This is a genomic window from Kitasatospora sp. NPDC040550 (assembly GCF_055594965.1).
Genome location: NZ_JBVIWC010000012.1, coordinates 50735 through 108405, shown reverse-complemented (window position 1 = coordinate 108405; position 57671 = coordinate 50735). Strand labels below are relative to the sequence as shown.

Here is a 57671-nt window from a genome sequence, read left to right as displayed (position 1 = left end):
TTCGACTCCGCGCCTCCCCCCGTTCCCACTGCCAGGCGAACGCCCTCCGTCGGACGCTGCGCCCCACCCCGCGCCGGGCCATCCCGGCCGCGGCCACCGATACCGCCACCGCCGTCGCCGAGAGCCCGGCCGACACCCACCCGCCCGAAAGCCACCCGCCCGGTCGCATCACCCCGCCCCCGCTCCGACATCGAACGCCCCGGCCCACGGGCCCCCTCGCCGCCGACCGCCGCCCCGAAGCAGGCCCGTCACTCCGGGACGGCTCCCCGCGCCCCGGGGAGCCTCCGGCGCTCGCTGCGGGGACTCCAACGCACCCCTGGCCGCTGCCCGGACGATCCGGGCCGTCCAGAGCACCCCCAGCCCCTCCAGCGCCGCCCCAGCCCCCAGGCAGCCGAGTCCGGCCGGGGTGTGCAGCAGGACCTCCACCGGACGGGCCCCGAGCGCCCCGCCCAGAAGCAGTCCCGCGCCCGGCAGGGCGGCCAGGACCGCGATCGTCGCGCGCGGTCCGGCCAGCTCCCCCGCGATCTCCTCGGCCAACGCCCGCTCACCGCGCAGCGCCTCCGCAACCCGGTCCAACGCGGCGGCCAGCCCCGACCCGCCGTCGGAGGCCACCCGCCAGCAGGCCGCGATCGCTGCCGCCCCGCTGCCGCCGGGCAGTTCGGCGAGCAGCTGGAGCGCGGCGGGCACGTCCCCGCCGTAGCGCCCCGCCGCCAGCCGGGCCACCGGCTCCGCGCCGAGCCGGCGCAGCCCGTCCGGGTCCACGGCCAGCCGAGCCGTGACCAGGTGCAGGGCCTGCTCCGGGGTCGCACCGCTGCGCAACTCCCCGGCCAGCGCGGCGCACAGCTCCACCACCGCGTCGGCCCGCCGCCCGGCCTCGACCACCCGTCGCCGCCGCAGCCGCCACCTCCGCAGCGGGAGGACGGCCAGCACTCCCGCGAGCACCGGCACGGGCGAGGCCGTCACCTGACCGACGACCAAGCCGACCGGCAGCGCCAGTAGTTCGGGCACCAGCAGCCCGGGAAGTCGACCCCGCGCCCGGCCCACCGCCGCCGGTTCCGGCCCGTGGACCGGGGGCTCGTACACCCTGGGCCCGTACACCGGGTGCTCGTACACCGGGGGCCCGCTGCCCGCCAGCACGAGCCTGGAGCGCCGCCCGCCGGGCAGCTGCTCCTGAACCGCCCGCCACCCGACGACGGCCAGCAGGCACAGCACCGTCACCCAGCAGAGCGCCGCTTGGAGCTGCGTCATGTCACCCACCTCCCTGCCCTCGACTCCTCCGGCCCGGTGCCCCGAGCAGCACCAGAGCGCCCGTCGCACACGCGACCAGGAACAGCACGAACCCGATCTCCACCAGCCGCAGCTCCCGCTCGGCCCGGCCCACCGCCGTCAGCGCCACCGCCACTGGCGCCGAGGCCGGCACCCACACCGGCACCGCGGTCGAAACCACCGCTGCCACCACCACGGCCCTCATGGCGCCACCGCCCCGATCGCCACCCCACGCGCGGCCAGCAGCCCGACCAGTCGTTGCCAGCCCGCTCCGGGCACCAGCCCGCCCGTAGCCGGGAACTCCACCGCCGGGGTGGTCACCGCCAGCCCGGCACCGTCCCCGGCCAGGGTGTGGATCTCCGCCACCCGGCGCCGCCCCGAGCCCGGATCCCGGACCAGGTGCACCACCACGTCCAGCGCGGCCCGCAGTTGGCTGTGCAGGGCCGGGCGGTCGAGCCCGGCGAGCGAGCCCAGCGCCTCCAGCCGTACCGGCACGTCCGCCGCCGTGTTCGCGTGGACAGTCCCAGTGCCGCCTTCGTGCCCGGTGTTGAGCGCGGCCAGCAGGTCCGACACCTCGGCCCCGCGCACCTCGCCGATCACCAGGCGGTCCGGCCGCATCCGCAGCGCCTGCCGGACGAGGTCCCGCAGGGTGAACTCGCCCAGCCCTTCCTGGTTCGGCGGCCGACTCTGCAGGCGGACCACGTGCGGGTGGGCCGGCCGCAGTTCGGCGGAGTCCTCGGCGACCACGATCCGTTCGTCCGGCCCGACCAGGCCGAGCAGGGCCGCGAGCAGCGTCGTCTTGCCCGAGCCCGTCCCGCCCGAGACCAGGAGCGACAGCCGCGCCCGCACGATCCCGGCCAACAGCTCCGCGCCCTCGGGTGGCAGCGCACCGCCCGCCACCAACTCGTCCAGCGTGAACGGGCGGGGCCGCCACACCCGGAGCGAGATGTGCGTGCAGCCGGCCGCGATCGGCGGCAGCACCGCGTGCAGCCTGGTGCCGTCCGGCAGTCGGGCGTCCACCCAGGGCCGGGCGTCGTCCAGGCGCCGCCCGGCCGCGGTGGCCAGTCGGTGGGCCAACCGCCGTACCGCCTCGGCGTCGGCGAACCGGACCCCGGTGGCCCGGTGCAGGCCTCCGCCGCGGTCGACCCACACCTCGTCCGGACCGTTCACCAGCACATCTGTGACGTCGGGCGCCGCCAGCAGCCGCTCCAGCGGGCCCGCACCCACCAGTTCGGCGCGCAGCGAGCGCACGGTGTCCAGCACTTCGTCCCCGCCGAGCGGTGGCCGGGTAGCCCGCAGCACGGCCGCGACCGAGCCCGCCGTCGGGGCGGCCCCGGACTCGGCCAGCCGCAGCCGGACCGCGTCCACCAGCTCCGCCGTCCGCTCCTCCCGGGCTGTCCGGCCGTACGGGCAGGGCCCGTGTCCGGCCGGGCCCTGCCCGCCGGGCGGCGGCACGCTCCGGAGCGGCCGGTGCTCCCGCGCACCGTCGCCCGGGGCCGGGGCACCGCCCCGCGTTCCTGTCCTGCGCAGACGGACCATCAGTACGCACCTCCTCCGACCGCCGACACCGGCGGCAGCACCTCGTTGAGGAAGCTCGCGCAGAAGCGCGCGAGCGGACCGCCCTCCCGGGTACCGGGCGGGACGCCCTTCTCGACGTCCTCGGTCAGCCCCGGCTCCGGCTCCAGCTCCCCCGCCAGCTCCAACCGCAGCCCTCGGGCGATCCGGTGGGCCGGGAGCCCGCCGGCCCGCACCGGCCGCACCACGGCCCGGACGTCCCCGATCCGCATCCGGGCCGCCGCCGCGACCCGGTCGGCGGCCGCCACCGCGCGCAGCTCGGCCGGGACCACCAGCAGCGCCAGGTCGGACTGCTCCAGCGCCTGCCCGGCGGCCGCGTCCAGGTGGCGCGGCACGTCGACCACCACCAGCCCGCCGCGCCGCCGGGAGGCGGCCAGCACGCTGCGCATGGCGGCCGGCGGCACTGTCAGGGTGTCGCCGCGGTCCCAGGACAGGCAGGACAGCCCGGAGAGCCGTTTGAGGGCCGGCAGCGCCCTGGCGAGTTCGGCCCCGCTGACCCGCCCGCGCGAACCGGCCAGGTCGGGCCAGCGCAGCCCGCGGGCCGTCTCGCCGCCGAGCAGGATGTCCAGGCCCCCGCCCAGGGGATCGCCGTCGAGGAGCATCGTCCGCCGCCCCGTCCGCGCGGCCGTGACCGCGAGGGCGCAGGCCAGGGTCGAGGCCCCGGCCCCGCCCCGGCCGCCGAGCACCGCGACGGTGACGGCCGGGGAGCCGACGCCCTCGGCCGCGTCCGCGATCCGGTCCAGCAGCCAGGCTTCGGCGTCGGGCAGGAACAGCACGTGCTCGGCGCCGAGTTGGACGGCTCTGACCCACACGCCGGGGTCGTCGAGGTCCAGCCCGAGCAGGAGCACCCCGCTGCGCCGGCCCAGCCCGGCGCAGCGCTCCGCCCGGTCGTCCCCGACCAGGACCAGCGGGGCGGCCTCCCACAGCTCGCGCGGCGGCGGCGCGCCCCTGATCAGCCGGGGCTCGGTGCCCGCTGCCGCGCAGACCCGCAGCAGGTGCTCGGCCAGGTCCTCGTCCCCGGTGACCACGAGCGGCCCGGTGGCCGCGGGGCCCTCGGCGGTGACGTGGGAGGTGATCGGCGTCGACATGGTGTTCTCCCCTCTGCGCCGACGGCCACCCAGGGGCGGCCGCGGCGCGCGTCGGACGGTTCCGGCGGACGGCCGCCAGGCAGACCTCTGGGAGAAGAAGGGGTGAGGCCCTGCCCGGCGACCGCCGCCGACCATCACGGTGGGGGGAGATCCGGATTCCGTCATCCACGTTCCGATTGCCTGTGGATAACTCGGGGGTTGTGGATGAAAACGTTCACCCGGGCGGGGGGCTATTCGTCGAAGAATTGACGAAAGGGGGTCCGCGGGATGAACCGGCCGTCCGTCGCCCCCGGCCGACCGCCCTCCCGGCCCCCGACGCACCGCCCCCGCACACCACGCCGGGACGGCCCCGCGAACCCTGCCGGAACGACCCCGCGGAGCCGATCGGAACCAGCCGTGGGCATCCTGTGCGTCATGAGCAAACGGCAACGCAGAGTGACGAAAGGTGGTGGACGGATCGAGCCGTCGACACCACCTGTACACCTCGGGGAGGACCGCGCCGAAGCCTGCGCGAAGGGCCTTCAAGCCCTGAAAATGGCCCCGGACGTGCGACGACCCCCGCCGGGGGGGAGAGCGGGGGTCGTCTATCCACAGCCCGACTCGGGGGGGAGGAGCCGGACCGGGTTAGCACGGTCGCGAACGATCCGTGACTTCCATGGTGTACCCGAGCGGCCAGAAACACAAACCCGCACGCCCACGAGTACGCCGAATGGCGGGGTGTTTTGTGGCTCCCTCTATCCTCGGTTCCCGTGGACACCACCGAGAACGCCGACGACCACGCCGACGAGTCCCAGGGCGACCCCACCGGGCCCGAGGAGCCGAGCGCACCCGCCCGCCCCCGGCCGACCGGCCTGCGGACCGCCGCCTTCTTCGACCTCGACAAGACCATCATCGCCAAGTCGAGCGCACTGGCGTTCAGCCGGCCTTTCTACCAGGGCGGCCTGATCAACCGTCGGGCCGTCCTGCGCAGCGCGTACGCCCAGTTCGTCTTCCTGGCCGGCGGCGCGGACCACGACCAGATGGAGAAGATGCGCGAGTACCTCTCCGCGCTCACCCGGGGCTGGAACGTCCAGCAGGTCCGCGAGATCGTCGCCGAGACCCTGCACACCCTGATCGACCCGATCATCTACGACGAGGCCGCCTCGCTGATCGAACAGCATCACGCGGCCGGCCGGGACGTGGTGATCGTCAGCAGCTCCGGCTCCGAGGTGGTCGAGCCGATCGGCGAACTGCTGGGCGCGGACCACGTGATCGCGACCCGGTTGAAGGTCGAGGACGGCTGCTACACCGGCGAGATCGAGTACTACGCCTACGCGGAGAACAAGGCCGCGGCGATCCGGGAGTTGGCCGGGAGGGAGGGCTACGACCTGGCCGCGTCCTACGCCTACAGCGACTCCTCGACCGACCTGCCGCTGCTGGAGGCGGTCGGCCACCCCTCGGCCGTCAACCCCGACCGCGCGCTGCGCAAGGAGGCGCAGGCCCGGGAGTGGCCGGTGCTGGTCTTCGACCGACCGGTGCAACTGCGACGGCGGGTGCCGGAGTTCTCCGCGCCGAGCGGTTCCGTGCTGACCGCCGTGGCGGTCGGGACGGCCGCGGTGACCGCCGGGGTCATCTGGTACCTGGCCCGGCGGCGTCGCCCCGCCGCCTGAGGCGCTCACCGAAGGCCCCGACCCGCCGCGATCCCCGGCGATCCACCGGAAAAGCCCTGAAACGGGCAGATCAGCACAGACTTCCCGTTTCGGGTTCCCCTTTCGGCCGAAACGCGATACAAAGGAAGCACGGCCCGCGAGACCCGGTCAGGACCGAAGAGGTCAAACCGACAACGCAGTTCAGGCCCCACGGACCGCACGTACAGACATCCGAGCACCCACATGCAGCCGACCCGCTGTCGGGCCGCCGGACCAGACGAACGGGCAGGATCCCCGTCTGATCGGCACTTCCGGTGCATGCTTGGTCACCCGGCTGTCTGCACCAGCGGCGGCACCCAGCAGGATCAGGTGCCGCCGCATCTTCGTGTTTTCACAGCGTTCCCGGCGTTCCCGGCGGGGCACTGTCCGCAGCGCACGCAACGCGCGGCGGGCGCGCACCGGGCGCGGCGCGCGGCCCCCCTCCGTCCCCGGCCCGTTCGGGCTCAGGCCATGCCGCGCTGCATCGCCTCGCAGACCGCCGTGCTCTCCCGCACGCCCAGTCGCAGCGCCCGCCCACAGTGGGCGATCCAGGCTGCCATGCCCTCGGGCGTGCCCGCCAGGTAGCCCGCGAGGGCGCGCCGGTAGGTGTCGGTGCCCAGCTCGGCCAGACCGACCTCGGCGGGGCAGATCGACTTCGGGTCGAGGCCCTCGGCGATCAGCACGATCCGCTGGGCGGCCCGCGCGATCAGCCCGTTGTGGCTGCCGAACGGCCGCAGGGCGAGCAGCTCGCCGTGCACCACCGACGCGACCACCAGGGCCGGCGTACCCACGCCCTGCCCCTCCGCGCGGGCCACCAGCAACCGGGAGAGCTGGTCCAGCCGGGCCGCGACCTCCTCCGCGTCCGGCGCGGGCGGCAGCACGGGCCGCGGCCCGACCGCGGCCTCGACCTCGACGCTCTCCACCGGTTCGAGCTCCAGCGGGAACAGCTCCTCGGCCCCCTCGCCCGCCCGGCGCGGCCGGCCGGCGGCCGGGTCCGCGTCGCCGACCGCGAGCAGGTGCAGCCGGGCCAGCACCTGGAGCGGCGAGTGCCGCCAGACGCTGAGCAGCTGGCCCGCCTCGGCCGTGATCCGCAGGGCCGCGCCGACCGTACGGGCCTCGGCGTCCGCGCTGAAGTCGGTGCGTCGTCGGACCTCCTCCAAGGGCCAGTCGGCCCCGGCCACGGCCGCCGACGCGCGGGCGCCGCGCAGCGCGGACTCGGAGGTGACCTCGGCCGCGCGGCGGCGCATCACCCGGTGGCCGTAGAGCCGGTCGACGGCCTTGCGCACCTCGGCCACGGCGTCGGGCACCCCGGGGAGCTGGGCCAACGGGGCGAGGGGATCTGTTCCAATGCTCACCTACCCGAGAGTAATGAACGGGCGGCCCCTCCTGGAACAGCAACCCCGCATCACCCGTTAGAGGCAATCCTCACTTCCCTCCCCCGGCGGACCCCAAACCCCGGCTAGCATGGCCACTATCGGAGACGATAACGATTTCCAGTTAGGGGGCGCCCCCACATGCGCGCCCCTGAGCACGCGGCCCGCCCCCAGGGCCCAGAGCGAGAGCCGGAGCCCCAGATGAAGATCGCCTTCGTCGGCAAGGGCGGCAGCGGGAAGACCACGCTGTCCGCACTGTTCATCCGCCACCTGGCCGCCATCGGCCGACCGGTGATCGCCGTCGACGCCGACATCAATCAGCACCTCGGCCCCGCACTCGGCCTGACGGACACTCAGGCGGCTGACCTGCCCTCGCTCGGAGCGCACCTGCCGGAGATCAAGGAGTACCTGCGGGGCAGCAACCCGCTGATCCGTTCGGCCGACGAGATGATCAAGACCACGCCGCCCGGCCGCGGTTCGCGCCTGCTGCGGATCGTCGAGGAGAACCCGGTCTACGCCGCCTGCGCCCGCCCGATCGCGCTGGACGAGGGCTCGGTCCGACTGCTGGCGACCGGCGCGTTCACCGAGGAGGACCTCGGGGTGGCCTGCTACCACTCCAAGGTCGGCGCGGTGGAACTGCTGCTCAACCACCTGCTGGACGGCCCGGACGAGTACCTGGTCACCGACATGACGGCCGGCTCGGACTCCTTCGCCTCCGGGCTGTTCACCCGTTTCGACCTCACCTTCCTGGTCGCCGAACCGACCCGCAAGGGCGTCTCGGTCTACCGCCAGTACAAGGACTACGCCCGGGACTTCGGCGTGCAGCTGCGGGTGATCGGCAACAAGGTGCAGGGCCCGGACGACCTGGCGTTCCTGCGCCGCGAGGTCGGCGACGACCTGCTCACCACCTTCGGGCAGTCGGACTGGGTACGCCGACTGGAGCAGGGCGCCGAGCCGCCGTTGAAGTCGCTGGAGCCGGCCAACCGGGCCGTGCTGGAGCAGCTGCGGGTCGAGGCCGAATCGGCGTACGGGCTGCGCGACGAGCACCGCTACACCGAACAGGCGGTGCTCTTCCACCGGCGCAACGCGGAGAGTTGGGCCAACGCCAAGGTCGGCACCGACCTGGCGACCCAGGTGGACGAGGGCTTCGTCCTCGGCGCAACCCCGAGCAACCTCCCGAGCGACCTTCCGAGCGGGCTCCCGGCCGGGGCGTCCGTCTGACACCACCGCGCGGCCCCGCACACGGCACCGCACCGCCACCGACCGGACGGGCCGCGACCTCCCCCTCACCCCGGGGGACGCCGCGGCCCGTTCGCCGTTCCGGCCCCACTCCCGGCCGCCGCCCAGGACTGCCCAGGGGCCGCCCCGAGGATCGCAACAGGGGCCGCAACAGCGGCCGCCGCGAGCCTCCCACCAGCAGATTCCCGTCCGTTCGAACACCACCCAATGGGGTGAACCGGCGATTTTCCGCTTCCCTCCGACGGCGACGCTGTGCAAAGCTTTCATTACCCTCGGTTTACCGAGTCTTGATGGCCCGTTCCGACGGCCCTCGGCGAGACATCCCGCACCTCGCCCTGGCCCCTGGCGGGCCCAGATGGTCGACGCCGGCCGGTGACACCCGCATTCCCCGCCGCGCCCACGCCATCCCGCCACACCGTCGCGACCCACGACAGCCGATCCGCCCCGGAGCCCCACCCCGGACTCACCACCGGACCTGACTGCGTTCGTTCCCCCGGACAGACGGGAAGACCATGACCCTCGACATCTCCAGCGCACCCATCGCCTCCGACACCACCGACCACGCGCCGCCCACCGGCCCCGACTCCCGGGCCCGGTGGACCCAGGACCTCTCCGCCTCCGTGGTGGTCTTCCTGATCGCCGTGCCGTTCTCCCTCGGCATCGCGCTCGCCACCGGCGCCCCGCTCACCGCCGGGCTGGCGGCCGCGGCCGTGGGCGGCATCGTGGTCGGGCTGTGCGGCGGCACCCCCCTCATGGTCAGCGGCCCCTCAGCCGCGCTGACCGTGATCACCGCCGGACTGATCGCCCAGTACGGCTGGCGGGCCACCTGCGCCATCACCCTCGCCGCCGGACTGCTCCAACTCCTGCTCGGTGCACGCCGGGTGGCCCGGACGGCACTCGCGGTCTCACCCGCGATCGTGCACGGCATGCTGGCCGGGGTCGGGCTGACCATCGCCATCGCCCAGCTGCACGTCGTCCTCGGCGGCTCCCCGCAGAGCTCGGCGATCGCCAACCTGCTCGCGATGCCGGGGCAGTTGGCCGGTCCGCACCCACCCGCCCTACTGGCCGGCTCGGTGACCGTGGCCGTGCTGCTGGGCTGGCCCAGACTCGACCGACTCCCGGGCCGCGCGGGCGAGTTCGGTGCCCGCCTGACCAAGGTGCCCGGCCCGCTGGCCGCCGTGGCCGTCGCCACCTCGCTCGCCCTCGCCCTGGACCTGCAGCTCGCCCACATCGAACTGCCCGCCTGGCAGCCGCACTCACTGGTGCCCGCGCTGCCGCACGGTTCGCTCGCCGGGGTGCTCGGCGCCGTCCTCACCGTCACCGCCGTCGCGAGCGTGGAGTCGCTGCTGTCCGCCGTGGCGGTGGACCGGATGTCCCAGCGCACCGGAGACCTCGACCGCGAGCTGCGCGGGCAGGGCCTCGCCAACCTGGTCAGCGGGCTGGTCGGCGGACTGCCGATCGCCGGCGGCGCCGTCCGCAGCACGGCCAACGTCCGGGCCGGCGGGCAGAGCCGGTGGGCCTCGGTCATGCACGGGGCCTGGGTGCTCGCGGCCGCACTGGCGCTGACCGGCGGGCTGCGCCGGATCCCGCTGGCCGCCCTGGCCGCGCTGGTGCTGGTGGTCGGGCTGCAGATGGTGAGCTTCGCGCACATCCGCAACGTGCACCGGCACCGCGAGTTCCCGGTCTACCTGACCACCCTGCTCGCCGTGGTGGCCTTCGGCGTGCTGTGGGGGGTCGGCCTCGGTGCCGCCACCGCCGTGCTGCTCGCGCTCTACCGGCTCACCCGGGCCCATGTGGACGTCGCGACCGGCCCCGACGGCTCGGTCACCGTCCAGACCCACGGCCCGCTCACCTTCACCGCCGTGCCCCGGCTCAGCCGGGCGCTGGCCGGCATCCCCGCGGGCGCCGAGGTCACCGTGGTGCACGACGGCTCGTTCCTGGACCACGCCGCCTACGAGACGCTGCACGACTGGCGGACGGGGCACCAGGCCTCGGGCGGCGAGGTCTCGCTGGTGACGCGGCGCCAGGACGACGAGGTGCTCGACCCCGACGGCACCGTCCGCGCGGGCAGCTCACCGGGTCCGCACCGCTGCCGGGCCTGGACGCCCTGGGGCGGCCACCACTGCATCGAGCAGCAGGAGGACCCGCACGGCCGGCTGCTGGACGGCGTCCGGGTGTTCCAGCAGCACACCGCTCCGCTGGTCCGGCCCGAACTCGCCCGGCTGGCCCGGGAGGGGCAGACGCCGTCCCAGCTCTTCCTGACCTGCGCGGACTCCCGGATGGTGACCAGCATGATCACCAACAGCGGACCGGGTGACCTCTTCACCGTCCGGAACGTCGGCAACCTGGTGCCGGCCCCGTTCGAGCCCGGTGCGGCCGACGACTCGGTGGCCGCCGCGGTGCAGTACGCGGTCGAGGCGCTGGAGGTGCGCTCGATCACGATCTGCGGCCACTCCGGCTGCGGCGCGATGAAGGCCCTGCTGGACGGCGTGCACGAGCGCCCCGGGTCACCCACCCCGTTGGCCCGCTGGCTGCGCAACGGCCGCGGCTCGTTGGACCGGCTCCGACGGGCCCCGGCCGAGTTCGCCGACCGGCCGGTGGTGGACCTCGCGGAGCAGCTCTGCATCACCAACGTGGTGCAGCAGTTGGACCAGCTGCTGGCGAACCCCGCGGTGGAGCGCCGGGTCGAGGAGGGCACCCTGCGCCTGGTCGGGATGTACTTCGACTTCGCCACCGCCCAGGCCTACGTCCTGGACCGCGCCGCCGGGACGTTCAGCCCGGTCGAGGCCCGGCCGGAGGGCGATTCGGCCGAACGGGTGAGAAACGACGCCCGGATGCCGGCCGCCGGCAGCGAGGAAGGGCCTCAGCTGGCCGCTTGAGAGCCGGGTCCGTGTCTCCGCCGGGCGGGCCGGGACACGGACCCTCCGACCGCCGTGCGGTCTGCCGCCTCCGGGCGGCGGGCCGTACGGCGGTCGCGCTGCGGCCGCACGGCGGTCGGACGGCGGTCGAGCCGTGGTCGAGCCGGGATCGGGCGGCGGTCGAGCCGGAATCGTCGCCGTGACCATCACCATGACGTCACCGCCGCCGTGACCGGCACCATGATCACCGTCGTGACCGGGACCACAGTCGTGCGATCGTCGTACGACGATCGGCCCACCGTACGGCGATTTCGGCGATCGACCGTTCGACGATCGGTCAAAGGTCTACACCAATTGCAAGGAGCCTCTTGTCAACTGGCCCGTTCGCCTGGTGAGCTGTGCGCTGGGACACACGGGACAATCCCCACGCACGGGATCGCCCCAGATCATGACTCGATGAGGAGTGCGCGTTGAGCAACGAGAGCCTGGCCAACCTGCTCAAGGAGGAGCGGCGTTTCGCCCCGCCGGCAGAGCTCGCCGCAGCGGCCAACGTCACCGCGGCCGCGTACGCCCAGGCCTCCGAGGACCGTCTGGGCTTCTGGGCCGAGCAGGCCCGGCGCCTGAGCTGGGCCGTCGAGCCGACCGAGACGCTCGACTGGTCCAACCCGCCCTTCGCCAAGTGGTTCGCCGACGGCAAGCTCAACGTGGCCTACAACTGCGTCGACCGCCACGTCGAGAACGGCCTCGGCGACCGGGTCGCCATCCACTTCGAGGGCGAGCCCGGCGACAGCCGCTCGATCACCTACGCGCAGCTCAAGGACGAGGTCTCGCAGGCCGCCAACGCGCTGCTGGAGCTCGGCGTCCGCAAGGGCGACCGGGTCGCCGTCTACCTCCCGATGATCGCCGAGGCGGTCGTCGCGATGCTCGCCTGCGCCCGGATCGGCGCCACCCACTCGGTGGTCTTCGGCGGCTTCTCCGCCGACGCCGTCGCCTCCCGCATCCAGGACGCCCAGGCCAAGCTCGTCATCACCGCCGACGGCGGCTACCGCCGCGGCAAGGCCTCCGCGCTCAAGCCGGCCATCGACGAGGCGCTCACCAAGGTCGACGGCGTCGAGCACGTCCTGGTGATCCGCCGCACCGAGCAGGAGATCGCCTGGACCGAGGGCCGCGACGTCTGGTGGCACGAGATCACGGCGCGTCAGTCCACCGAGCACACCCCCGAGGCGCACGACGCCGAGCACCCGCTGTTCATCCTCTACACCTCGGGCACCACCGGTAAGCCCAAGGGCATCCTGCACACCTCGGGCGGCTACCTCACCCAGGCCAGCTACACCCACCACGCGGTCTTCGACCTCAAGCCGGAGACCGACGTCTACTGGTGCACCGCCGACATCGGCTGGGTCACCGGCCACTCGTACATCGTCTACGGCCCGCTCTCCAACGGCGCCACCCAGGTCATCTACGAGGGCACCCCGGACACCCCGCACCAGGGCCGGTTCTGGGAGATCGTCCAGAAGTACGGCGTGACGATCCTCTACACCGCGCCGACCGCGATCCGCACCTTCATGAAGTGGGGCGACGACATCCCCGCGAAGTTCGACCTGTCCTCGCTGCGGGTGCTGGGCAGCGTCGGCGAGCCGATCAACCCCGAGGCGTGGGTCTGGTACCGCGAGCACATCGGCGGCGGCAAGGCCCCCATCGTCGACACCTGGTGGCAGACCGAGACCGGCGCCATGATGATCAGCCCGCTGCCGGGCGTCACCGAGACCAAGCCGGGCTCGGCCCAGCGCGCCCTGCCGGGCATCGGGGCCACCGTGGTGGACGACGAGGCCAACGAGGTCCCGAACGGCTCCGGCGGCTACCTGGTGCTCACCGAGCCGTGGCCGTCCATGCTCCGCACCATCTGGGGCGACGACCAGCGCTACATCGACACCTACTGGTCGCGCTTCGAGGGCCGCTACTTCGCCGGTGACGGCGCCAAGAAGGACGAGGACGGCGACATCTGGCTGCTCGGCCGGGTGGACGACGTCATGCTGGTCTCGGGCCACAACATCTCCACCACCGAGGTCGAGTCGGCCCTGGTGGGCCACCCGTCCGTGGCGGAGTCCGCCGTGGTGGGCGCCGCCGACCCCACCACCGGCCAGGCCATCGTCGCGTTCGTGATCCTGCGCGGCGGCGTCACCGAGACCCCCGAGCTGGTCGAGGAGCTGCGCGCCCACGTCGGCCGCACGCTCGGCCCGATCGCCAAGCCGAAGCAGATCAAGGTCGTCGGCGAGCTGCCGAAGACCCGTTCCGGCAAGATCATGCGCCGTCTGCTGCGTGACATCGCCGAGGGCCGCGAGGTCGGTGACACCACCACCCTCGCCGACAGCACGGTGATGGGCCAGATCCAGGCCCAGCTGCCGCCGCACGGCAGCGGCAACAACGGCTGACCGAGGCGTCGGAGGCCTTGTCAGAAGCCTTACGGAGCGGGGCCCCGGGCGGTGGAACACCACCCGGGGCCCCGCTGTCACACCGTCACGCCGTCACGCCGTCACTACGTCACGCCGTACGGGGCTCACCCCTCCGCCGCTGACGTACCGGCCACCGTGCCGATCGCCGTGCCGCGCTGGGCGGCCAGGGTGCGCAGGGTCTCGTACGCACCCTGGACGATGCCCCGGCCGCGCAGGACCCGTACTCCCGTCCACGCTCCGACCAGCACCGCCAGCCCGACCTGGGCCCGCGGACTGAACCCGACGAAGGCGCTGAACCCCCGGGTCGACCCGGCCTGGAAGACCAGCTCCTCGACGCCCTCCCCCTCGGCCGGCATCCCCAACGCGCCGATCACGCCGGCCGCACCGGCCTCGCCGCCGTCTCCGTCTCCGTCGCCGTCGCCGTCTCGGTCACCGTCACCGGCCGCGCCGACCCCGCCGGGCTCACCGCCCGGCGCCCACTGGTTCCAGCCCAGGCAGAGCCGGGTACCGCCCCGGCGCCGCCCCACCCTCGGCCGACGGACCTCGCCGAGCGCCGTGCGCAGCGCCGCCGCGTCGGCCCGCTCGGGCAGTGGGACGGCGTCCAGCGACAGGTGCGCCTGGAGGTAGCGGAGCATGTCGTCCGCGGTGGAGCGCAGTGCCGAGGCGCCCGGCAGGGCGGGCAGCCGGAAGGACGGCACCCGTCGGCCGCGCCGGTACCCGCTGACGTCCTCCCGGCCGGGGCCGCTGGAGGTGTCCATCAGGCCGAGCGGCCCGCAGATCCGGGCGGCCAGCAGATCGTCGTAGCGCTGTCCGGCCGCGTTGGCCAGCAGCAGTCCGAGCAGCCCGGAGCCGAGGTTCGAGTACCGCACCTGGGTGCCCGGGGTGCCCCGGACGGGGGTCCGTGACAGTGCGTCGAGCAGGTGGGTCGGCCCGAACGTGGCGTAGGGGCGGGTGAACCACCGGGGTGCCGCGGTCGGCAGCAGGCCGACCGGTAGCCGGGGCAGGCCGGAGGTGTGGGTGGCCAGGTGAAGCAGGGTGATCGGCCGCTCGTGCGGGTAGCCGGGGAGGGCGTTCGCGGGGAGGTAGCGGTCGATCGGGTCGTCGTAACGGACCTCGCCGCGGGCGGCCATCTCGGCGAGCAGCAGCCCGGTGAAGGTCTTGGTGACGGACCCGAGCTCGAAACGGGTGTCGGCCCGGACGGGGTGGCGGCCGGAGCGGTCGGAGTGCCCCCGGCAGGCGACCGTCCGCTCGTCGCCACGGATCACCACGACGGCGACGCCGCCGTCCGGGCCGGCGGAGCGGAACAGCGGACGGAGCAGCCGGTCGAGGTCCGCCGGGACGTCCTCGGCGACGTCGGCACGGAACCCCGGGCGGAACCCCGGGCGGAACTCAGGGCGGGACTCAGGGCGGAACTCCGGGCGGGACTCCGGGTCAGCATCCGCGAGGGCCTGGGCGTCCGGAAGAACGCCCACGGCGCGCCCGGGAACAGACCCCGGGACGGACCCCGGAACGGACCCCGGAACGGACCCCGGGCGAAGGTCCGGACGGGCTCCGGGGCGGACGTCCGGGTGGAGCACCCGGCCGGCACGCCGGTCGGCGTCGGCGGGCTCACCGGGTAAGAGGGGCGGTTGGGGCAGGGTGGTGCCGCCACCGGGCATGGTCGTGCCTCCAGCAAGAACAGCGGGAACAGCGGGATCGGATCGGAAGGGGGTGCGCACCGGCCCGGATCGGGCGGGCGCCTGCGATCGACCTTAGGGAGCCGTTCACCCGACTGCACTCGGCCTGGGCCGTTCGGGTACCGGTCCGTTGCTCCTCGGGGGTGCAGAAGCAGCCCGCAGGGCTTAAGTCATTTACTAGGACAATCCGGATGTCACCCGAACGTCCCGTTAGACTGTTAAGGACGCATCAAGGTCCTTGACAGGATCCGCGGGCGTCACAGGGCGCGCCGGGAAGTCTGGTCGGCAACTGCACCACCCGTGCATCCGTTTGCCGCTCCCAGCCCCAGGAGGTCCCCGTGACCGACCAGCCGCCCGCCCACGAGCCGACGACCCGCCGCCGGCAGTTCCTCGGCCGGCTGTCACTGCCCGAGCGCACCTTCGTCACCGACGCCCTGCGGACCGAGACCGTCGGCGGCATGCTGCTGCTGGCCGCTGCCGTGGTCGCACTGATCTGGGCCAACGTCTGGCCGGACGCCTACGAGAGCGTGCTCGATCACCGGATCGGCCCCTCCGCCCCGCTCCACCTCGACCTCACCCTGGCCAACTGGGCCAAGGACGGCCTGCTGACGGTCTTCTTCTTCGTGGCCGGCATCGAGCTCAAACGCGAGTTCGTCGCGGGCGAGCTGCGCACCCCGAGCGCCGCGCTGCTGCCGGTGATCGCCGCCGTCTGCGGCGTCGCCCTGCCCGCGATCCTCTTCGCCCTGGTCAACTCCGGCAGCGGCGGCCACCCCGGCGGCTGGGCCATCCCGACCGCCACCGACATCGCCTTCGCCCTCGGGGTGCTGGCCGTGGTCGGCAGTCACCTGCCCTCCGCGCTGCGCGCCTTCCTGCTGACCCTGGCCGTGGTCGACGACCTGATCGCGATCCTGATCATCGCGGTCTTCTACAGCTCCGGGATCAAGTTCTGGGCGCTCGGCCTGGCCTTCGCCGGCCTGGTGCTGTTCTGGTTCCTGCACCGGCGCGGGGTGAAGGGCTGGTACCTGTTCGTGCCGCTGGCCCTGGTGGTCTGGGCGCTGATGCACGAGAGCGGCATCCACGCCACGGTCGCCGGCGTCGCGATGGGCCTGATGCTGCGATGCCACCGGGAGGGCGACGAGCAGCACTCCCCCGGCGAACACATCGAGCACCTGGTCCGCCCGCTCTCGGCCGGACTGGCCGTCCCGGTGTTCGCGCTGTTCGCGGCCGGGGTGACGATCTCCGGCCCGGCCCTGCGTGAGGTGTTCACCCAGGCCGCCCCGCTCGGCATCGTGATCGGCCTGCTGGTCGGCAAGACGGTGGGCATATTCGGCGGCACCTGGCTGGCCGCCCGGTTCACCCGGGCCGAGCTGAACCCCCAGCTCAAGTGGGGCGACCTGTTCGCCGTCTCGGTGCTCGCCGGGATCGGCTTCACCGTCTCGCTGCTGATCAGCGAACTGGCGTTCCCGGACGACCTGGCGCTGGCCGACCGCTCCAAGACGGCCGTCCTGGTCGGCTCGCTGCTCTGCGCGGTGGTCGCCACCGTGCTGCTCAAGCTGCGCAACCGGCACTACCGCGCCCTGTGCGAGGAGGAGGACCGGGACGAGGACGGCGACGGCATCCCGGACGTCTACCAGCAGGACGACCCGGCCTGGCGGGCCCGGACCGCCGACCCGGCGACGCTCGCCGAGGCGCCCCGGCCCCGGCCGGGCGAAGGCCCCGGCACCGACCGCTGAACCCCGCCGAGGGGCCCCGCCGAGCGTTGCGGAGGGCCCTGCGGAACCCCGCCGAGGGACGCCGCCGGACCCCGCCGAGGGGCGCCGCGGAGCACCCCGCAGCCGCCTTCCGAAGCCAGGACACGTCCCTCCGGCGGGGCCCCGGAGTGGTGTCCGACTGACCGGTAGGGGCATGATTCTGAGCTGTCGACACACCACTGACGCCTCCGGACCCCCCACCGGCCCCGGAAACCGCGCACCGCGACGGCGTCACGCCGCAACAGCCGCAGAGGAGAACCGCTGATGCCCGCAGGAGCCGCAGACCCGTCCAGCAACGGCCGGGCGCCCTATGAGGGCGAGCGTTCGGTGGGGCAGCTGTTCGCGGCGGCCACCGCCGACCTGAGCGCACTCGTCCACGACGAGATCGCGCTCGCCAAGTCCGAGATCAAGGCGGACGTCAAGCGCGGCGTCTCCGGCGGTGTCTCGGTCGCCGTCGCCGCCGTGGTGCTCCTGTTCTCCGTCCCGATGCTGAGTGCCGCGTTCGCCTTCGGCATCCACGCACTGGGCCTGTCGCTCGGCTGGTCCTTCCTCATCGTGGCGGCCGCCTACTGGGTGCTGGCCGCCATCCTCTTCGTGCTGGCGCGGCGCTTCTTCAAGAAGATCCAGAAGCCGGAGCGGACCATCGAGGGCGTCCAGAAGACCGCCGAGGTGCTCAAGAACGCCCGGCCGCGCCCGGCCACCCAGGAGGAGATCGACCGGGGCCTGGGCCGCATCCCGTAACCGCCCCCGCCCGTACGTGCCCGGACCCGCCCGCAGCGAGTGCCGGGCACGTGTCATTCGCACGGATGTGACAGGCTCTCGGTATGCCGCTCGACCAGAAGCCCGTCCCCGCGCAGCCGTCCGCCGTCTCCGGCCCCGCCTTGGGGCCCGAGGCCGGCCCGGAGGCCGCCGGGGGCGCCGCCGTCCCCGGACGGTCCGACGACGCCGCTGCCGAGGCGTGGAGCATCCGGCAGTCCGGTCCGTGGACGCACCGGGACCTGGCCGCCAACGGTGCCCGGTTCCACATCACCGAGCTGGGCTCCGGCCCGCTGGTGCTGCTGGTGCACGGCTGGCCCGAGTACTGGTGGGCCTGGCGCCACCAGCTGACCGCGCTGGCCGAGGCGGGCTACCGCGCCGTGGCGCTCGACCTGCGCGGCATCGGCGGCAGCGACCGCACCCCGCGCGGCTACGACCCGGGCAACCTCGCCCTGGACATCACCGGGGTGATCCGCTCGCTCGGCGAGCGCCGCGCGCACCTGGTGGGGCACGCCTCCGGCGGCACCCTGGCCTGGGTGGCGGCGGTGATGCGCCCGTCGGTGCTCCAGAGCCTCACCGTGGTCTCCGCGGCGCACCCCCGGGACCTGCGCCGGGCGCTGCTGACGGACCGCAAGCAGATCGCCGCCTTCGATCACGTGCTGGGCTTCCAGCGGCCGTGGATACCGGAACGCCGTCTGGTCGCCGACGACGCGGCGCTGGTGGGCCGCTACCTGGACGAGTGGACCGGGCCGAACAAGCTGGACGGGGCGGCGGTGCACGCGTACCGGCAGGCGATCCAGATCCCCAGCACCGCGCACTGCTCGATCGAGCCGTACCGCTGGCTGCTGCGCTCGATGGCCCGGCCGGACGGCATCCAGTTCGCCCGTCGGATGAAGAAGCCGATCACCGCGCCGACCCTGCACGTCCAGGGCGCCGCGGACCCGGTCCTGCTGTCGCACACCGCGCTGGGCGGCGGCGAGTACGTGGCGGCGCCGTACCGCTGGCGGCTGCTGCCTGGGGTCGGGCACTTCCCGCACGAGGAGGCTCCGGAGGAGTTCACGGCGGAGCTGCTGGACTGGGTCGGTCGCCACAAGGAGTGACGACCGGAGGGCCCGCCCCAGGGCTCCCGGAAGGGGTCGAAAGTCCCAACTCCCTTGATGTTGCGCTCATATGACATGCGCATGGGCCAGTTTCGGCGAACCCGGGCGATTACTCCCTCCGGCTCAGGGGCATCCCTTCCGGTATGACCTGGATGCCCGATCGCGGCGACGCCCCGCGCGGCCGACGCCACAACAGTCCCCAGCGCCCCGCACACCTCCCCGACTGGGCGGAGGACCTCGGCTTCGAGGGCCTCGACCGCCGCCAGCGCGGGGCGCAGCGGCAGATGGGCATCCCGCGCATCCTCGGCCGGCGCGCCCGCTGGGTGGGCGCACGGCTGCGGCGCGAGACCTGAGGCCCCGCGCCGCGTCGGACAGCCGGAGAGCGGCCGGTCAGTTCACGATCTGCGGTGACAGCGCCGTGAACCAGAGCAGCACGAAGGTCGCCACCGACATGATCGGCACCAGCACCTTGGTCTCGACGTTGTTGCCGCTGCGCTTGATCAGCACGATCTCGTAGCGCTCCTTGTGCGGCCACAGCAGCGGCGCGCCCTTCTTGGTCAGGCAGTCGCCCAGCAGGTGCGCCAGCGTGCCCAGCCCGACCGCGTACGGCAGCCAGCCGGGCGCGTTGGGCATCCAGGTGTTCATCCCGAAGGTGCCGAGCGCGGCCAGGCCGATGACGGTGATCCACGCCTCCGGGCCGTTGCTCGGCGGGCAGAGCCGCAGTGCCTTGATCGCCAGTGCCAGCAGGAAGAACGTCACCGTGAGGGTGAAGTAGCGGCCCAGGAAGGTGACGCCGGCCCAGGTGCCGCCGCCCATCAGCGCGACGAACAGCAGCGAGTGGGTGGCGTGCCGGTGCCCGCCGGAGGCCCAGGCCACGAAGCGGCAGAGCGCCTTGGAGAGCGGGCCGAGGAAGTTGGCGATCGAACCGTCGTGGTGGTCGAGGTCCGGCAGCAGTGCCGCGCCCGCGCACAGCACCGTGCCCATCAGTATGTCCGCCGGCTGCAGCGTGGTGTGCAGCAGCAGCGGGGGCAGGAACGGGGCGGAGGCCGCGTACAGCATCGCCCCACTCACCGCGTGCGAATGACCCATCATCGGACTACCACGACCTCCCGTTGACTCACTCCGGGACGGCAACCCGGTTGAGCCGAACGGGTGAGCGCGGCCGAGGCTACCAGGGCGGCCTGACGGTACGACGGATCCCGCACCGGCGGGCCCCCGCGGTTTCGGAGCGCGCCCTCAGAGTGCGCAGCCCTGGGTGTCCACCCGGCCGCTCGCGGTGCTGCCCGCCGTCGCGTCCTCGCGCACCTCGGCCGAGGTCAGCACGTACCCGGTGTCGGCGCTGTCCAGGGACTTGGCGAACACCACTCCGTACACCTGCCCGTCCGGGGTGAGCAGCGGGCCGCCGCTGTTGCCCTGGCGGACCAGCGAGCGCACCGAGTAGACGTCGCGCACCACCTGGCCGCGGTGGTAGATGTCCGGGCCGTTGGCCTGGATCCGGCCGCGGATGCGGGCGGGCTGGACGTTGAAGGCGCCGTTCTCGGGGAAGCCCGCGACGATCGCGCTGTCGTTGGTCCTCGCCTCGCCCGCGAAGGCCAGCGGGGGCGCGTTGAGCTTGGGCACGTCCAGGACGGCGATGTCCCGCTGCCAGTCGTAGCGGACCACCGTGGCGTCGTACAGCTGGCCGACGCCGCCGATCTGCACGGTCGGCTCGTCGACGCCGCCCACCACGTGGGCGTTGGTCATCACCCGGTGCGGGGCGAAGACGAAGCCGCTGCCCTCCAGGGTCTTGCCGCAGGAGGTCGCGGTGCCGACCACCTTGACCAGGCTCTGCCGCGCCCGGGCCACCGCCGGGCTGTTGGCCAGCGCCGGGTCCGGGGTGTCGACCTGGGTGATCGGCTCGTGCTCGAAGGGGTTGAAGACCTGTGGGAAGCCGTTGCGGGCGAGCACCTTGGAGAAGTCGGAGAACCAGTTCGGCGCGTCACCCGGCAGCGCCTCCTGGACACCGCTGAGGATCGCCGAGGAGCGGACCTGCTTGGAGACCGTCGGCAGGGACGTGCCGGCCAGCGCGGAGCCGATCAGCCAGGCGACCAGCAGCATCGAGATCACGTTGACCACCGCGCCGCCGGACGCGTCCAGCACCCGGGCCGGACGGCGGTCGATGTGGCCGCGCAGCTTCCAGCCGTAGTGCGCGGTGACCGCCTGGCCGATCGCGGCGCAGACGATCACCACCACCACGGCCACCACCGAGGCCGTGGTGCCGGGGCTGAGGTGGTCGAGCAGCAGCGGCAGCAACTGGACGGCCAGCAGGCCGCCGCCGAGGAAGCCGACGAGCGACAGGACGCCCACCACGAAGCCCTGCCGGTAGCCCGAAATGGCGAATCCGACGGCGGCGAGGATCAGCAGCACATCCAGCACGTTCACTCCGACACCCTCCCACGCTTCGCGACCGTGCCGCGCCGACGGTCCGTCACGAGCCGTCGGCGCCGCCGCCCGGCAGGGCCCGGGAGTGTTCGAGGTCGCCCTGGACGAGCGCCAGGGCGTCGTCCGAGAGGTCGACGACCCGGGACGGGTCCCACGGCCGCTCCAGCCCGCTGTGGTGCAGCACCCGGTCGATCACCCCGGCGGTGAACCCCCAGACCAGCCGCCCGGCCACCGCGAAGGCCGGCCCGACGTGACCGGACGGGTGCCGCAGCCGGACCCGGTTCGCCGGGTCGGCGAGGTCGGCGATCGTCACCCGGAACACCGCGCCGGTCTCGCCCCGGTCCACCGGCCGCACCGGCGACTCCTCGCGCCACCAGCCCAGCACCGGGGTCACCACGAAGCGGCTCACCGGGATGTACAGCCGGGGCAGCGCGGCGAAGACCTGTACCCCGGCCGGGTCCAGTCCGGTCTCCTCCCAGGCCTCGCGCAGCGCCGCCGCGATCGGGCCGGAGCCGTCCGGGTCGCCGTCCTCCGGGTCCAGCGCGCCGCCCGGGAAGGACGGCTGGCCGGCGTGCGAGCGCAGTGAGCGGGCCCGCTCGATCAGCAGCAGGTCCGGCCCGTCGGGGCCCTCGCCGAACAGCATCAGCACCGCTGCCGCCCGGCCGCCCTCGCTCGGCGGCAGGAAGCGGCTCAGCTGCTCCGGCAGCACCCGCTCGGCCGCGTCCCGGACCGGCTCCAGCCAGCCCGGCAGGTCGTTCCGCTCGACAACACCCGTGGTCACGCTTCCACCCCCTGGTCCGCGACCCGCCCCTGGTGGGCGGCCGCGTCGGCGCGGGCGGCAGCCTCGCCGGGGAAGTCCGACGGCGGCCTGAGCCGCTGGCCGGGCTGGCCGCCCATCTCGTACTTGAGCAGCTTGCGGGCCTTCTCCGGATCCAGCTCGCCCTCCCCGTACGCGGGGCAGAGCGGCGCGATCGGGCAGGCCCCGCAGGCGGGCTTCTGGGAGTGGCAGATCCGCCGGCCGTGGAAGACCACGCGGTGCGACAGCATCGTCCACTCCGACTTCGGGAAGATCTCGGCGACGGCCAGCTCGACCTTCACCGGGTCGTCCTCGGTGGTCCAGCCGAACCGGCGGGCCAGCCGCCCGAAGTGGGTGTCCACGGTGATCCCGGGGACTCCGAAGGCGTTGCCGAGCACCACGTTGGCGGTCTTGCGACCGACCCCGGGCAGGGTCACCAGGTCGGCCAGCCGGCCCGGGACCTCGCCGCCGAACTCGTCGCGCAGCGCGGTCGAGAGGCCGATCAGCGACTTCGCCTTGTTCCGGAAGAAGCCGGTCGGGCGGATGATCTCCTCCAGCTCCTCCGGGTTCGCCGCCGCCATGTCCTCGGGCGTCGGGTACTTCGCGAACAGCGCCGGGGTGGTCTGGTTCACCCGCAGGTCGGTGGTCTGCGCCGACAACACGGTGGCCACCAGCAGCTGGAACGGGTTCTCGAAGTCCAGCTCCGGGTGGGCGTACGGGTACAGCTCCGCCAGCTCGCGGTTGATCCGCCGGGCCCGGCGCACCATCGCCAGGTGCGACTCGGGCTTCCTCGGCTTCACCGCCGTCTTCTTGGCCGCCGTCTTCTTCGCGGCCGTCTTCTTCGCGGCCGTCTTCGCAGCGGGCTCCGCGGCCGGCTTGGTCGCGGTCTTCCGGGCCTTGCTCTCTGCCATGCACGAAGGCTACGCCGAGCGGCGGACCGCTTGGGGCGGATCAAGGAGGGAAGAACGGACGGCCGCCGTCCGGTCGGCCGAGGACGTGGCGGGGCGGGTACGGGCGGGCAGATGGCGGGGCCCGGTGCTCCGATCACCAGCCCGTTCTAGTCTTCCGATCGTCCGACCATCGAGGGAACGATCGAGGAAAGAGGAAGCATGGACGGGGACTTCAAGGACTTCACGGACATTCCCACCACCACCCTGGCCGACGTCCTGGGCCGCGCCCGGGTCATGGACATCGGACTGCGCCCGCTGTGGGCGGGCATGCCCCGGGTGGCCGGACCGGCCTTCACCGTGCAGTGCCCGCCCGGCGACAACCTGATGCTGCACGCCGCGATCTACCGGGCCGAGCCCGGCTCGGTGATCGTGGTGGAGTCCGGCGACCTGGACTACGCGCTGGCCGGCGGCAACGTCTGCGCGGTGGCCCAGCGCCGGGGCGTCGCCGCCTTCGTGGCCGACGGCCTGATCCGGGACCTCGCCGAGGTCCGCGAACTGGGCTTCCCGGTGGTCGCCCGGGGCGTCATCCCGATCCCCGGCGCCAAGAAGCAGCTGGGCGCCCACGGCGTCCCGGTGCGCTGCGGCGGCGTGCTGGTGGCGCCCGGCGACATCGTGGTGGCCGACGAGGAGGGCGTCGTGGCGGTGCCCGCCGCCGAGCGGACGGCGGTCCTGGAGGCGGCCCGGGCCAAGCTGGCCAAGGAGGCCGCCGAAACCCTGGACGACTGGGAGGCCGCCCACCGCGCCCGGATCGAGCAGAGCCTGACCGAGCTGGGCTTCACGGGCTGAGGTCCCCTCGGGCCGGTACGGCCGATTCGGCCGGTGCAGGCCGGTGCAGGCCGTACCGCCGGTCCAGGTCGGTAGCAGGTCAGGGTCAGTACAGCCCGTTCAGCTCCCCGAAGCCGAGCGCCCCGTCGAGTTCCGTCAGCGTCCCGGCGCCGAGCAGCTCGACGGCGGCCCGGTGGGCCGCCGTGTACGCGGCCTGGGCGAGGCCGGTGCCGACGCTGACCCGCCGCACACCGGCGGCGGCCAGCTCGGCGACGGTCGGCCCGCCCGGCCCGGCCATCGCGTTCACCGGCAGCGGGGAGCGCCGGCACAGCTCGGCGAGCAGGTCGAGGTCCAGCAGCCCGGGGACGAACAGGCCGTCGGCGCCCGCCCGGGCGTAGGCCCCGGCCCGGGTCAGGACGTCGTCGAGCCCGCCCAGGCCGAACAGGAAGACGTCGGTCCGGACGTTGACCAGCAGCTCGGGCAGTCCGGCCGCCGCGGCCGCCGTCCGGGCCGCGCGCAGCCGCTCGGCCTGCTCGGCCACCGGGAACAGCGGCCCGCCGACGGCCGTCGAGTCCTCCAGGTTGACCCCGGCAGCGCCGGCGCCGACCAGCTCGGTGACGGTCGCGGCCACGTCGGCGGGCAGCGGCCCGTAGCCGCCCTCGGCGTCGACGGTGACCGGCAGGTCCACCGCGGCGACGACCCGGCGGGCCGCCGCGACCGCTGCCGCCCGGTCCATCCGCTGGCCGTCGCCGTGTCCGAGCGACCAGGAGACGCCGCCGCTGGTGGTGGCGATGGCCCGGGCGCCGGCCGAGGCGATCACCGCGGCGCTGCCCGCGTCCCAGGCGTTGGGCAGGACGAGCACGCCCTCCGCGAGGAGTTCGCGCAGCCGCAGCGCCCGCTCGCGGGCCTCGGAGGTGGTGGACATGGTGGTCACCGGCTTTCGTACGGATCGGTGGGACGCAGGCATCCTGCGCCCCGCTCCGGGCCGGCCACCAGTGATTAAGCTGGGGCCGAATCTTCCGAAGGGGGCCGCATCGTGCGGACGGAACTCCACTTCTCCACCCAGGACTTGGCGCTGACCCGGTTCGCGGTCAGCCCGATGCAGGAGGTGGTGACCAGCCTGCGCGCGCTGGCCCGCTCCCCCGTCCCGGCGCTGCACCGCCGCTGGGCCGGCCAGGTGCGCGAGCGGCTGGCCGCCGCCGGGCTGGACCGGGGCCGGCTGGCCGCGATGGTCCCGCCCGAGGGTCACCTGCCCGACTTCCTCAACCCCGCCCCGGCGGGTTGCTCGACCACGCTCGCCGAGGAGCTGGCCGCGATCACCGCGACCGGCGCCGGGCAGGTCCGCGCCGACCTCGACATCCTGGCCGCCGAGGCTGGCGGTCGGCTGCCCACCGCCCTGGAACCGCTGCACCGCGACCCGGTCGGCCAGCTGCCCCGGCTGGCCGCCGAGATCGAGGCGTACTGGGAGCTGGCGCTCGCCCCCTACTGGGCCCGGATCAGCGCGCTGCTGGCCGCGGACGTCTTCCACCGCTCCCGGCAGGCCGCCGAGCACGGCAGCGCGCGGATGCTGGACGACCTGCACGAGACGGTCCGCTGGGACGGCACCGCGCTGCGCCTGGAGCACCGTCACTGCGCGGTGAACCGGCTGAACGCCGCGGCCGGACTGCTGCTGGTGCCCTCGGCCTTCGCCTGGCCGCGGGTGCTCACCCGGGTACTGCCGCCGGACCCGCCGCAGCTGGTCTACCCGGCGCGCGGCACGGCCGCGCTCTGGGAGGAGCGCCCGGACTCGCCCGCGCGCACCGACGCGCTGGCCGCCGTCCTCGGCCGCTCCCGGGCCCGGCTGCTGGCCGAGCTGGACTCCCCGGCCTCGACCACCGAGCTGGCCCGCCGGACCGGACTGTCCCCGGCCGCCGTCTCCCAGCACCTCACCGCCCTGCGTACGGCGGGCCTGACCAGCGCCCACCGGGCCGGACACGCCGTCCTCTCCGCACGCACCGCCGTGGGCGACTCCCTGTTCGGTCAGAACGGACAGCAGTTCGACCGGGCGGCCGCCGCCGGGCGCCCCGCCCCGTGACCCGCCGGTACGAATGGCCCCGCACGGCACACCCGGACACACCCCCTCCTCATATGATCGGAGCGACATGCGCCATGCTTGGTGATGCAGAACACTGAACGGAAACTTGCGCCGGACGGCCCACCCGCCGAACGGCCGAGAAGGAGGAAGCACGTGGACGACGTTCTGCGGCGCGCCGCACTCTTCGCGGCACTCGACGACGAACAGGCCGGCGAGCTGCGCGCTTCCATGACCGAGGTCACCCTCGCCCGTGGTGAGTCGCTGTTCCACGAGGGCGACCCGGGCGACCGGCTGTACGTCGTCGCCGAAGGCAAGGTCAAGCTGCACCGCGCCTCGCCCGACGGCCGCGAGAACATGCTGGCCGTGCTCGGCCCCAGCGAGATGATCGGCGAGCTGTCGCTGTTCGACCCGGGCCCGCGCACCGCCACCGCCAGCGCGCTGACCGAGGTCAAGCTGCTCGGCCTCGGCCACGGCGACCTGCAGCCCTGGCTGCACGCCCGCCCCGAGGTCTCCATCGCACTGCTGCGGGCCATCGCCCGCCGACTGCGCCGGACCAACGACGTGATGTCCGACCTGGTCTTCTCCGACGTGCCCGGGCGTGTCGCCAAGGCCCTGCTGGACCTCTCCCGCCGCTTCGGCGTGCAGTCCGAGGAGGGCATCCACGTCGCCCACGACCTCACCCAGGAGGAGCTGGCCCAGCTGGTCGGCGCCTCCCGCGAGACGGTCAACAAGGCGCTCGCCGACTTCGCCGGCCGCGGCTGGCTCAAGCTGGAGGCGCGCGCGGTGGTCCTGCTGGACGTCGAGCGGCTGTCGCGCCGCTCGCGCTGACGCTCCGAGCACCGCGAAGGGCCCGTCCGAGCCGGACGGGCCCTTCGGCGTTCCCGGGCGGATCGGCTCAGGATCAGCCCTGGCCCGGAATCAGCCCTGGCCCGGGATCAGCCCTGGCCCGGAATCAGCCCGTGATCCTCCAGGTACTCCAGCTGGGCCCGCACCGACAGCTCGGCGGCCGGCCAGAGCGCCCGGTCCACGTCCGCGTAGACCCGGGCGACCACCTCGGCGGCCGTCCGACAGCCCGCCTCCACCGCGGTCTCGACCTGGGCGAGCCGGGTGGCCCGGTGCGCCAGGTAGTAGTCGACCGCGCCCAGCGCGTCCGCGAGCACCGGACCGTGGCCGGGCAGCACCGTCCGCACGCCGTGCGCGGAGGCCATCGTGTGCAGGTGGCGCAGCGAGTCCAGGTAGTCCCCGAGCCGGCCGTCCGGGTGGGCGACCATCGTGGTGCCGCGGCCGAGCACGGTGTCCCCGGTGAGGACCGCGCCGTCGTCCGGCAGGTGGAAGGTCAGCGAGTCCGAGGTGTGGCCGGGCGTGGCCACCACCCGCAGATCGAGGCCGCCGACGTCCAGCCGCTGGCCGCCGACCAGGCCCTCGGAGCCCAGCCGGTGCGCAGGGTCCAGGGCCCGCACCTCGGTGCCGGTCAGCTCGGCGAACCGGGCCGCGCCCTCGGAGTGGTCGGCGTGGCCGTGGGTCAGCAGGGTGAGCGCGATCCGCTTGCCGCGCTCCTCGGCGAGGTCGAGCACCCGGCGCAGGTGGCCCTCGTGCAGCGGGCCGGGGTCGATCACCACCGCGAGGTCCGAGCCGGGCTCGGAGAGCAGCCAGGTGTTGGTGCCGTCCAGGGTCATCGGCGACGGGTTCGGCGCCAGCACGCACAGCGCCCGGGCGGTGGCCTCCCCGCCCACCGCTGCGGCCGGGTCGCCCGGCAGGACGCCGCTCATGCGCCCACGCGCCTCTCGACGATTCGCCCGCTCACCGGCCGCCCTCCAGGTCGCGGTGCAGGGCCCGCAGCGGCAGGACCCGGACGAGGGCCCGCTGGGCGACCTCGACGAACGGGACCGGACCGTCACAGGCCGCGGAACGGGGGGTCACTCGGCGGGCGGGCAGCTCGGGGGCCGTCCGGCGAGCCACAGCGTCGTGGTCCATCGGTCGTCGGTCCTTTCCGGTCGGCGTCTCTCGAAGTCGTCGTGCGACGGTTCGCACGAGGGGCTTCGTACGAGGGGGGTTCCTACGAGGGGGTTCCCGGACAGCGGGGTCCTCGTACGGAGGGGATCAGGATTCCTCGGCGGGGAACTCCCCGTCGATGGTCAGTTCGTCGTACCCGGGCCAGCGGACCGTCATCCGGTCGCCGCGGACCTCGGCCCGGCCCAGCACCGGCTCCAGCACCCGGTCGGCGGCCGCGGCCAGCGCCTCGGCGGCGGTCCGCACCGACGACAGCTCGCGCAGCACCGTGACCGTCGGCGGCAGCATGCCGAACCGGCCCTCCCGGTGGCCCAGGACCGCCTCGGCGGGCGTCAGCCAGGCGACCCGGTCGGCCTCGCCGACCTCCAGCGCCGCGCGCTGCCCGGCCGGCAGGACGGCGACGAAGAACCAGGTGTCGTAGCGCCGCTCCTCGAACTCCGGGGTGATCCAGCGGGCCCAGCCGCCCAGCAGGTCACTGCGCAGCACCAGGCCGTGGTCCCGCAGGAACTCGGCGAAGGACAGCTCGTGCGCCTCCAGCGCGGCCCGCTCCGCGGACCAGTCGCGCGGCGCGGCGACGCTCTCCGGGTCCGGTCCGGCCAGCAGCACGCCGGCCTCCTCGAAGGTCTCGCGCACCGCCGCGCAGACCACCGCCCGCGCCGTCCGGGCGTCCACCCCGAGCCGCTGCGCCCACTCCTCGGGCGACGGCCCGGCCCAGCCGGTCTCGACCTCGGCGTCCCGCGGGTCCACCCCGCCGCCCGGGTAGGCGTACATCCCGGCTGCGAAGGCCATCGAGGTGCGACGGCGCAGCAGGTAGGCCTCCGGCCCGTCGGCGGCGTCGCGCAGCAGCACGACCGTCGCGGCGGGTCTGGCCACCACCGGGGTGAGCAGGCCGGAGTCGACCGCCCGGATCCGGGCAGGCCAACCGGGCGGCATCGGGAGCGTCGTTGCTCGATGGTCCATGCCCGGATGCTAAGCGCACGAAGGCGGGGTTGGACAGGCCCGACCCCGCCTTCGTGATCACGCTCGGACTCAGGCGCTCTTGACGCGCACCTGGAGCTCGACCTCGACCGGGGCGTCCAGCGGCAGCACCGCGACGCCGACCGCGCTGCGGGCGTGCACACCGGCCTCGCCCAGCACGGTGCCGAGCAGCTCGCTGGCACCGTTGATCACGGCGGGCTGGCCGATGAAGTCGGGGGCGGAGGCGACGAAGCCGACCACCTTCACGACCTGCTCGATCAGGTCCAGGTCGCCGATCACCGACTTCACGGCGGCCAGGGCGTTCAGCGCGCAGGTCTGCGCCAGCTCCTTGGCCTCCTCCGGGGACACCTCGGCACCGACCTTGCCGGTGCTCACCAGCTTGCCGCCGACGACCGGCAGCTGGCCGGAGGTGAACACGAACTCACCGGACCGGACGGCCGGCACGTAGGCGGCGACCGGGGCGGCCACCGGCGGCAGGGTCAGGCCCAGCTCGGCGAGCTTCGACTCGACCTTGCTCATGCGTTCTTCTCCCGCTTGAAGTAGGCCACCAGCTGCTCCGGGTTCGGGCCGGGCACGACCTGGACGAGCTCCCAGCCGTCCTCGCCGAAGTTGTCCAGGATCTGCTTGGTGGCGTGCACCAGCAGGGGCGCCGTCATGTATTCCCACTTGGTCATGGCCAGACTCTAGACGAGGTGTCCCGGCGATCGCCGCCGCCCGGGCCGCCGTACCGGCCGACGCCCGTGCCGCCGTGCCGGCCCCGCACGCGCCGCCGTACCGGCCCCCGCCCACCGGCGTGTGAGGTGGGGCACAAAGGGGGCATGATTCAGTCCTGGCACCCCGGATGCTCCGGGCATCGGGAGCGCTCCCTGGTTACCCTCGCGAGAGGGCGTCCTCGCGAGGGGGCACCCCGCAGGGAGGGGCGTCCGTACGGAGCGGCACCCTCGTGGAGGGGTGCCCTCGTCCGCGAGCGGCCCCCTCGGCAGGGGCACCCCGCAGGAGGGGCGCCCGCAGGGACGGAGACGGACGGAGACGCAGCGTGGCACGCACCCCCGGCCAGGCGACCCGGCGCGACCCCGACTGGGAGGGGGTCCGGCTGCACGTGGTCAGCGGCAAGGGCGGCACCGGGAAGACCACGCTGGCCGCCGCGCTGGCCCTGGCCCTGGCCGCCGACGGCGGTCGGGTGCTGCTGATCGAGGTCGAGGGGCGGCAGGGCATCGCCGAACTCTTCGGGATCGCCGCCCTCCCGTACGAGGAGCGCCGGATCGCCTCGGTCTCCCGCCCCCAACTGGGGTTGCCGGCCGGCGAGGGCGGGCCGGGCGAGGTGCTCGCGCTGGCGATCGACACCGAGCAGGCGCTGCTCGAGTACCTGGAGATGTTCTACAAGCTCGGCCGGGCCGGCAAGGCACTGCAGAAGGTCGGCTTCGTCGACTTCGCCACCACCGTCGCCCCCGGCGTACGGGACGTGCTGCTCACCGGCAAGGCCTGTGAGGCGGCCCGCCGCAAGGGCCCGGACGGGCGGCGGCGCTACGACGCGGTGGTGATGGACGCCCCGCCGACCGGGCGGATCACCCGGTTCCTGAACGTCAACTCCGAGGTCGCCGGGCTGGCCCGGATCGGCCCGATACACACCCAGGCGCAGGCCGTGATGCGGGTGCTGCGGTCCCCGGAGACCGCGGTGCACCTGGTCACCCTGCTGGAGGAGATGCCGGTGCAGGAGACGGTCGACGGCTTCGCGGAGCTGCGCGAGGCGAAGCTCCCGGTGGGCGGGGTGATGGTCAACATGGTCCGGCCCCCGCTGCTGGACGCGGCCGCGGTGGCCGCGGTGGACGGGGACCACCGCGAGGAGGTCGCGCTGGCCCTCGGCGAGGCCGGGCTGGGCGGGCGCTCGCGCAAGGCGGAGACGGTCCGGGCGGCGGTCGAGCCGCTGATCGACCCGCTGCTGGAGCAGGCCAGGGAGCACGCCGAGCGGGTCGAGCTGGAGCGCGCGCAGCGTGCCGACCTGCAGCAGCTGCGGCTCCCGACGTACGAACTCCCGTTGCTGGGCGAGGGCGTGGACCTCGGCGGGCTGTACCGGCTGGCGGGCGAACTCAAGCGGCAGGGGGCGGCGTGACTCCGGCGAACGGCGGCAGCGGCAGCGGCAGCGGTGGCGTTGGCGGGAACGGTGGTGGCGGCGCCGGCGCCAACGGTGGCGTCGGCCGCAGCGGTAGCGGCGGCGGGAGCCGGCTCGCGGTGGACGGGCTGATCGACAACCCGAAGACCCGGATCATCGTCTGCTGCGGCTCCGGCGGCGTCGGCAAGACCACCACCGCCGCGGCGATCGGCCTGCGGGCCGCCGAGCGCGGCCGCAAGGTGGTGGTGCTGACCATCGACCCGGCCCGGCGGCTGGCCCAGTCCATGGGTCTGACCGAGCTGGACAACACCCCCCGGGTGGTCAAGGGGGTGGCCGGGGACGGCCGGCTCCACGCCATGATGCTCGACATGAAGCGGACCTTCGACGAGGTCGTGCTGGCCCACGCCGAGCCCGAACGGGCCAGGGCGATCATGGAGAACCCGTTCTACCAGTCCCTGTCGGCCGGCTTCGCGGGCACGCAGGAGTACATGGCGATGGAGAAGCTCGGGCAGCTGCGCGCCGCCGAGGAGTGGGACCTCATCGTCGTGGACACCCCGCCGTCCCGCTCGGCGCTGGACTTCCTGGACGCCCCCAACCGGCTCGGGTCCTTCCTGGACGGCCGGGTGATCCGGATCCTGACCGCGCCCGCCAAGGTCGGCGGCCGCAGCGCGATGCGCTTCCTCAACGCCGGGATGGGCCTGCTCACCGGCACCCTGGGCAAGATCTTCGGTGCCCAACTGCTCACCGACGTGCAGACCTTCGTCAGCGCGATGGACTCGATGTTCGGCGGCTTCCGCGAGCGCGCCGACCGCACCTACCAGCTGTTGAAGGCGCCGGGCACGGCGTTCCTGGTGGTGGCGGCGCCGGAGCGGGACGCGCTGCGCGAGGCGGCGTACTTCGTGGACCGGCTCGCCGCGGACCGGATGCCGCTGGCCGGACTGGTGCTCAACCGGGTGCACAGCACGGGCGCGCCGCAGCTCACCGCAGAGCGGGCGCTGGCGGCCGCCGAGGCCCTGGAGGAGAACGGCTCGGAGCACTCCTCGCCGGAGGCGGAGCTGTTGGCGGCCGGACTGCTGCGGCTGCACGCCGAGCGGATGCAGATCATGGGGCGCGAACGGCGCACCCGGGACCGGTTCGTCTCGGTGTACCCGGACGTGCCGATCGTGGAGGTGGCCGCGCTGCCGGGTGACGTCCACGACCTGGACGGGCTGCGGGCCATCGGAGGCCGGCTCAGCGGCGCGGCGTAGTCCGGGCCAGGTCCAGTGGGCCCGGGTGGGGGCCGGGCCGGGTGGGGGCCGGGCCGGTGGTCCGAGTGGTCCGGGCACTCCGGCCGGGTGGTCCGGGCCGGAACGGGGGGAGCCCCGGACCGCGAGGTGCGGCCGGGGTCAGCCCGCCTGGGCGTAGTCCGTCAGTATCACGCCGGTCGCGAGGGACTCCTCGTACTCGGTGCGGGCGGTCTCCAGCAGCCTCCGCCACGACATGACCGTCGGGCGGCGGCGCAGCAGCGCCCGGCGCTCGCGTTCCGTCATCCCGCCCCACACCCCGAACTCCACCCGGTTGTCCAGCGCGTCCGCGAGGCACTCCGTCCGGACGGGGCACCCGCTGCACACCGCCTTCGCCCGGTTCTGTGCCGCCCCCTGGACGAACAGTTCGTCCGGATCACTCGTGCGGCAGGCGGCCTGCGCACTCCAGTCGTCAACCCAGCCCATGCCGGCGCCGTCCTCTCCCGATGATTCGAGGCTCCCCCACGGCGGCAACGGCATATTCACCGTTGCCAGTTGAGGACGTTACGGAAGATGGACTGCTTGCAACAGCCCCTTCGGGCTCAATCTCGAATGACCCGATCGGACTATGGGTATCGGTCATCTCACTCGTTGGAGTGATCGCAGGTCGCGGCACTTGCCAGCCGCGAGGCCCCCACTCTCGCCGCAGGCGCCGTCACGCAGCGCAACCGTTCACTCGAACACGACAGGCCACAGCCGCCTCAAAACCCGGACAAGGGTGAGCAATTCGGGCAAGTCTCCGCACTCACAAGAGTGAGTGATGTTGACGCACCGAAGCTGTCGCAAGCTTGTGACAAGCCTAGGCGAACACCTGCCCCGGTGTACGGGAATCGGGGACGTAGGGTTCTCCCCATGGCACCGAAGCGCCCACCGGCACCCCAGCCCCCAGGCAACCCCGGAGCTCCGCGACGCAAGAGCGGCGGATCACCGATGGACCACGTCGGCAACGGCGTGAAGTTCCTGGGCGTCAGCGTGCTCTCCGGAGTCCTGCTGGCAGGCCTCGCCCTGCCCGCCGTCGGTGCCATGGGCCTGACCGCCAAGGACACGGCGGAGAGCTTCCAGAACATCCCCGACGACTTCAAGACCCCGCCGCTCACCCAGGCCACCCAGATCTTCGACGCCAAGGGCGGCCTGATCGCCAAGGTCTACGAGCGCGACCGCACCGTCCTCACCGCCGACCAGATGTCGCCCTTCATGCGGCACGCCCAGGTGGACATCGAGGACGCCCGCTTCTACGACCACGGCGCCGTCGACCTCAAGGGCATCCTGCGCGCCGTCGGCAAGAACGCGGAGAGCGGCACCGCCTCCCAGGGCGCCTCCACGCTGACCCAGCAGTACGTCAAGAACGTGAACGTGGAGAAGGCCGGCGACGACCAGGCGGCCGTCCTGGAGGCCCAGCGCAAGACCCTGGGCCGCAAGATCCAGGAGCTCAAGGTCGCGATCAAGCTGGAGGAGGACCTGACCAAGGATCAGATCCTCACCAACTACCTCAACATCACCTTCTACGGCCACCAGGCCTACGGGGTCGAGGCCGCGTCCCAGCGCTACTTCAGCAAGAGCAACAAGGACCTGACCGTCGCCGAGGCCGCCACCCTCGCCGGCGTGGTCCAGAACCCGTCGCAGTACGACCCGGTGCGCTACCCCGACAACACGGTGAAGCGCCGCAACGTCGTCATCGACAAGATGCTGGAGAACAAGCACATCACCCCCCAGCAGGCGGCCGAGGCCAAGGCCGCCCCGCTGGGCCTCAAGTACAAGGACCCGCAGAACGGCTGCATCACCGCCCAGGCGGGCATGGGCTTCTTCTGCGACTACGTCCGCCACGTGGTCAAGCAGGACCCGGCCTTCGGCAAGAACGCCGACGACCGCAAGAAGCTGTGGGACACCGGCGGCCTGAACATCTACACCACGCTGGACCCGGACAAGCAGGCCGCCGCCCAGAACGCCGTCACCAAGAAGGTCAACGTGACCGACCAGGTGTCGGCCGCGGCGACCATGATGGAGCCCGGCACCGGCAAGATCCTGGCGATGGCCCAGACCCGCCCGTACGGCCTGGACCCGAACAAGAACCAGACCGTCGTCAACCTCAACGTCGACGCCTCGATGGGCGGCGGCAACGGGTTCCAGACCGGTTCGACCTTCAAGCCGATCCTCGCCGCGGCGGCGCTGGAGGCGGGCATGTCGAACACCCAGTCGTTCCCGTCCGAGAACAAGATCGACTACCCCCAGATGTCGACCTGCAACGGCACCTGGAAGAACACCGACAAGCCCAAGGCCACGGTGAAGAACGAGTCGACCGGCGAGGTCGGCCCGTACGAGCTCAAGCAGGCCATGGCGCTGTCGGTCAACACCTACTTCGTGCAGATGGAGCAGCAGGTCGGCCTCTGCGCGATGAAGCAGATGGCCAACAAGCTGGGCATCACCCAGTCGGCGAAGGGCGACCAGTTCCAAGAGGTGCCCTCGATGGTCCTCGGCACCCTGGAGCTCTCCCCGCTGACCATGGCGAACGTCTACGCGACCTTCGCCGCCCGCGGCAAGTACTGCACCCCGGTCGCGATCAACAAGATCACCACGGTGGACGGCAAGGACATCAAGGTCCCGCAGTCCCAGTGCAGCCAGGCCTTCTCCGAGTCGACCGCGGACTCGCTCAACACCGTCCTGCTCAACGTGACCGAGAAGGGCACCGCGGCCGCCCTCGGCCTCGACGACGGCCGCAAGATCGCCGGCAAGACCGGTACCACCGACGAGAAGAAGGCCGCCTGGTTCGACGGCTACACCCCGTCGCTGGCCACCGCAGTCTGGCTCGGCGGCCCCGCCGGCGGCGTCAAGATGAAGAACATCAACATCGGCGGCAAGCACTTCGACGAGGTCTTCGGCGCCGACGGCCCCGGCCCGATCTGGCAGATGGCCATGAACCAGGCGCTCAAGGGCTCGCCGCTGGAGCCCATCCAGACCACCAACATCCCGGACCCCCAGCCGGCCACCCCGCCGGCCGGCGCCAGCCCGACGACCGACCCGAACGCCCAGCAGCCGGGCGCCCAGAACCCGCCGCCGCCGCCCGCACCGGGCGGCGGGAACCCCGGTAACCCCGGTGGGGTGATAGGAGGAGGGTTCACCCTCCCGCCGGGCATGATCGGCGGGGGCGGTAACGGCAATGGCAACGGGAACGGCAACGGCGGCAGGCACGGCTGACCGACCCGACCCCGGTACGAACGGCGAAGGGGCGCCCTCCGGATCTTCCGGAGGGCGCCCCTTCGCCGTGTCGGCGTGCGGTCGGCACGGCGCCGACGGACCGCTCAGAGCAGCGCGGCCCTCACCGCGGCAGCCACCCGGCCACCCTCGGCCAGACCGTCCACCTTCGGCTTCACCAGCTTCATCACGGCGCCCATCGCCTGCGGACCGCTCACCCCGCTCTCGGCCACGGCGGCGGCCACGATCGCGGCCAGCTCGTGGTCCGAGAGCTGCTTCGGCAGGTAACCCGCCAGCACCTCGCCCTCGGCGCGCTCGCGCGCGGCCTGCTCCACCCGGTCGGCCTTGTCGAAGGCCTCGGCCGCCTCCCGGCGCTTCTTCGCCTCGCGGGCGATCACCCGCTGCACCTCGTCGTCGGACAGCTCGCGCTTCTCCTTACCCGCCACCTCGTCACTGGTGACGGCGGACAGCGTGAGCCGGATGGTGGACGAGCGCAGTTCGTCCCGGTCCTTGATGGCAGCCGTGAGGTCCTCCTGCAGCTGCGCCTTGAGCGTCGTCATGGGCCCGAGTCTCCCACCTGGGGCGTTCCGTCGCTTGCCATTAACGGTTGCCGTCAGCGGCTGCGGTTGGCGGCTGCCGTTGACGGCAACCGCCGTCAGTCGGCCACTGACGGTCAGCCGCCACCGCTGGATCCGTAACCGCCTACCCTGGTTACATGACCGACGGAGACGGCGCAGCGGAACACCCGACCGGCCTGGTCCTCACCACCGCGACCGGCACCCGCTTCCACTTCGACCCCGGCGCCCTCTGCCTGGAACTGCTCACCACCGGCGGCCCCGGCCCGTACGCCCGGTACGAGGTGCTGCACTGCCCGTCCGACCTCACCGACTGGCTCACCCGCTCCCGGCTGCGGCTGCCCGCCGGGGGCGTACGGATCACCGACGACCAGCTCGGGGCCGCCCGCACCCTGCGCGACGCCCTCTGGCGGCTGGCCGCCGACCGCGCCCACGGCCGCCCCGGCGACCCCGCGGACCGCGCCGCCCTCAACCGGGCCGCCGCCCACCCCCCGCTCGTCCCCCAGCTCGCCCCGGACGGCACCGCAGCCGCCCCGCTGCCCGCCGACGGCGCCCAGCTCGTCTCCACCCTCGCCCGGGACGCCATCGCCCTGCTCACCGGCCCGCACGCCGAACGGATCCGGGAATGCCGGGCACACGACTGCCAGCTGCTCTTCGTCGACACCTCGCGGCCCGGACGGCGGCGCTGGTGCTCGATGGAACGCTGCGGCAACCGCAACAAGGTCCGGGCCCTGCGCGCCCGCCGGGACACCGACCCGGCCGATCCGGTCGACCTGGCCGCCCCGGCCGGCGCGGCCGACCAGGTGCAGGTCACGGCGACCGTGTCCGCACCGCGCCACCGGACGTTCACCAGCTGATCCACCGTCTGAGAGCATGGGCTGATGCGACCGCTGTACTCCGTCCCCCTCGGTGTCGCCGCTGCCGGCGCCGCCTGCCTCGCCTACTCCGTCGGGTACGAGGTACGTGCCTTCCGGCTCCGCCGCGTCGAGGTCCCCGTCCTGCCCCACGGCGCCAAGCCCATCCGGGTTCTCCAGGTGTCCGACATCCACATGGTGGCCGGACAGGGCAAGAAGCAGCGCTGGCTGCAGAGCCTCGCCGGCCTGCGCCCCGACCTCGTGGTCAACACCGGCGACAACCTCTCCGACCCGCTCGGCGTGCCCGCCACCCTCGACGCCCTCGGGCCGCTGATGGACTTCCCCGGCGTCTACGTCTTCGGCTCCAACGACTACTACGGGCCGGCCCGCAAGAACCCCGCCCGCTACCTCCAGGCCATGCGCAGCGGCGTCCACGGCATGAACAACCCCGACGGCACCGGCAACCGCGGCATCAGCGGCGCCGTCCACAACCCCTGGGAGAAGCTCCGCGACGGCTTCGACGCGGCCGGCTGGCTCGACCTGACCAACACCCGCGGCCGCCTCACCCTCAACGGCCTCGACCTCGAGTTCACCGGCCTCGACGACCCGCACATCCGCCGCGACCGCTACTCCGCCGTCGCCGGCGGCCCCTCCGCCGACGCCGACCTCTCCCTCGCCGTCGTGCACGCCCCCTACCTGCGCGTCCTCGACGCCTTCACCGCCGACCGCTACCCCCTGATCCTGGCCGGCCACACCCACGGCGGCCAGCTCTGCATCCCCTTCTACGGTGCCCTGGTCACCAACTGCGACCTCGACACCCGCCGGGTCAAGGGCCTCTCCACCCACAAGGCCGGCGGCCACCGCTCCTACCTCCACGTCTCCGCCGGCTGCGGCACCAACCGCTACACCCCGGTCCGCTTCGCCTGCCCCCCCGAAGCCACCCTCCTCACCCTCACCCCGGCCCCCCGCTGACCCGACCGGACGCCCGCCCGAAACCGGATTTCGTGTCTCGGCGAGCGTCCGGTAGAGTTCTACTCGTCGCGAAGGAGACGGAGCGACAAACAGAAGGACCGGGGTGTGGCGCAGCTTGGTAGCGCGCTTCGTTCGGGACGAAGAGGCCGTGGGTTCAAATCCCGCCACCCCGACCCAGTGCAGAGGGCCCACCGGAGAGATCCGGTGGGCCCTCTGACGTTGTGTCCGGAGGAACTCCGGGACCCCGCCCACTGCCCGTGTTCGTCCGGGTCCTGTCGGCGGCAAGGCGGCGCCGGGTGGCGGCGGGGCGATCATCTTCACCGGTCGGGGCGGTTGCGGCCCCGGTGCGTTTCTTGCGGGGTGCCGAGGCCCGAACAGGGCGGCTCCGTTCTCCATGCCCGCCGGGCGCCCGTACGGGCCGGTCCGCGATGACTGCTGCCGGTCCTGCGTCAGAGGGTGGTGGGGAGGGCGGTGCGGGAGGTGATGCCGAGTTTGGGGTAGGCCTTGTAGAGGTGGTGGGCGATGGTGCGGGGGCTGAGGAAGAGTTGGGCGGCGATGTCGCGGTTGGTGAGGCCCTGGGCGGCCAGGCGGGCGATCTGGAGTTCCTGAGGGGTCAGGGGGTTCGGGAGGGCCTGGGTGGGTTGGGGTGTGGGGGCCGGGGTGCCGGTGGCGGAGAGTTCGGTGCGGGCGCGGGTGGACCAGGGGTGGGCGGCGAGGCGGTCGAAGACCTCCAGGGCGGCCGTGAGGTGGGGGCGGGCGTCGGTGCGGCGGCGGGTGCGGCGGAGCCATTCGCCGTAGAGCAGGGCGGTGCGGGCCTGTTCGAAGGGGCGGTCGGTGGTGGCGTGCAGGTCGAGGGCGGCGCGGTAGGCGGGCTCGGCGAGCTCGTCGGGGCCGAGGAGGGCCTGGCAGCGCAGGCGTAGTGCCTCGGCCCAGGGGCGGTCGGCGGCGGTGGTCCAGCGGGCGAAGCGCTCGTAGGCCTCGGCGGCGCGGTCCGGGGTGCCGAGGCGGACGGCGGCTTCGACCAGGTCGGGGACGGCGCGGGTGGCGCTGACGTGGTGCCGGTGCGGGCCGGTGGTGAGGGCGTGGAGGCGGTCGGCGGCGCCTGCGGCGCGGCCCTGGCCGAGGTCGAGCAGGGCGAGGGCCCAGTGCGCCCAGGGGCGGCCGGCGGCGGGGGCGGCGGTCTGCGGGCCGGTGGTGGCGAGCGCGGTGGTGGCCAGTTCGGTGCAGCGTTCGGTGCGGCCGTCGAGGGCGGCCAGGTAGGCGAGCAGAGCGCTGAGTTGGCTGACCCACTGGTGCTGGCCGGTGTCCCGGGCGAGGTCGAGGGCCTCGGTGGCGGTGAGTTCGGCGTCCGCGTGGCGGCCGTGGAAGAGCTCGGCCTCGGCGAGGAAGAACTGCAGGGTGGGCATCACGCCGAGGGTGCCCTTGGCGCGGGCCTCGGCGACGAGTTCGCCGCCGAGGTCGACGGTCTCCTCGTCACGGCCCAGGACGAGGGTGGCGCCGCAGAGTTGGACCAGGTCGGCGGGGCTCTCGGCACCGGCCCGGCGGGCGGCCTCGACGGCCTCCCGGGCCGGGGGCAGGACGGCGGCCGCCGGTGCGGCGGATGGCGGCACGGCGGATGGCGGCACGGCGGGTGCCGCTGCGGTGGCGGGTCGGCCGAGGGCCGGGAGGACGGCGGCGGGGAGGTAGCGGGCGAGCGGGGCGACGGGGTCGTCGGCAGCGAGCGGAAGGGCGGCGAGCCGGTCGAGCACCTCGGCCACCGGCTCCTCCCCCGCGTACCAGGCGGCGTGGAAGGCCTGGAACAGCATCCGGGCGGCGTGGGCGGGTTCGACGACCTCGGCGGCCGTCTCGTCGGCGGCCAGAGCGAGGGCGGCATCGAGCAGCAGCCGGTACGCGGTCGGGTAGGAGCCGCGCCAGAAGTGCGCGGTGGCCCGGACGTGGTCCAGCAGGGCGTGCGCGAGGACGCTGTCGGTGCGGCCGGCGGCCTCGTCGGCGAGGGCCTCCGCACGGGCCAACTCGCCTTCCTCGGTGGCGGCTTCGGCGGCCAGCACGAGGCGGCGGGTGGCCGCGTCGCGGTCGGGGGTGAGTCGGGCGGCGCGTTCGTACGCGGCCGCGCCGCCGTGGCCGCCACGCCGACCGGTGCGGACGGCGGTGCGTTCCAGCGCGTCGGCGAGGTCGGCGTCGGGGGCGGTGGCGGCGAGGGCGAGGTGCCAGGTGCGGCGGTCGCCGTCCGGGAGCGCCCCGGCGACGGCGCGGTGGACGGTCAGCCGCTGGTGGTGCGGGGCGCGTTGCAGGATCGCGGAGCGCAGCAGCGGGTGGCGGAAGAGGATCCGACGGTCTGGAGTGACGGTGACCAGGCCGGATTCCTCGGCGGGGGCGAGGTGTTCGGCGCCGACACCGAGCACCGCTGCGGCGGGCAGCAGGACGTCCAGCTCGCCGCTCTCCTCGGCTGCGGCGACCAGCAGCAGGGTCTGGGTGGCCGGGGGCAGGCCGGTGACCTGGCCGTGGAAGGCGATCAGCAGGCGGCTGGTGAGCGGCAGGCCGCCCGCGGTGTGCGCCTGCGGGCCGGTGGTGACGGGGAGTTCGGTGAGGGCGAGCGGGTTGCCGGCGGCTTCGGCGAGCAGGCGGTCGCGGACGGCGGCGGGCAGGTCGGGGCCGGCTCGCTCGGTCAGCAGCCGGGTGGCATCGGCCTCGGCGAGGCCGGTCACCCGCACCTCAGGCAGGCCGAGTTGGCGTTCGGCGGCGGCGCCGGGCTCGGTGCGGGCGGCGAGCAGCAGGGCCACCCCTTCGGCCTGGAGGCGACGGGCGGCGAGCAGCAGGGCGTCCAGGGAGGCCCGGTCCAGCCACTGGACGTCGTCGAGCACGCACAGCAGCGGCCGGTCGGCGGCGAGTTCGGCGAGCAGTCCGAGGGTGGCGAGGCCGACCAGCAGCCGGTCGGCAGGGGCGGGAGCAGGAGCGGTGGCAGTGGCGGCGGGTGGTGCTGCGGCCGGGTCCACCGGTGCCTCACCGAGGCCGAACGCCGCCTCCAGGGCGCGCCGTTGCGGCCCGGGCAGGACGTCCAGCCGGTCCAGGCCGGGAGCCAGCAGCAGGCTCAGCCCGGCGAAGGGCAGTTCGGCCTCGTACTCGACGCCGGCCGCCCGGATCACCCGGAAGGCCGCCCCGGCCCGGACCACGGCGTCGTCCAGCAGGGCGGTCTTGCCGATGCCCGCCTCGCCACGGAGCAGCAGCGCCCCGGCGCCGCCGTCCCGCGCCCGCGCCAACAGGCCGTCCACCGCGCCCTGTTCGTGTTCCCTCCCGTAGAGCATGCCCCGACCCTACCGAGCCGGCCGCCGGCGCTCCGGCACAACGGCTACGTAGGCGGGTGCGAATACCTACGCACCCCCATGCCTATCCGTGACCGATTCGCTCGCGGCGGCCCGTCCCTACCTTTGTGAGCAGCGGGAACGACCCGCCAACCGCCCACCGGAACACGGGAGATGACCATGACCGAGATCACCACCGCCGCCCTCCAGCAGCTCGCCGAGCGCTACCTGGCGGTCTGGAACGAGACCGACCCGGCCGCCCGGCGCAAGCTGATCGACGAGGTGTGGGCCGAGGACGGCCGCTACACCGACCCGCTGGCCGCCGTGGCCGGCCGGGACGCGATCGACGCGCTGATCGGCGCGGCCCAGGCCCAGTTCCCGGGGCTGGAGTTCGCCCTCGGCCCGGTCGACGCCCACCACAACATCGCCCGGTTCACCTGGAACCTCGGTCCGGCCGGCGCCGAGCCGGTGGTGATCGGCTTCGACGTGCTGGCGGCCACCTCGGAGGGCCGGATCGGCACCGTGCACGGCTTCCTGGACCGCGTGCCGGGCGCCTGAGTCCGGGACGGACGTCCGAACCACGCGGACGTCCGGGAAACGACGCACGTGCGAGCAAGACGGACGTCCGAACCGGGCGACGTCCCAGCAGGACGGACGTACGAGCCACACGGACGTCCGATCCATACGGACGTCCAATCCATACGTACGTCCGCACCAGACGCTCGTCCGAACGCCGGGCGGCGGACCGGTCCCAGGGGCGCCGCACCCCCACGGCGGCGCCCCGCCCCCCGCCCCTGAGGGCGGGGCGCCCGAGAGAGGAGAGCCCGAGTTGAGCACCGCACTGAAAGCCCCCACCAAGGCCCCCACCAAGGCCCCCACCGAAGCCCCCGTCCCCGCTACCCCCGCCGCCCCCGCCGCCCCGTCAGCCCCAGCGGCCCCCGCGGCCCCCGCCCCCCGGGGCCTACTGCCGGTGATCCTGACCGCCACCTTCATGACCGCCCTCGACACCTTCGTCGTCAACGTCGCCGTCCCCTCCGTCCAGGCCGATCTGGGCGCCGGCCCGGCGGTGGTCCAGTGGGTGATGGCCGGGTTCGGCCTGGCCCTCGCCGTCGGGCTGGTCACCGCCGGCCGGCTCGGCGACCGGTACGGCCGCCGCCGGGTGTTCGCGCTCGGCCTGGCCCTGTTCACCCTCGCCTCGGCGGGCTGCGGCCTCGCCCCCACGGCGGCCGCGCTGGTGGGCGCCCGGGTGGCGCAGGGCCTGGCGGCCGCGCTGATGGGCCCGCAGGTGCTGGCGATCCTGCGGACGGCGTTCAGCGGCGCCGCGCAGGCCCGGGCCTTCGCCCGGTACGGGCTGACGATGGGCGTCGGCGCGGTGTTCGGCCAGCTGATCGGCGGGCTGCTGATCCGCGCGGACGTGCTCGGCCTGGGCTGGCGCAGCTGCTTCCTGATCAACCTGCCGATCGGCCTGGCCGCGCTGGCCGCCGTCCGGCGCTGTCTGCCGGAGTCGCGGGCGCCGCAGCGGCCGGGTCTGGACCCGGTCGGGGTGCTGCTGGTGACGGTCGGGCTGACCGCTCTGGTGCTGCCGCTGATCCAGGGCCCGGGCCTCGGCTGGCCGTTGTGGACGGTGCTCTGCCTCGGCGCGGCGGTCGCCGTGCTGGTGGCGTTCGCCGCGCACCAGCACCGCGGTACGGGCCGGGGCACCCCGCTGGTGGACACCCGACTGTTCCGCGGCCGCGCCTTCGGCACCGGGCTGCTCGCCCAGCTGGTCTTCTGGCTCGGCCAGGCCTCGTTCTTCCTGGTGCTCGCCCTGCACCTGCAGCTGGGCCGCGGGCTGGACGCGCTCGGCGCGGGGCTGGTGTTCACCGCGATCGGCCTCGGCTACCTGCTGACCTCGAACGCCACCCACCGGGTCACCGCGCGCCTCGGCGAGCCCCGCACGATCACCGTCGGCGGGCTGCTGATGGCCGTCGGGCTGGGCCTGCTCGCGCTCGCCGCCGACGCCGGCGCGGACGGCAGCGTCTGGTGGCTGGCTCCCGGGCTGTTCGTGGACGGCCTCGGCATGGGCCTGGTGATCGCGCCGGTCACCACCGTCGCCCTGGCGGCCGTGGAGCCGGGGCTGGCCGGTGCGGCGGCCGGGGCGGTGGCCACCGTGCAGCAGGTCGGCGGCGCCGTCGGGGTCGCGCTGATCGGCCTGGTCTACTACGGCGCCGGCGACCCGACTGCGGCCTTCGTCCGCAGCACGGTGGTGCTGGCGGTGCTGGAGCTGGTGCTGGTGGGCCTGGTCCGGCTGGTGCCGCGCCGTTCGTGAACGCCGTGGGAACCCGACCGGGTGGGCCGCCGGAGGAAGCCGGGCGGGTGGGCCGCCGTGGGAACCCGACCGGGTGGGCCGCCGGAGGAGGCCGGGCGGGCGGGGCGATCCCCGCCCGCCCGTTCCGTTCCGTCCCCCCGATCGGGTTGGATGGTCGGATGAGCGAGGAGAAGAGCACCGTACCGGCGTGGGAGCAGCGGTTCAGGGCGGCCCGGGTGTCGCTGCCCGACTGGGCCGAGGACGCCCCCGACCGGGCGCTGTACGTGTCCAACGCGACCGGCACCTACGAGGTCTACGCCTGGGACCGTGCCACCGGCACCCACCGCCGGGTCACCGACCGACCGAACGGCACCACCGACGCCGAGCTGTCCCCGGACGGCGCCTGGGTCTGGTGGTTCGACGACCACGACGGTGACGAGTTCGGCGTCTGGCGCCGCCAGCCCTTCGCGGGCGGCCCGGACGAGGAGGCCGTGCCCGGCCTCGCCGCCTCCTACTCGGCCGGCCTGGCGCTGGGCCGGGACGGCACGGTGGTCGTCGGCCGTTCCACCGACGAGGACGGCACCACCCTGCACCTGCGCCGCCCGGGCGCGGCCGAGCCGGTCGAGATCTACCGGCACGAGGAGTACGGCGGCGTCGGCGACCTCAGCCACGACGCCACCCTGCTGGCCATCGACCACACCGAGCACGGCGACGCGATGCACTCCGCCATCCGGGTGGTCCGGCTCACCGGGGACGGGGTCGAGACCGTCGCCGAACTGGACGAGGTCACCGGCCGGGACGAGCCGCGCGGCGTCGCCTGCCTGGGCTTCGCCCCGGTCGAGGGCGACACCCGGCTGCTGGTCGCCCACCAGCGCACCGGCCGCTGGGAGCCGATGATCTGGGACGTCGCCACCGGCGCCGAGACCGCCCTCCCGCTCCGCGACGAGCAGGGCCGCGAGCTGCCCGGCGACGTCTCCGCGCAGTGGCGCCCCGGTGCCGGGGCGCTGCTGGTCGAGCACGAGTACGAGGCCCGCAGCGAGCTGTTCACGTACGACCTCGCGGACGGCCGGCTGACCCGCCTGGAGACCCCGCGCGGCACGGTCGGCGGCGCCACCGCCCGCCCGGACGGCACCGTCGAGTACCTGTGGTCCTCGGCCGCCGAGCCCTCCGCCGTCCGCTCCACCGCGGGTGCGGTCGTGCTGCGGGCGCCCGGCCCGGTGCCGCCCGGTTCCGTCCCGGTCGAGGACGTCTGGGTGGACGGGCCCGGCGGGCGGGTGCACGCCCTGGTGCAGCGCCCGCGGACGGGCGGCCCGGGCCCGTACCCGACGGTCTTCGAGGTCCACGGCGGCCCGACCCACCACGACAGCGACTCCTTCGCGGCCGGACCGGCCGCCTGGCTGGACCACGGCTTCGCGGTGGTCCGGGTCAACTACCGCGGCTCGACCGGCTACGGCCAGGCCTGGACGGACGCGCTGCACGAGCGGGTCGGCCTGATCGAGCTGGAGGACATCGCGGCGGTCCGGGAGTGGGCCGTCTCCAGCGGCCTCGCCGACCCGCGGCGACTGGTGCTCACCGGCGGTAGCTGGGGCGGCTACCTGACCCTGCTCGGCCTGGGCGTGCAGCCCGACAGCTGGTCGCTGGGCGTCGCCGCGGTACCGGTCGCGGACTACCACACCGCGTACGCCGACGAGATGGAGGCGCTCAAGTCGCTCGACCGCACCCTCTTCGGCGGCACCCCCGAGGAGGTGCCCGAGCGCTTCACCGCCTCCTCGCCGCTGAGCTACGTCGAGCAGGTGCGGGTGCCGGTGTACATCAGCGCCGGGGTCAACGACCCGCGCTGCCCGATCCGGCAGATCGAGAACTACGTCGAGCGGCTGGAGCAGCTCGACAAGCCGCACGAGGTGTACCGGTACGACGCCGGGCACGGCTCGCTGGTGGTGGAGGAGCGGATCCGGCAGCTTCGGCTGGAGATCGACTTCGTCCGACGACACCTCGGGGTCCCCGGCGGCGGCGCCGGAGCGGCTGGGTGAGACGTCTGCTCACGGTGGCGGGGGCGGCGGTGGCCGGGGTGCTGGTGCTGAGCGGCTGCTCGGGCTCGCACGGCGACGAGGTCGCCTGCCCGCCCCCTGCCCCTGCCTCTGCCTCTGCCTCTGCCTCTGCCTCTGCCACGCCGGGGGCGGGCGGGGCGTCGACCGCTCCGGCCGCGCCCCCGGCCTCCGCCGCGCCCCCGGTGCCCGCGCCCAGCGGCTCGGCGACCCGGGCGAGCGTGCCGGTGGCCGGGTCGACGGTCCTTCGGGCGCCAGGCGGGCCGGGCGCGGAGGAGGACGTGGCCGAGCGCGGCGGATCGCACGGGACCAGCGGCTCGAGCGGTTCGCACGGCTCCAGCGGGTCCAGCGGCTCCGGTGGGTCCAGCGGATCGAGCGGATCGAACGGATCGAGCGGCACCAGCGGTTCGAAGGGCGGCGGTCGCACCACGCACCACCACATCGACCACTACGGCTCGGACAACGGGTCGGCCGGCCGCGGCCACTGCCGCGGCGGGAGCGCGCCGGTGGACGAGGACACCGCGACACCGTTCGGCAGCGGAGGCAACGGAGGCAACGGAGGCAGCCCGTCGACCCCACCAGGGGCCCCGACCGCACCGCTCAAGCCGACCCCGGTGCCGACGCAGGTGCCCACCCCGCCTCCCGGCAGGCCGACCCGCTGACCGGGCGGCTCAGTCCAGGACCGGGTCCAGTCCGAGGGCCCGGTCCTGTTCCGCCTCCGCCTCCCGGCGCATCAGTCGGAACCACATGAAGACCACGAACCCGCCGAAGACGAACCACTCCAGCGTGTAGCCCAGGTTCTGGAAGGCCCGCAGGGTGAGCCCGTCCCCGCCCTGCGGCTGCACGGTCGGTACGACGGTCAGCCCGGCGGGCACCTGGTCGGCGGAGACCCAGCCGTCGTACCAGCCGTCGTACTCCAGCACGTTCAGCAGCGAGGCCCGGTTGATCATGCCGAGCTGCCCGGCGGGCAGGCCGCCCGCGACCGCGCCGTTGCTGCCGACCGACTCGTTGGCCTGGAGCCGCCCGGTCACCGTCACCGGCCCGGTGGGGGCCGGCTCGGCCGCGTGGGCGGCGCCGGACGGGTCGGCGGGCGGGTTGCCGGGTGCCCAGCCCCGCACTACGGCGACGGCGTGGCCGTCGGCGGTGCGCAGCGGGGTGAGCACGTAGTAGCCCTGCTTGCCGTCCAACACCCGGCTGGGGACGAGGAGTTGGTGCGCGGTGTCGTACTCCCCGGCGACCGTGACGGGCTTGCCGACGGTCTCCGTGGTCACCTGCGGGGTGGCCGGGCCGAGCAGTGCGTCGATGGGGCGGGCTTCACCCGAAGCGGTGAGTGACTGCTTGGTCTCCTGGTGGGTGGAGACGCGGTCCTCGAACCGGCCGAGCTGCCAGGAACCCAGCCAGACGCAGACCGCCACGGCCGCGACGGCCAGGGCGGTGCCGCCCAGCCAGCGCGGAGTCAGGAGGAACCGGTACACACCCCCCACGGTAACCACTCCTCACACCGCGCCGGACCACAGGGTCCGCCTCCACCCGCCGGTTCGGCCACGGAACGCCGTGCCGTCGACGCCCGCGCCGGCCCCGAGCCCCACACCGGAACAACCGCGCCCGCCCCGAGTCCCACACCGACGACGCCCGCGCCGGTCCCGAGCCCCACGCCGGAACAACCACGCCGGCCCCCGGTCAGCAACAACCGCGCCGGCCCCCGGTCAGCCCGCCGCGGGCGTCCCCGAGGGCCGGGCCGCCGACCCACCGGACGGCTGGACCCCGCCCCGGTAGAGCGTCCCCCCGCACCCGACCGGCAGCGAGGCCGTGGCGACCACCGGGCTGCCGGGGGCCGGGGTGTGGGCGATGGTCGCGGTGGGCGGGGCGCCGGTCGGGTTGCCGCTCGGGGTGGCGGTCGGGCTCGGCGCCGTGGTGGGCCCGGAGGTGGGCGAGGGGCTGGCCTGCGGGTTGGAGCTCGGTGCCGCCGAGGCGCCGCTGGCGGCGTTCGGGGCCGCGCCCGAGGAGCCGGCCGGGCCCTGGGTGGTGAGGGAGGCCTGGTTGGTGCCGGAGGTCGGCGCGGTGGTGGCGCCGCCGGAGGAGCCGCAGCCCTGGTCCGGGATCCAGGCGAACGGCACCTTGTACCCGGTCTGCGGGGCGAGCAGCGGCGGTTCGGCGTCCATCGCGGGCAGGTTGCCGGCCGGGTCGCCGGGGGTGTGGTCGGCGGAGCGGACCCGGTTGCGGTCGGTGCCGTTGACGTCGGTGACGGCCACCGCGCCCGGCCCGCCGAGGCGGCAGCTGCGGCCGGAGACGTTGTACACCGTGAAGGCGCCGTAGATCCGGCCCTGGGTGTCCGCCGGGCCGATCTGGGCGGTGCCCTGGCCGAGGTCGGCCCGGGTGCACAGCGGGACGATCCCGCCGTCCCCGGTGCCGGGGGTTGCGGTGGGGGTGGCGGGACCGGGGCGGGTGGCGTCGGCGCCGGGGCTCGGTGAGGCGCTGCCGGCGCCCGTCGGGGAGCTGCTGCCCACGCCGCCGGGGCCGGAGCGCGCACCGCCGCCGGTGGTGCTGCCGCCGATCGCGCTGCCGGTGGGGGCGGCGAGGGTCGCGCCGCCGGCGTTCGCCGAGCCGGGTCCGCCGGACAGTCCGAGGTGGTCGCCCTCGTGCAGGACGGGCAGCGCGATCGCGACCGCCAGGGCCAGCGCCGCCGCGCCCGTCCAGGCCCCGCGCCGGGCGGCCCGCCGCCGGGGTACGGCCTGACGGATCCGCGGCAGGGCGCCGACTCCGGGCTGGATCCGGTCCACCGCGTGGTGCATGAGCTCGCGCAGCGCCCGTTCCTCGGCGGAGAGGTCCGGGAGGTGGTCGTCCCCGGGCCGCTGGCGGGCGCCGTCAGCCATGTCCGGCCTCCATCTGGGTCCGGAGGGCGGCGAGTCCGCGCGAGCCGTACGCCTTCACCGAACCGAGTGAGATGCCCAGGGTCTCGGCCACCTGCGCCTCCGTCATGTCCACGAAGTAACGCAGCACCAGAACCTCCCGCTGACGGCGTTGCAGACCCTTCAACGCGGCCTTCAGCTGGTCGCGCTCCAAGGCATCGTAGGCACCTTCTTCTGCACTGGCCATGTCAGGCATGGGCTTGGGCAGCAGTCGCAGGCCGAGGATCCGCCGCCGCAGCGTGGAGCGCGACAGGTTGACCACCGTCTGCCGCAGGTAGGCCAGGGTCTTCTCGGGCTCGCGCACCCTGCGCCGGGCGGCGTGCACCCGGATGAAGGCCTCCTGCACGACGTCCTCACAGGTGGAGAGGTCGTCCAGGAGCAGCGCGGCGAGGCGCAGCAGCGAGCGGTAGTGCGCCTGGTAGGTCTCGGTGAGCAGGTCCTCGCTGGTACCCGCGTCGGTACCCGCGCCGGAGTCCGCCGCACCGGGTGCGGCCGCCGTCATCTGGTCGTCTTCCGGCCTACTCGAAGACCACGGGGAGCGCGCCGGGAAGGCCACCACGGCTCTCGCCCCGATGCCCGCCCTTGCCCCCACCATCACGTTCGCCACGCCCGTTGGACACTCGATCCCCTGTCATGGTTGCCCAGCCCGGGGGCCATTCTTCCGCATCGGCGGAAGCGGCCTCCAGGGGATTCCCACGGGATTCCGGACAGATTGTGTCGAGGAGCGGACACAGGTCCGGACGTCCTCGGGCACAAGGGGCCCTCAGAACCGGGCTGATGACGGATCCTGAGCCTCCCCCACCGTCAGTTCGGGCCGCCCTCAGTCCAGTGCGACGGTGGGCCCGGCGGCCACCAGCTCGGCGGCCACCAGCTCGGCGATCTGCACCAGGTTGAGCGCGGCCCCCTTGCGCAGGTTGTCGCCGCACAGGAAGAGGTCGAGCGCGTCCGGCTCGTCCAGCGCCCGGCGCACCCGCCCGACCCAGACCGGGTCGGTGCCGACCGCGTCGTTCGGGGTGGGGAACTCCCCGGCCGCCGGGTCGTCGTAGAGGACCACGCCGGGCGTCTCGCGCAGGATGTCCTGGGCGTGCTCCTGGCTGACCTCGCGTTCGAAGCGGGCGTGCACGGCCAGCGCGTGGGTGCGCACCACCGGGATGCGCACGCAGGTCGCGGAGACCTTGAGCGCGGGCAGGCCGAGGACCTTGCGGGCCTCGTCGCGCAGGCCGAGCTCCTGGGCGGACCAGCCGCCGTCCTGGAGGCCGCCGGTCCAGGGCACCGCGTTCAGGGCGAGCGGGGCGGCGAACGGCCCCTCGTCGGCGATCACCGCACGCAGGTCGCCGGTCTGCCGGCCGACCTCGGTGCCGGCCACCAGGGCGGTCTGCTCGCGCAGCGCCGCGGTGCCGGCCCGGCCCTCGCCGCTGGCGGCCTGGTAGGTGGCCACCACCAGCTGTTCCAGCCCGTACTCGGCGTGCAGCGCGCCGACCGCCGTGACCAGCGCCAGCGTGGGGCCGGCCGGACTGGCCACGATCCCGCGCGGACGGATCCGCAACGCGGCCGCGTTCACCTCGGGGACGACCAGCGGCACGTCCCCGACGGTACGGAAGGCGGCCGAGTCGTCGACCACCACGACGCCCTTGGCCGCCGCGATCGGCGCCCACTGGGCGGAGACCTCGTCGGGGACGGCGAACACGGCGACGTCGATCCCGGCGAAGGCCTCCTCGGTCAGCGGCACCACCGCGACCGACTCCCCGCGCACGACCGGCGTACGACCGGCCGAGCGCGGGGAGGCGACGAGTCGGACCTCGCCCCAGACGTCCTGACGGAGCGACAGCAGGCCGAGCAGCACCTCGCCGACCGCGCCGGTGGCGCCGACCACGGCGAGGTTGGGACGCCGGGTCACCGCCCGGTGCCCCCGCCCGGCTCCCGGGTCATCGACCGGTGCCGCCGTAGACGACGGCCTCGTCGCTCTCGCTGTCCAGGCCGAAGGCGCTGTGCACGGCGCGGACCGCCTCCGGCACGTCGTCGGCGCGGGTGACCACCGAGATGCGGATCTCCGAGGTGGAGATCAGCTCGATGTTCACGCCCGCGGCCGAGAGCGCCTCGAAGAAGGTCGCGGTGACGCCCGGGTTGGAGCGCATGCCGGCGCCGACCAGCGAGATCTTGCCGATCGCGTCGTCGTAGCGCAGCGACTCGTAGCCGATGCCCTCCTTGACCCGGCCGAGCGCGTCGATGGCCTTCTGGCCCTCGGTCTTCGGCAGGGTGAAGGAGATGTCGGTCAGACCGGTCGACGCGGCGGAGACGTTCTGCACCACCATGTCGATGTTGACCTCGGCGTCGGCGATGGCGCGGAAGATGCGCGCCGCCTCGCCCGGCTTGTCGGGCACGCCGACGACCGTGACCTTGGCTTCGGAGGTGTCGTGGGCGACCCCGGAGATGATGGCCTGCTCCATCTCGCCCCCTTCGGGCTTGTTCGGGTTGTCGTTGCTGACGATCGTCCCGGGAAGACCCGAGAAGGACGAGCGTACGTGAATCGGGATGTTGTAGCGCCGCGCGTACTCGACACAGCGGTCGAGCAGCACCTTGGAACCGGACGAGGCCAGCTCCAGCATGTCCTCGTACGCGATCCAGTCGATCTTGCGCGCCTTCTTCACCACGCGCGGGTCGGCGGTGAACACGCCGTCCACGTCGGTGTAGATCTCGCAGACCTCGGCCTTGAGCGCGGCGGCCAGCGCGACGGCGGTGGTGTCCGAGCCGCCGCGGCCCAGCGTGGTGATGTCCTTGCTGCTCTGGGACACGCCCTGGAACCCGGCCACGATCGCGATGTTGCCCTCGTCCAGGGCGGTGCGGATGCGACCCGGCGTCACGTCGATGATGCGCGCCTTGTTGTGGACGGAGTCCGTGATGACACCGGCCTGGCTCCCCGTGAAGGACTGGGCCTCGTGCCCCAGGGATTTGATCGCCATGGCCAGCAGCGCCATGGAGATGCGCTCTCCAGCGGTCAGCAGCATGTCGAACTCACGGCCGGCAGGAAGCGGTGACACCTGCTCCGCGAGTTCGATGAGCTCGTCCGTCGTGTCGCCCATCGCGGACACCACGACGACGACCTCATGGCCGGCCTTCTTGGCGTCAACGATTCGGCGGGCAACGCGCTTGATGCCTTCGGCATCCGCAACGGATGAGCCGCCGTACTTCTGCACGACAAGGCCCACGTGCGCTCCTCGACTAGTGTCGTTTTCCGGGGGCGCCAGGCCCCCGTACCCCCCGGGGGAAAGGGGGGTGCGGTCCGCGCCAGTCTACCGAGCAGGGGTGCCCTGACCGGCGCTTTCCATATGATGAGACGGCCGTTTCAGCACGTGGGCGGCGGTGCGGGCGGTGCCACCGGCAGGTCTGCGGGGCACCGGGCGCCGTTCCGAAGAATCCCCGGACTAATACCGGGTGCCCGGCCGGATTTCTTTTCCGGGCGGATTGCTGAGGCATTCGTCACATTCCCCCGACGGGCCGCCACGACCCCGGTCCCGCCCTTCGGTCCTGCCCTTCGGTCCTGTCCCTCGGTCCCGCCCCTCGGTCGCGGCACCCGGTGGGCGGCCGAGGCGCCGGTGGCCGACCGCCCGGATCCGGCTTCGTGGCTTCGCAGATCCGCAGATCCGCGGATCCGCAGCTACCGGCCGAGGCCGAGCTCGGCCGCCATCAGGTCGCCCGCCTGCTGCTCCAGCTGCTCGTCGGTCAGCCCGTCGTCGTCGGTGTCCGCGCCGTCCGGCGCCGCACCGATCGGGCTGTCCAGCCGGACGTGGGCGATCAGCGACTGCAGCGCCCGCAGCACCGCCGTGCAGGTCGTGCCCCAGTTGGAGAGGTACGAGAACTGCCACCACCACAGCGCCTCGCTGACCCGGCCCTCGCGGTAGTGGGTCAGGCCGTGCTGGAGCTCGCTGACCACGCCGGCCAGGTCGTCCGAGATCCGGAAGGCGTTCGGCTTCTCCGGCGGACCGTACGGGTCGAAGACCTCGTGGTAGACGTCGATCGGCGCGAGCAGCACGGCGAGGCGCTCGCGCAGCTGCTCGCCGTCCGGCTCCGGCCCGGCGTCGGGCTCGAAGCGGTCCTCGGGGACGACGTCCTCGATCGCGCCCAGCCGGCCACCGGCCAGCAGCAGCTGCGAGACCTCCAGGAGCAGCAGCGAGACCGCGCTGCCCGGTTCGTCGCCCTTGGCGACCTCGGTGACGGCGAGCACGAAGCTCTCCACCGAGTCGGCGATCTGCACGGCGAAGTCGTCCGGCTCGGAGCCGTGGCCGTGGGTGTGCGGGGCGGGTGCCCCGGCCTCCGGCTGCGGGGAGCCGTGGGGCTGCTGGTTGATCGTCCGGTCAGACATCGAGCAGTCGTCTCCCTTCGAAGGCGCGACCGAGGGTGACCTCGTCCGCGTACTCCAGGTCCCCGCCGACGGGCAGTCCGCTCGCCAGCCGGGTCACCTTCAAGCCCATCGGCTTGCAGAGCCGGGCCAGATAGGTGGCGGTCGCCTCCCCCTCCAGGTTGGGGTCGGTGGCCAGGATCAGCTCGGTGACCGTGCCGTCCGCGAGGCGCGCGAGCAGCTCGCGGATGCGCAGGTCGTCCGGGCCGACGCCCTCGATGGGGCTGATCGCGCCGCCCAGCACGTGGTAGCGGCCGCGGAACTCACGGGTGCGCTCGATGGCGACGACGTCCTTGGGCTCCTCGACCACGCAGATGACGCCGAGGTCGCGCCGCGGGTCCAGGCAGACCCGGCACTGCTCGGCCTCCGCGACGTTGCCGCAGACCGCGCAGAAGCGGACCTTGTCCTTGACCTCCAGCAGCGCGTGCGCGAGACGGCGCACGTCGACCGGGTCGGACTGCAGCACGTGGAAGGCGATCCGCTGGGCGCTCTTGGGCCCGACGCCGGGCAGCCTGCCCAGTTCGTCGATCAGGTCCTGAACCACGCCCTCGTACAACGTCGCGCCTTCCCTCGGATGGTCCGGTGGTGCTCCTGGTCGGAGGTGCCCCGGTGCCATCATCCAACGAATCGGGCGCCGGACACACCGCCCGACGCCCGACTCCCACAGAAATCACATGGGTCCGCCGTCTGAACTCCAGACCGCCGACCCCCGTGGCGGGGCCCCGGCCGGGGCTTTCCCGCCGTCCGCCGCCGCCGGACCGCCGGCGCCGGCGGTCCGGCGGTCGGGCAGTCGGGCGCTCCGGCGGTCGGGCGCTCCGGCGGTCCTAGAACGGCAGGCCGGGGATGCCGCCGCCGCCCAGGCCCTGGGTCAGCGGGCCCATCCGCTCGGCCTGCATCTTCTGGGCCGCCTGGCTGGCGTCCCGCACAGCCGCCAGGACCAGGTCGGCCAGGGTCTCGGTGTCCTCCGGGTCCACGGCGGCCGGGGCGATGGTCAGCGCCACCAGCTCGCCCGAACCCGTCACCGTGGCCTCGACCAGGCCGCCACCCGCCGTGCCGTTCACCTTCGCCTCGGCCAGCTCCTGCTGGGCCTTCGCGAGCTCCTCCTGCATCTTCTGCGCCTGCTTGAGCAGCTGCTGCATGTTGGGCTGACCACCACCGGGGAACACGGCTCACTCCTTGCTGTCACACGGTTCGTCGTTCGTCACGGTCGAGCCTACGGGCCCGGGGCGGATGCTGTGGCCCCGCTCCCTGAGAGCGCTCAGTTGCCCCGGTGGTGGATCTCCTCCAGCACCGTGGCTCCCAGCTCGCGGATGATCAGCTCCTGGCCGGAGAACGTCTCCTCGTTGAGGTCCGGGTCGTCCTCCTCCGGGATGTCGTCCTCCGGCCGCACCGACTGCACCGGGCGGGCCGGGGGCGCCGCCACCGGCGGCGGGGCCTGCACCGGCGCGGGGGCCTGCACCTGCGGCCGGGGCGCCTGGACCGGGGCCGGGGCCTGCGCCTGCGGCGGGGCCTGCACCGGGGCGGCAGCGGCCACCGGCGGCGCGGCGGCCGCCGGACGGGCCGGGGCTCCCCAGCCACCGCCGGACGGGGCCGGGGCCGCCGGCGGCGCGCCCACGCCACCGGACGGGTCGACGATGCACTCGATCCGCCAGTCCACGCCCAGCGCGTCCGACAGCGCCTGGCGCAGCACGTCGTCGCTGTTGCTGCCGACGAAGCTGTCCCGGGCACCGGCGTTGATGAACGAGACCTGGAGCACGCTGCCGTCGAACCCGGCCACCTGGCCGTTCTGGCTGAGCAGGATCCAGGTGAAGCGGCGGCGGTTCTTCACCGCCTCCAGGATCTGCGGCCACAGCTGCCGGACCTGCCCGGCACCCTGCTGCGCGGCCGCGGACGGCTGACCGCCGGGGGCGCCCGCGGGGGCGGGGGCGGGGGCGGGGGCCGACTGGGCCGGGGCCGGGGCCACCTGAGTCGGCGCGGGCTGCGGGGCGGCCTGCGGCTGCGGTACGGGGGTGGCGGGGGCAGCGGCGGGGGCCGGTGCCCCACCGGCGGGCGGGAAGCTGCGCGCGATGGGCCAGGCGCCCGGGGCGGGGGCGGGGGCGGCCGGGGCCGGGGCCTGCACGGGGGCCGGGGCCGCCGCGACGGGCGCGGCCGCCTCGACCGGCGGTGCCACGGGCGGGGCCGGCGCGTGGGGCGCCACCGGAGCGGCCACGGGCGCCGCCACCGGTGCGATCCCGACCGGCGGTGCCATCGGTGCCGTCCCGGCCACCGGTGCCATCCCCGCCGGTGCGGCGAAGCCGCCCGCCGCGGCCCGGCGCTCCAGCTTGTCCAGCCGCACCTGCAACGACAGCTCGTCGCTGTACGCGCCCGGCAGCATCACCCGGGCGCAGATCAGCTCCAGCTGGAGCCGGGGCGCCGCATTGCCGCGCATCTCGGTCAGCCCGGTGTTGACGATGTCCGCGGCCCGGCTCAGCTCGGCCGCGCCGAAGGCGTCCGCCTGCGCCTGCATCACCGCGACCCGGTCCGCCGGGGCGTCGATCAGCCCCTTCTCCCCGGCCTCCGGGACGGTGGCGAGGATCACCAGGTCGCGCAGCCGCTCCAGCAGGTCGGTGACGAAGCGGCGCGGGTCGTGCCCGCCCTCGACCACCCGGTCGATCACCTGGAACACCGTCGCGCCGTCCTGCGCGGCGAAGGCGTCCACCACCTCGTCCAGCAGCGCCGAGTCGGTGTACCCGAGCAGCGCCGTCGCCATCTGGTACGTCACGCCGCCCTCGGCGGCACCGGCCAGCAGCTGGTCCATCACCGACATCGAGTCACGCACCGAGCCCGCGCCGGACCGCACGACCAGCGGGAACACCGAGTCCTCGACCTGGATGCCCTCGCGGCCGCAGACCTCCGCCAGGTAGTCGCGCAGGGTGCCGGGCGGGACCAGCCGGAACGGGTAGTGGTGGGTGCGGGACCGGATCGTCCCGATCACCTTCTCCGGCTCGGTGGTCGCGAAGATGAACTTGAGGTGCTCCGGCGGCTCCTCGACCACCTTGAGCAGCGCGTTGAACCCGGCCGAGGTCACCATGTGCGCCTCGTCCAGGATGAAGATCTTGTACCGGCTGTGCACCGGCGCGAAGAAGGCCCGCTCGCGCAGCTCGCGCGCGTCGTCCACACCACCGTGCGAGGCGGCGTCGATCTCGATCACGTCGATGGAGCCGGGCCCGCCGGTCGCGAGGTCCCGACAGGACTGGCACTCCCCGCAGGGCGTCGGCGTCGGCCCCTGTTCGCAGTTCAGGCAACGGGCCAGGATGCGCGCGCTCGTCGTCTTGCCACAGCCGCGCGGCCCGCTGAACAGGTACGCGTGGTTGACCCTGTTGTTGCGCAGGGCCTGCTGGAGCGGAGCGGTCACGTGCTCCTGCCCGATGACCTCCGCGAAGGTCTCGGGGCGGTAGCGGCGGTACAGGGCTAGGGACACACCACCGACGATATCGGGACGGACGGACAAACGCGTCGCCCCTTCACCCCGGCCCCCGCTCTCCCCGCGGCCCACACGCCCCCGGGAACGCAAAGACCCCTCGTGCACCCGCCAGAGCCCTCCTACCCTTGCTGCCTTCCGGCCCTGGGGGGGTTCAGAGAGATGACGCCACACGAGGGGCTGACCCCCACAGTACCGGATCCCGGCCCCGACGATCCACAGGCCACCCCCACCCCTCGGCCTGCGGGATAGCTGGTCGCGAGCACCCCGAAACATGTACTAAGCTCTCCCACGGAGGATTCGCCTAGAGGCCTAGGGCGCACGCTTGGAAAGCGTGTTGGGGGCAACCCCTCACGAGTTCGAATCTCGTATCCTCCGCCGGCAGATGGCCCGGACCGCACAGCGGTCCGGGCCATCGTCGTATCCGACTTCATTTGGTCCCGTCCCGCACCCCGGGCCTTCGAGAAGGCCAAAGTGATGCGCGACACCCCCGAGACGGGCGCAGGTCTGGCTCCCGTCGTGCCTGCCACTCGGCGGGGTACACCCTCACCGGGATCGCGTGAGAGGTTCCGGCGAAGTGCCGACGATGGAACCGCCGCCATCCGCAACGCCCCCGGGCTGCGGACCCCACCAGAGGAATCATGGCCCGGAAAGGCCCGCCGGGTCGCATGACCTTCCCCTGGACCACCTCGTTGCCCTCTCTGAGACCGTCACGCCGAAGCAGGGCAACTTGCATCGACCGCAGGACGGACGCGTGCCCGCCCCGGTACTATCCAGGCGCGGCCGCTTGACGTCCACCGACACTGAACACCAAGGGTCCGCAGAGGGATGAACCCTCCGAAGGTGCTCCGCATCGTCAAGAACTTCATATTCACGAGATGCGCGCGTGTCGGGCAGAGCCTCGGATTGACCACTAATCAGACGGTGGTCGGCCTGAGCCTGCACCACTGTCGCTTGGTCCGACTTCCGAAGGAAGAGAAACGGCCAGACAGATGACGACAGTTGGCTGGGCTACCACTCTCGTGGCGGTTCTCGGCGGCCTTATGCTGGTGCTCAACTACATCCTCGATCAGCTGTCCGCCCTTGCAGAGAAGGCTGGCGAAACACTCAAGGCGATTCGCCGCCTACAGTCAACGTGGCGAAATATCGAGTCTGATCCGGACGTCAGTTCGTCGTCATCAGGCCCAGTGAAAGCCGATCGACCCTCCAATTCTTGATCCACCCACGGCTCTTCTAACCTAGCTCCCGCACTGCGCACAGAATTCACTGCCAGCCCGTTCCAACGGACTCCACAATGAGCCGCCCTGAATCGCAGCAGGCTGGGGAGACCCAGCCTGACAGGCATGGATCACGCGGTGCATCACCTCCATGCATCAGATGTCGACCGACCTCCAGGGCAATGGGGTGGGGGGGGGGGGGGGGGGGGGGGGGGGGGGGGGGTGATGGGGGTCGGGGGGGGGGGGGGGGGGGGGGGGGGGGGGGGGGGGGGTGGTGAG

Annotated in this window: 47 protein-coding genes, 2 tRNA genes and 1 other RNA gene; 21 read left to right on the top strand and 29 right to left on the bottom strand. The window is 73.8% G+C overall.

The window, feature by feature from the left end:
* Positions 1–168: 168 nt before the first annotated feature.
* The 4 genes from ACZ58X_RS19365 to ssd are packed head-to-tail and all read right to left on the bottom strand — an operon-like array spanning position 169 to position 3929.
* Positions 169–1248 carry a type II secretion system F family protein gene (locus tag ACZ58X_RS19365; protein ID WP_470334828.1) on the bottom strand — a complete coding sequence of 360 codons (1080 nt, stop codon included), beginning with the start codon at positions 1246–1248 and terminating at the stop codon, positions 169–171.
* Between the two features lies 1 nt (position 1249).
* Positions 1250–1471, bottom strand: a complete 222-nt coding sequence (locus ACZ58X_RS19360; protein WP_470334827.1) for a hypothetical protein — start codon at positions 1469–1471, stop codon at positions 1250–1252.
* Positions 1468–2805 (bottom strand): TadA family conjugal transfer-associated ATPase, encoded by a 1338-nt coding sequence (locus tag ACZ58X_RS19355; RefSeq protein ID WP_470334826.1) that lies wholly within the window; start codon positions 2803–2805, stop codon positions 1468–1470. The genes ACZ58X_RS19360 and ACZ58X_RS19355 overlap by 4 nt, the downstream gene beginning before the upstream one ends.
* A complete protein-coding gene (gene ssd / locus ACZ58X_RS19350) occupies positions 2805–3929 on the bottom strand; it encodes a septum site-determining protein Ssd (RefSeq protein WP_470334825.1) in 1125 nt (374 codons plus the stop codon). The genes ACZ58X_RS19355 and ssd overlap by 1 nt, the downstream gene beginning before the upstream one ends.
* An 851-nt stretch (positions 3930–4780) precedes the next feature.
* On the opposite strand from ssd, the gene ACZ58X_RS19345 reads away from it, so the two are divergent.
* Entirely contained in the window at positions 4781–5578 is a 798-nt protein-coding gene (locus tag ACZ58X_RS19345) for an HAD family hydrolase (protein WP_470334966.1), read from the top strand.
* A 482-nt stretch (positions 5579–6060) separates the two neighbouring features.
* Here ACZ58X_RS19345 and ACZ58X_RS19340 read toward each other — a convergent pair whose 3' ends face one another.
* Positions 6061–6951 carry a Fic family protein gene (locus ACZ58X_RS19340; RefSeq protein WP_470334824.1) on the bottom strand — a complete coding sequence of 297 codons (891 nt, stop codon included), beginning with the start codon at positions 6949–6951 and terminating at the stop codon, positions 6061–6063.
* Positions 6952–7170: 219 nt separating this feature from the next.
* Between ACZ58X_RS19340 and ACZ58X_RS19335 the strand changes: the two genes are divergently transcribed.
* From ACZ58X_RS19335 to acs, 3 genes are all read left to right on the top strand, one after another.
* On the top strand, positions 7171–8190 hold the full coding sequence (locus tag ACZ58X_RS19335; protein ID WP_470334823.1) for an ATP-binding protein: 1020 nt from the start codon (positions 7171–7173) through the stop codon (positions 8188–8190).
* A gap of 530 nt (positions 8191–8720) precedes the next feature.
* Positions 8721–11087, top strand: coding sequence for a SulP family inorganic anion transporter (locus ACZ58X_RS19330; RefSeq protein WP_470334822.1), 2367 nt, complete (start codon positions 8721–8723; stop codon positions 11085–11087).
* Between the two features lie 449 nt (positions 11088–11536).
* Positions 11537–13498, top strand: a complete 1962-nt coding sequence (gene acs / locus ACZ58X_RS19325; RefSeq protein WP_470334821.1) for an acetate--CoA ligase — start codon at positions 11537–11539, stop codon at positions 13496–13498.
* Positions 13499–13623: 125 nt separating this feature from the next.
* Here the strand turns inward: acs and ACZ58X_RS19320 are convergent, their stop codons facing one another.
* Entirely contained in the window at positions 13624–14991 is a 1368-nt protein-coding gene (locus ACZ58X_RS19320; protein ID WP_470334820.1) for a serine hydrolase domain-containing protein, read from the bottom strand.
* A gap of 542 nt (positions 14992–15533) precedes the next feature.
* Here ACZ58X_RS19320 and nhaA point away from each other — a divergent pair.
* From nhaA to ACZ58X_RS19300, 4 genes are all read left to right on the top strand, one after another.
* Positions 15534–16928: a Na+/H+ antiporter NhaA gene (nhaA, locus tag ACZ58X_RS19315; RefSeq protein ID WP_470334819.1), complete on the top strand. Its 1395-nt coding sequence runs from the start codon at positions 15534–15536 to the stop codon at positions 16926–16928.
* Positions 16929–17210: 282 nt separating this feature from the next.
* A complete protein-coding gene (locus tag ACZ58X_RS19310; protein WP_470334818.1) occupies positions 17211–17687 on the top strand; it encodes a phage holin family protein in 477 nt (158 codons plus the stop codon).
* 83 nt (positions 17688–17770) lie between these two features.
* Positions 17771–18802: an alpha/beta fold hydrolase gene (locus tag ACZ58X_RS19305; RefSeq protein ID WP_470334817.1), complete on the top strand. Its 1032-nt coding sequence runs from the start codon at positions 17771–17773 to the stop codon at positions 18800–18802.
* Positions 18803–18945: 143 nt separating this feature from the next.
* Positions 18946–19155 (top strand): hypothetical protein, encoded by a 210-nt coding sequence (locus ACZ58X_RS19300; protein WP_470334816.1) that lies wholly within the window; start codon positions 18946–18948, stop codon positions 19153–19155.
* Between the two features lie 37 nt (positions 19156–19192).
* Here ACZ58X_RS19300 and ACZ58X_RS19295 read toward each other — a convergent pair whose 3' ends face one another.
* The 4 genes from ACZ58X_RS19295 to nth all read right to left on the bottom strand — a co-directional run bounded on the left by ACZ58X_RS19295 (position 19193) and on the right by nth (position 22930).
* Positions 19193–19891 carry a metal-dependent hydrolase gene (locus ACZ58X_RS19295; protein ID WP_470334965.1) on the bottom strand — a complete coding sequence of 233 codons (699 nt, stop codon included), beginning with the start codon at positions 19889–19891 and terminating at the stop codon, positions 19193–19195.
* Between the two features lie 147 nt (positions 19892–20038).
* Complete coding sequence (locus ACZ58X_RS19290; RefSeq protein ID WP_470334815.1) at positions 20039–21223, bottom strand: MarP family serine protease; 1185 nt, start codon at positions 21221–21223, stop codon at positions 20039–20041.
* A 46-nt stretch (positions 21224–21269) separates the two neighbouring features.
* Positions 21270–22004, bottom strand: a complete 735-nt coding sequence (locus tag ACZ58X_RS19285; protein WP_470334814.1) for an NUDIX hydrolase — start codon at positions 22002–22004, stop codon at positions 21270–21272.
* Positions 22001–22930: an endonuclease III gene (gene nth / locus ACZ58X_RS19280; RefSeq protein ID WP_470334813.1), complete on the bottom strand. Its 930-nt coding sequence runs from the start codon at positions 22928–22930 to the stop codon at positions 22001–22003. Before nth ends, ACZ58X_RS19285 begins: the two co-directional genes overlap by 4 nt.
* A gap of 198 nt (positions 22931–23128) precedes the next feature.
* On the opposite strand from nth, the gene ACZ58X_RS19275 reads away from it, so the two are divergent.
* On the top strand, positions 23129–23755 hold the full coding sequence (locus ACZ58X_RS19275; RefSeq protein ID WP_470334812.1) for an RraA family protein: 627 nt from the start codon (positions 23129–23131) through the stop codon (positions 23753–23755).
* A gap of 85 nt (positions 23756–23840) precedes the next feature.
* Here the strand turns inward: ACZ58X_RS19275 and ACZ58X_RS19270 are convergent, their stop codons facing one another.
* Positions 23841–24659, bottom strand: coding sequence for an isocitrate lyase/PEP mutase family protein (locus tag ACZ58X_RS19270; RefSeq protein ID WP_470334811.1), 819 nt, complete (start codon positions 24657–24659; stop codon positions 23841–23843).
* A 111-nt stretch (positions 24660–24770) separates the two neighbouring features.
* On the opposite strand from ACZ58X_RS19270, the gene ACZ58X_RS19265 reads away from it, so the two are divergent.
* Together ACZ58X_RS19265 and ACZ58X_RS19260 are read left to right on the top strand one after the other, a co-directional pair.
* Positions 24771–25808: a DUF5937 family protein gene (locus ACZ58X_RS19265; protein WP_470334810.1), complete on the top strand. Its 1038-nt coding sequence runs from the start codon at positions 24771–24773 to the stop codon at positions 25806–25808.
* A 153-nt stretch (positions 25809–25961) separates the two neighbouring features.
* Complete coding sequence (locus tag ACZ58X_RS19260; RefSeq protein WP_030288117.1) at positions 25962–26636, top strand: Crp/Fnr family transcriptional regulator; 675 nt, start codon at positions 25962–25964, stop codon at positions 26634–26636.
* A gap of 107 nt (positions 26637–26743) precedes the next feature.
* On the opposite strand, the gene ACZ58X_RS19255 is transcribed toward ACZ58X_RS19260, so the two are convergent.
* The 5 genes from ACZ58X_RS19255 to ACZ58X_RS19235 all read right to left on the bottom strand — a co-directional run bounded on the left by ACZ58X_RS19255 (position 26744) and on the right by ACZ58X_RS19235 (position 29470).
* The gene (locus tag ACZ58X_RS19255; RefSeq protein WP_470334809.1) at positions 26744–27577 is read right to left on the bottom strand and encodes an MBL fold metallo-hydrolase; all 834 of its coding nucleotides are present in this window, start codon (positions 27575–27577) and stop codon (positions 26744–26746) included.
* 31 nt (positions 27578–27608) lie between these two features.
* The gene (locus ACZ58X_RS19250) at positions 27609–27782 is read right to left on the bottom strand and encodes a hypothetical protein (RefSeq protein WP_470334808.1); all 174 of its coding nucleotides are present in this window, start codon (positions 27780–27782) and stop codon (positions 27609–27611) included.
* Between the two features lie 126 nt (positions 27783–27908).
* Positions 27909–28778, bottom strand: a complete 870-nt coding sequence (locus ACZ58X_RS19245; RefSeq protein WP_470334807.1) for an NUDIX hydrolase — start codon at positions 28776–28778, stop codon at positions 27909–27911.
* A gap of 69 nt (positions 28779–28847) precedes the next feature.
* Positions 28848–29315 (bottom strand): RidA family protein, encoded by a 468-nt coding sequence (locus ACZ58X_RS19240; RefSeq protein WP_360227042.1) that lies wholly within the window; start codon positions 29313–29315, stop codon positions 28848–28850.
* Positions 29312–29470: a DUF4177 domain-containing protein gene (locus tag ACZ58X_RS19235; RefSeq protein ID WP_094743074.1), complete on the bottom strand. Its 159-nt coding sequence runs from the start codon at positions 29468–29470 to the stop codon at positions 29312–29314. Before ACZ58X_RS19235 ends, ACZ58X_RS19240 begins: the two co-directional genes overlap by 4 nt.
* A gap of 362 nt (positions 29471–29832) precedes the next feature.
* Between ACZ58X_RS19235 and bagA the strand changes: the two genes are divergently transcribed.
* Together bagA and bagB are read left to right on the top strand one after the other, a co-directional pair.
* Complete coding sequence (gene bagA, locus ACZ58X_RS19230) at positions 29833–30906, top strand: ATPase BagA (RefSeq protein ID WP_470334806.1); 1074 nt, start codon at positions 29833–29835, stop codon at positions 30904–30906.
* Between the two features lie 119 nt (positions 30907–31025).
* Positions 31026–32153 carry an ATPase BagB gene (bagB, locus tag ACZ58X_RS19225; protein WP_470334964.1) on the top strand — a complete coding sequence of 376 codons (1128 nt, stop codon included), beginning with the start codon at positions 31026–31028 and terminating at the stop codon, positions 32151–32153.
* Positions 32154–32291: 138 nt separating this feature from the next.
* Here bagB and ACZ58X_RS19220 read toward each other — a convergent pair whose 3' ends face one another.
* Positions 32292–32615, bottom strand: coding sequence for a WhiB family transcriptional regulator (locus tag ACZ58X_RS19220; RefSeq protein WP_033333275.1), 324 nt, complete (start codon positions 32613–32615; stop codon positions 32292–32294).
* A gap of 504 nt (positions 32616–33119) precedes the next feature.
* Between ACZ58X_RS19220 and ACZ58X_RS19215 the strand changes: the two genes are divergently transcribed.
* Complete coding sequence (locus tag ACZ58X_RS19215; RefSeq protein ID WP_470334805.1) at positions 33120–35381, top strand: transglycosylase domain-containing protein; 2262 nt, start codon at positions 33120–33122, stop codon at positions 35379–35381.
* A gap of 104 nt (positions 35382–35485) precedes the next feature.
* Here the strand turns inward: ACZ58X_RS19215 and ACZ58X_RS19210 are convergent, their stop codons facing one another.
* Complete coding sequence (locus ACZ58X_RS19210; RefSeq protein ID WP_470334804.1) at positions 35486–35938, bottom strand: GatB/YqeY domain-containing protein; 453 nt, start codon at positions 35936–35938, stop codon at positions 35486–35488.
* Positions 35939–36093: 155 nt separating this feature from the next.
* On the opposite strand from ACZ58X_RS19210, the gene ACZ58X_RS19205 reads away from it, so the two are divergent.
* From ACZ58X_RS19205 to ACZ58X_RS19195, 3 genes are all read left to right on the top strand, one after another.
* Positions 36094–36810 (top strand): CGNR zinc finger domain-containing protein, encoded by a 717-nt coding sequence (locus ACZ58X_RS19205; RefSeq protein WP_470334803.1) that lies wholly within the window; start codon positions 36094–36096, stop codon positions 36808–36810.
* Between the two features lie 24 nt (positions 36811–36834).
* Entirely contained in the window at positions 36835–37779 is a 945-nt protein-coding gene (locus tag ACZ58X_RS19200) for a metallophosphoesterase (RefSeq protein WP_470334802.1), read from the top strand.
* Between the two features lie 99 nt (positions 37780–37878).
* Positions 37879–37952: transfer RNA gene (locus ACZ58X_RS19195), tRNA-Pro, on the top strand.
* 276 nt (positions 37953–38228) lie between these two features.
* Here ACZ58X_RS19195 and ACZ58X_RS19190 read toward each other — a convergent pair.
* A complete protein-coding gene (locus ACZ58X_RS19190) occupies positions 38229–41081 on the bottom strand; it encodes a helix-turn-helix transcriptional regulator (protein ID WP_470334801.1) in 2853 nt (950 codons plus the stop codon).
* A 177-nt stretch (positions 41082–41258) separates the two neighbouring features.
* Between ACZ58X_RS19190 and ACZ58X_RS19185 the strand changes: the two genes are divergently transcribed.
* The 3 genes from ACZ58X_RS19185 to ACZ58X_RS19175 all read left to right on the top strand — a co-directional run bounded on the left by ACZ58X_RS19185 (position 41259) and on the right by ACZ58X_RS19175 (position 45395).
* Entirely contained in the window at positions 41259–41636 is a 378-nt protein-coding gene (locus ACZ58X_RS19185) for a nuclear transport factor 2 family protein (RefSeq protein ID WP_470334800.1), read from the top strand.
* Between the two features lie 271 nt (positions 41637–41907).
* Positions 41908–43386: an MFS transporter gene (locus tag ACZ58X_RS19180; protein ID WP_470334799.1), complete on the top strand. Its 1479-nt coding sequence runs from the start codon at positions 41908–41910 to the stop codon at positions 43384–43386.
* 158 nt (positions 43387–43544) lie between these two features.
* Positions 43545–45395: a S9 family peptidase gene (locus ACZ58X_RS19175; RefSeq protein ID WP_470334798.1), complete on the top strand. Its 1851-nt coding sequence runs from the start codon at positions 43545–43547 to the stop codon at positions 45393–45395.
* Positions 45396–46081: 686 nt separating this feature from the next.
* Here the strand turns inward: ACZ58X_RS19175 and ACZ58X_RS19170 are convergent.
* The 10 genes from ACZ58X_RS19170 to ffs all read right to left on the bottom strand — a co-directional run bounded on the left by ACZ58X_RS19170 (position 46082) and on the right by ffs (position 56360).
* Positions 46082–46885 (bottom strand): SURF1 family protein, encoded by an 804-nt coding sequence (locus tag ACZ58X_RS19170; RefSeq protein WP_470334797.1) that lies wholly within the window; start codon positions 46883–46885, stop codon positions 46082–46084.
* Positions 46886–47116: 231 nt separating this feature from the next.
* Positions 47117–48283: a hypothetical protein gene (locus tag ACZ58X_RS19165; RefSeq protein ID WP_470334796.1), complete on the bottom strand. Its 1167-nt coding sequence runs from the start codon at positions 48281–48283 to the stop codon at positions 47117–47119.
* Entirely contained in the window at positions 48276–48821 is a 546-nt protein-coding gene (locus tag ACZ58X_RS19160) for a SigE family RNA polymerase sigma factor (RefSeq protein ID WP_254802531.1), read from the bottom strand. The genes ACZ58X_RS19165 and ACZ58X_RS19160 overlap by 8 nt, the downstream gene beginning before the upstream one ends.
* 318 nt (positions 48822–49139) lie before the next feature.
* Positions 49140–50216: an aspartate-semialdehyde dehydrogenase gene (locus ACZ58X_RS19155; protein WP_470334795.1), complete on the bottom strand. Its 1077-nt coding sequence runs from the start codon at positions 50214–50216 to the stop codon at positions 49140–49142.
* Positions 50217–50244: 28 nt separating this feature from the next.
* Positions 50245–51525, bottom strand: coding sequence for an aspartate kinase (locus tag ACZ58X_RS19150; protein WP_030288196.1), 1281 nt, complete (start codon positions 51523–51525; stop codon positions 50245–50247).
* 449 nt (positions 51526–51974) lie between these two features.
* Complete coding sequence (locus ACZ58X_RS19145) at positions 51975–52679, bottom strand: DUF5063 domain-containing protein (RefSeq protein ID WP_470334794.1); 705 nt, start codon at positions 52677–52679, stop codon at positions 51975–51977.
* Positions 52672–53271 (bottom strand): recombination mediator RecR, encoded by a 600-nt coding sequence (gene recR / locus ACZ58X_RS19140; RefSeq protein WP_188307117.1) that lies wholly within the window; start codon positions 53269–53271, stop codon positions 52672–52674. Before recR ends, ACZ58X_RS19145 begins: the two co-directional genes overlap by 8 nt.
* 268 nt (positions 53272–53539) lie before the next feature.
* The gene (locus tag ACZ58X_RS19135) at positions 53540–53881 is read right to left on the bottom strand and encodes a YbaB/EbfC family nucleoid-associated protein (protein ID WP_470334793.1); all 342 of its coding nucleotides are present in this window, start codon (positions 53879–53881) and stop codon (positions 53540–53542) included.
* Between the two features lie 92 nt (positions 53882–53973).
* A complete protein-coding gene (locus tag ACZ58X_RS19130) occupies positions 53974–56175 on the bottom strand; it encodes a DNA polymerase III subunit gamma and tau (RefSeq protein WP_470334792.1) in 2202 nt (733 codons plus the stop codon).
* Positions 56176–56263: 88 nt separating this feature from the next.
* Positions 56264–56360: signal recognition particle sRNA small type (gene ffs, locus ACZ58X_RS19125), an RNA gene on the bottom strand.
* Positions 56361–56468: 108 nt separating this feature from the next.
* On the opposite strand from ffs, the gene ACZ58X_RS19120 reads away from it, so the two are divergent.
* Positions 56469–56553 (top strand) — tRNA-Ser (locus tag ACZ58X_RS19120).
* The last annotated feature ends 1118 nt before the right edge of the window (positions 56554–57671 follow it).

Bases quoted from the DNA above. Each gene is read 5' to 3' on its own strand.
- ACZ58X_RS19365 (WP_470334828.1), bottom strand. From the start codon at position 1,248: ATGACGCAGCTCCAAGCGGCGCTCTGCTGGGTGACGGTGCTGTGCCTG.
- ACZ58X_RS19360 (WP_470334827.1), bottom strand. From the start codon at position 1,471: ATGAGGGCCGTGGTGGTGGCAGCGGTGGTTTCGACCGCGGTGCCGGTG.
- ACZ58X_RS19355 (WP_470334826.1), bottom strand. From the start codon at position 2,805: ATGGTCCGTCTGCGCAGGACAGGAACGCGGGGCGGTGCCCCGGCCCCG.
- ssd (WP_470334825.1), bottom strand. From the start codon at position 3,929: ATGTCGACGCCGATCACCTCCCACGTCACCGCCGAGGGCCCCGCGGCC.
- ACZ58X_RS19335 (WP_470334823.1), top strand. From the start codon at position 7,171: ATGAAGATCGCCTTCGTCGGCAAGGGCGGCAGCGGGAAGACCACGCTG.
- ACZ58X_RS19330 (WP_470334822.1), top strand. From the start codon at position 8,721: ATGACCCTCGACATCTCCAGCGCACCCATCGCCTCCGACACCACCGAC.
- ACZ58X_RS19310 (WP_470334818.1), top strand. From the start codon at position 17,211: ATGCCCGCAGGAGCCGCAGACCCGTCCAGCAACGGCCGGGCGCCCTAT.
- ACZ58X_RS19305 (WP_470334817.1), top strand. From the start codon at position 17,771: ATGCCGCTCGACCAGAAGCCCGTCCCCGCGCAGCCGTCCGCCGTCTCC.
- ACZ58X_RS19300 (WP_470334816.1), top strand. From the start codon at position 18,946: ATGACCTGGATGCCCGATCGCGGCGACGCCCCGCGCGGCCGACGCCAC.
- ACZ58X_RS19295 (WP_470334965.1), bottom strand. From the start codon at position 19,891: ATGGGTCATTCGCACGCGGTGAGTGGGGCGATGCTGTACGCGGCCTCC.
- nth (WP_470334813.1), bottom strand. From the start codon at position 22,930: ATGGCAGAGAGCAAGGCCCGGAAGACCGCGACCAAGCCGGCCGCGGAG.
- ACZ58X_RS19275 (WP_470334812.1), top strand. From the start codon at position 23,129: ATGGACGGGGACTTCAAGGACTTCACGGACATTCCCACCACCACCCTG.
- ACZ58X_RS19270 (WP_470334811.1), bottom strand. From the start codon at position 24,659: ATGTCCACCACCTCCGAGGCCCGCGAGCGGGCGCTGCGGCTGCGCGAA.
- ACZ58X_RS19255 (WP_470334809.1), bottom strand. From the start codon at position 27,577: ATGAGCGGCGTCCTGCCGGGCGACCCGGCCGCAGCGGTGGGCGGGGAG.
- ACZ58X_RS19250 (WP_470334808.1), bottom strand. From the start codon at position 27,782: ATGGACCACGACGCTGTGGCTCGCCGGACGGCCCCCGAGCTGCCCGCC.
- ACZ58X_RS19245 (WP_470334807.1), bottom strand. From the start codon at position 28,778: ATGGACCATCGAGCAACGACGCTCCCGATGCCGCCCGGTTGGCCTGCC.
- ACZ58X_RS19240 (WP_360227042.1), bottom strand. From the start codon at position 29,315: ATGAGCAAGGTCGAGTCGAAGCTCGCCGAGCTGGGCCTGACCCTGCCG.
- ACZ58X_RS19235 (WP_094743074.1), bottom strand. From the start codon at position 29,470: ATGACCAAGTGGGAATACATGACGGCGCCCCTGCTGGTGCACGCCACC.
- ACZ58X_RS19220 (WP_033333275.1), bottom strand. From the start codon at position 32,615: ATGGGCTGGGTTGACGACTGGAGTGCGCAGGCCGCCTGCCGCACGAGT.
- ACZ58X_RS19215 (WP_470334805.1), top strand. From the start codon at position 33,120: ATGGACCACGTCGGCAACGGCGTGAAGTTCCTGGGCGTCAGCGTGCTC.
- ACZ58X_RS19210 (WP_470334804.1), bottom strand. From the start codon at position 35,938: ATGACGACGCTCAAGGCGCAGCTGCAGGAGGACCTCACGGCTGCCATC.
- ACZ58X_RS19205 (WP_470334803.1), top strand. From the start codon at position 36,094: ATGACCGACGGAGACGGCGCAGCGGAACACCCGACCGGCCTGGTCCTC.
- ACZ58X_RS19200 (WP_470334802.1), top strand. From the start codon at position 36,835: ATGCGACCGCTGTACTCCGTCCCCCTCGGTGTCGCCGCTGCCGGCGCC.
- ACZ58X_RS19190 (WP_470334801.1), bottom strand. From the start codon at position 41,081: ATGCTCTACGGGAGGGAACACGAACAGGGCGCGGTGGACGGCCTGTTG.
- ACZ58X_RS19185 (WP_470334800.1), top strand. From the start codon at position 41,259: ATGACCGAGATCACCACCGCCGCCCTCCAGCAGCTCGCCGAGCGCTAC.
- ACZ58X_RS19175 (WP_470334798.1), top strand. From the start codon at position 43,545: ATGAGCGAGGAGAAGAGCACCGTACCGGCGTGGGAGCAGCGGTTCAGG.
- ACZ58X_RS19165 (WP_470334796.1), bottom strand. From the start codon at position 48,283: ATGGCTGACGGCGCCCGCCAGCGGCCCGGGGACGACCACCTCCCGGAC.
- ACZ58X_RS19160 (WP_254802531.1), bottom strand. From the start codon at position 48,821: ATGACGGCGGCCGCACCCGGTGCGGCGGACTCCGGCGCGGGTACCGAC.
- ACZ58X_RS19145 (WP_470334794.1), bottom strand. From the start codon at position 52,679: ATGTCTGACCGGACGATCAACCAGCAGCCCCACGGCTCCCCGCAGCCG.